The organism is Pseudomonas sp. B3(2017) (assembly GCF_002113595.1).
Classification (GTDB): Bacteria; Pseudomonadota; Gammaproteobacteria; order Pseudomonadales; family Pseudomonadaceae; genus Aquipseudomonas; species Aquipseudomonas ekonensis.
The window spans coordinates 338,495-393,434 of sequence record NZ_NEIU01000002.1 but is presented as its reverse complement, the minus strand read 5'-3'; the positions used below and the strand labels follow the sequence as shown (position 1 = coordinate 393,434).

Annotated in this window: 54 protein-coding genes and 1 other RNA gene (2 of these 55 cut by a window edge); 36 read left to right on the top strand and 19 right to left on the bottom strand. The window is 65.6% G+C overall.

Annotated features, from left to right (window positions below):
* Positions 1-923, bottom strand: the 5' portion of a protein-coding gene (locus tag CAG33_RS04425; protein WP_085581082.1) for an NADPH:quinone oxidoreductase family protein. 55 nt of this gene lie to the left of the window's left edge; 923 of the gene's 978 nt are visible here — the first part of the coding sequence; its start codon is at positions 921-923; the stop codon falls past the left edge of the window.
* A gap of 150 nt (positions 924-1,073) precedes the next feature.
* Here CAG33_RS04425 and CAG33_RS04420 point away from each other — a divergent pair, with 150 nt between their 5' ends.
* A complete protein-coding gene (locus CAG33_RS04420) occupies positions 1,074-1,481 on the top strand; it encodes a flagellar basal body-associated protein FliL (RefSeq protein ID WP_085581080.1) in 408 nt (135 codons plus the stop codon).
* 178 nt (positions 1,482-1,659) lie between these two features.
* On the opposite strand, the gene CAG33_RS04415 is transcribed toward CAG33_RS04420, so the two are convergent.
* Positions 1,660-2,112, bottom strand: coding sequence for an EVE domain-containing protein (locus tag CAG33_RS04415; RefSeq protein WP_085581078.1), 453 nt, complete (start codon positions 2,110-2,112; stop codon positions 1,660-1,662).
* A gap of 196 nt (positions 2,113-2,308) precedes the next feature.
* Here CAG33_RS04415 and CAG33_RS28465 point away from each other — a divergent pair, with 196 nt between their 5' ends.
* Positions 2,309-2,464: a hypothetical protein gene (locus CAG33_RS28465; protein WP_170929950.1), complete on the top strand. Its 156-nt coding sequence runs from the start codon at positions 2,309-2,311 to the stop codon at positions 2,462-2,464.
* Between the two features lie 37 nt (positions 2,465-2,501).
* Here CAG33_RS28465 and CAG33_RS04410 read toward each other — a convergent pair whose 3' ends face one another.
* The 4 genes from CAG33_RS04410 to CAG33_RS04395 all read right to left on the bottom strand — a co-directional run bounded on the left by CAG33_RS04410 (position 2,502) and on the right by CAG33_RS04395 (position 3,920).
* Positions 2,502-3,107: a 5-formyltetrahydrofolate cyclo-ligase gene (locus CAG33_RS04410; RefSeq protein WP_085637108.1), complete on the bottom strand. Its 606-nt coding sequence runs from the start codon at positions 3,105-3,107 to the stop codon at positions 2,502-2,504.
* An 80-nt stretch (positions 3,108-3,187) separates the two neighbouring features.
* Positions 3,188-3,366, bottom strand: a non-coding RNA gene (gene ssrS / locus CAG33_RS04405) — 6S RNA.
* Between the two features lie 30 nt (positions 3,367-3,396).
* Positions 3,397-3,714: a cell division protein ZapA gene (locus tag CAG33_RS04400; RefSeq protein ID WP_085581074.1), complete on the bottom strand. Its 318-nt coding sequence runs from the start codon at positions 3,712-3,714 to the stop codon at positions 3,397-3,399.
* Positions 3,711-3,920, bottom strand: a complete 210-nt coding sequence (locus tag CAG33_RS04395; RefSeq protein ID WP_085581072.1) for a TIGR02449 family protein — start codon at positions 3,918-3,920, stop codon at positions 3,711-3,713. The genes CAG33_RS04400 and CAG33_RS04395 overlap by 4 nt, the downstream gene beginning before the upstream one ends.
* A 135-nt stretch (positions 3,921-4,055) precedes the next feature.
* Between CAG33_RS04395 and CAG33_RS04390 the strand changes: the two genes are divergently transcribed.
* The 9 genes from CAG33_RS04390 (at position 4,056) to gcvH (ending at position 13,452) form a co-directional block, all read left to right on the top strand.
* Positions 4,056-4,616, top strand: coding sequence for a YecA family protein (locus CAG33_RS04390; RefSeq protein WP_085581070.1), 561 nt, complete (start codon positions 4,056-4,058; stop codon positions 4,614-4,616).
* Between the two features lie 27 nt (positions 4,617-4,643).
* Positions 4,644-5,978, top strand: coding sequence for a Xaa-Pro aminopeptidase (pepP, locus tag CAG33_RS04385; RefSeq protein ID WP_085581068.1), 1,335 nt, complete (start codon positions 4,644-4,646; stop codon positions 5,976-5,978).
* Positions 5,975-7,162: a 2-octaprenyl-6-methoxyphenyl hydroxylase gene (ubiH, locus tag CAG33_RS04380; RefSeq protein ID WP_085581066.1), complete on the top strand. Its 1,188-nt coding sequence runs from the start codon at positions 5,975-5,977 to the stop codon at positions 7,160-7,162. Before pepP ends, ubiH begins: the two co-directional genes overlap by 4 nt.
* A complete protein-coding gene (locus tag CAG33_RS04375; RefSeq protein ID WP_085581064.1) occupies positions 7,155-7,640 on the top strand; it encodes a DUF4442 domain-containing protein in 486 nt (161 codons plus the stop codon). Before ubiH ends, CAG33_RS04375 begins: the two co-directional genes overlap by 8 nt.
* Before the next feature lie 9 nt (positions 7,641-7,649).
* Positions 7,650-8,867: a 2-octaprenyl-3-methyl-6-methoxy-1,4-benzoquinol hydroxylase gene (locus CAG33_RS04370; protein ID WP_170929955.1), complete on the top strand. Its 1,218-nt coding sequence runs from the start codon at positions 7,650-7,652 to the stop codon at positions 8,865-8,867.
* Between the two features lie 180 nt (positions 8,868-9,047).
* Complete coding sequence (locus CAG33_RS04365; protein ID WP_085581060.1) at positions 9,048-10,052, top strand: extracellular solute-binding protein; 1,005 nt, start codon at positions 9,048-9,050, stop codon at positions 10,050-10,052.
* 111 nt (positions 10,053-10,163) lie between these two features.
* Positions 10,164-11,780 (top strand): iron ABC transporter permease, encoded by a 1,617-nt coding sequence (locus CAG33_RS04360; protein WP_085630137.1) that lies wholly within the window; start codon positions 10,164-10,166, stop codon positions 11,778-11,780.
* A gap of 156 nt (positions 11,781-11,936) precedes the next feature.
* Positions 11,937-13,019 carry a glycine cleavage system aminomethyltransferase GcvT gene (gcvT, locus tag CAG33_RS04355; RefSeq protein ID WP_085581056.1) on the top strand — a complete coding sequence of 361 codons (1,083 nt, stop codon included), beginning with the start codon at positions 11,937-11,939 and terminating at the stop codon, positions 13,017-13,019.
* Positions 13,020-13,068: 49 nt separating this feature from the next.
* The gene (gene gcvH, locus CAG33_RS04350; RefSeq protein ID WP_085581054.1) at positions 13,069-13,452 is read left to right on the top strand and encodes a glycine cleavage system protein GcvH; all 384 of its coding nucleotides are present in this window, start codon (positions 13,069-13,071) and stop codon (positions 13,450-13,452) included.
* Between the two features lie 55 nt (positions 13,453-13,507).
* On the opposite strand, the gene CAG33_RS04345 is transcribed toward gcvH, so the two are convergent.
* Positions 13,508-14,650: a DegT/DnrJ/EryC1/StrS aminotransferase family protein gene (locus CAG33_RS04345; RefSeq protein ID WP_085630135.1), complete on the bottom strand. Its 1,143-nt coding sequence runs from the start codon at positions 14,648-14,650 to the stop codon at positions 13,508-13,510.
* A gap of 154 nt (positions 14,651-14,804) precedes the next feature.
* Between CAG33_RS04345 and gcvP the strand changes: the two genes are divergently transcribed.
* Positions 14,805-17,678: an aminomethyl-transferring glycine dehydrogenase gene (gene gcvP, locus CAG33_RS04340; RefSeq protein WP_085637105.1), complete on the top strand. Its 2,874-nt coding sequence runs from the start codon at positions 14,805-14,807 to the stop codon at positions 17,676-17,678.
* Positions 17,679-17,931: 253 nt separating this feature from the next.
* On the opposite strand, the gene CAG33_RS04335 is transcribed toward gcvP, so the two are convergent.
* The 3 genes from CAG33_RS04335 to CAG33_RS04325 form a co-directional block, all read right to left on the bottom strand.
* Entirely contained in the window at positions 17,932-18,249 is a 318-nt protein-coding gene (locus CAG33_RS04335) for a DUF2388 domain-containing protein (RefSeq protein WP_085581048.1), read from the bottom strand.
* 71 nt (positions 18,250-18,320) lie between these two features.
* Complete coding sequence (locus CAG33_RS04330) at positions 18,321-20,105, bottom strand: GspE/PulE family protein (protein WP_085581046.1); 1,785 nt, start codon at positions 20,103-20,105, stop codon at positions 18,321-18,323.
* 92 nt (positions 20,106-20,197) lie between these two features.
* Positions 20,198-20,536: a hypothetical protein gene (locus tag CAG33_RS04325; protein WP_085581044.1), complete on the bottom strand. Its 339-nt coding sequence runs from the start codon at positions 20,534-20,536 to the stop codon at positions 20,198-20,200.
* Positions 20,537-20,662: 126 nt separating this feature from the next.
* Here CAG33_RS04325 and CAG33_RS04320 point away from each other — a divergent pair, with 126 nt between their 5' ends.
* Positions 20,663-21,127 (top strand): Lrp/AsnC family transcriptional regulator, encoded by a 465-nt coding sequence (locus CAG33_RS04320; protein ID WP_085581042.1) that lies wholly within the window; start codon positions 20,663-20,665, stop codon positions 21,125-21,127.
* An 88-nt stretch (positions 21,128-21,215) separates the two neighbouring features.
* Here CAG33_RS04320 and CAG33_RS04315 read toward each other — a convergent pair whose 3' ends face one another.
* Positions 21,216-22,583: an inorganic triphosphatase gene (locus CAG33_RS04315; protein WP_085637102.1), complete on the bottom strand. Its 1,368-nt coding sequence runs from the start codon at positions 22,581-22,583 to the stop codon at positions 21,216-21,218.
* A 155-nt stretch (positions 22,584-22,738) separates the two neighbouring features.
* Here CAG33_RS04315 and argE point away from each other — a divergent pair, with 155 nt between their 5' ends.
* Together argE and argA are read left to right on the top strand one after the other, a co-directional pair.
* A complete protein-coding gene (gene argE, locus CAG33_RS04310; protein WP_085637099.1) occupies positions 22,739-23,896 on the top strand; it encodes an acetylornithine deacetylase in 1,158 nt (385 codons plus the stop codon).
* Positions 23,897-24,066: 170 nt separating this feature from the next.
* Positions 24,067-25,365, top strand: coding sequence for an amino-acid N-acetyltransferase (gene argA, locus CAG33_RS04305; RefSeq protein WP_085581035.1), 1,299 nt, complete (start codon positions 24,067-24,069; stop codon positions 25,363-25,365).
* A gap of 81 nt (positions 25,366-25,446) precedes the next feature.
* On the opposite strand, the gene tauA is transcribed toward argA, so the two are convergent.
* Complete coding sequence (gene tauA, locus CAG33_RS04300) at positions 25,447-26,382, bottom strand: taurine ABC transporter substrate-binding protein (protein WP_371857673.1); 936 nt, start codon at positions 26,380-26,382, stop codon at positions 25,447-25,449.
* Between the two features lie 418 nt (positions 26,383-26,800).
* On the opposite strand from tauA, the gene CAG33_RS04295 reads away from it, so the two are divergent.
* From CAG33_RS04295 to CAG33_RS04260, 8 genes are all read left to right on the top strand, one after another.
* Positions 26,801-28,150, top strand: coding sequence for an OprD family porin (locus CAG33_RS04295; protein ID WP_085630129.1), 1,350 nt, complete (start codon positions 26,801-26,803; stop codon positions 28,148-28,150).
* Positions 28,151-28,444: 294 nt separating this feature from the next.
* On the top strand, positions 28,445-29,083 hold the full coding sequence (locus CAG33_RS04290; protein ID WP_085581029.1) for a peroxiredoxin: 639 nt from the start codon (positions 28,445-28,447) through the stop codon (positions 29,081-29,083).
* 255 nt (positions 29,084-29,338) lie between these two features.
* Positions 29,339-29,932 (top strand): NADPH-dependent FMN reductase, encoded by a 594-nt coding sequence (gene ssuE / locus CAG33_RS04285; RefSeq protein WP_085581027.1) that lies wholly within the window; start codon positions 29,339-29,341, stop codon positions 29,930-29,932.
* 89 nt (positions 29,933-30,021) lie between these two features.
* A complete protein-coding gene (locus CAG33_RS04280) occupies positions 30,022-30,987 on the top strand; it encodes a sulfonate ABC transporter substrate-binding protein (protein WP_085630127.1) in 966 nt (321 codons plus the stop codon).
* 25 nt (positions 30,988-31,012) lie between these two features.
* Positions 31,013-32,161, top strand: a complete 1,149-nt coding sequence (ssuD, locus tag CAG33_RS04275) for an FMNH2-dependent alkanesulfonate monooxygenase (RefSeq protein ID WP_085637094.1) — start codon at positions 31,013-31,015, stop codon at positions 32,159-32,161.
* 9 nt (positions 32,162-32,170) lie between these two features.
* The gene (ssuC, locus tag CAG33_RS04270; RefSeq protein WP_085581021.1) at positions 32,171-32,953 is read left to right on the top strand and encodes an aliphatic sulfonate ABC transporter permease SsuC; all 783 of its coding nucleotides are present in this window, start codon (positions 32,171-32,173) and stop codon (positions 32,951-32,953) included.
* Positions 32,950-33,756, top strand: coding sequence for an aliphatic sulfonates ABC transporter ATP-binding protein (gene ssuB, locus CAG33_RS04265; protein ID WP_085581019.1), 807 nt, complete (start codon positions 32,950-32,952; stop codon positions 33,754-33,756). Before ssuC ends, ssuB begins: the two co-directional genes overlap by 4 nt.
* 26 nt (positions 33,757-33,782) lie before the next feature.
* A complete protein-coding gene (locus CAG33_RS04260; protein ID WP_085581017.1) occupies positions 33,783-33,998 on the top strand; it encodes a molybdopterin-binding protein in 216 nt (71 codons plus the stop codon).
* 76 nt (positions 33,999-34,074) lie between these two features.
* On the opposite strand, the gene CAG33_RS04255 is transcribed toward CAG33_RS04260, so the two are convergent.
* On the bottom strand, positions 34,075-34,707 hold the full coding sequence (locus CAG33_RS04255) for a TetR/AcrR family transcriptional regulator (protein WP_085581015.1): 633 nt from the start codon (positions 34,705-34,707) through the stop codon (positions 34,075-34,077).
* A 241-nt stretch (positions 34,708-34,948) separates the two neighbouring features.
* The gene (locus CAG33_RS04250; protein ID WP_085581012.1) at positions 34,949-36,325 is read right to left on the bottom strand and encodes a glutamine synthetase family protein; all 1,377 of its coding nucleotides are present in this window, start codon (positions 36,323-36,325) and stop codon (positions 34,949-34,951) included.
* A 278-nt stretch (positions 36,326-36,603) separates the two neighbouring features.
* On the opposite strand from CAG33_RS04250, the gene CAG33_RS28135 reads away from it, so the two are divergent.
* The 8 genes from CAG33_RS28135 to CAG33_RS04215 all read left to right on the top strand — a co-directional run bounded on the left by CAG33_RS28135 (position 36,604) and on the right by CAG33_RS04215 (position 45,418).
* Entirely contained in the window at positions 36,604-36,960 is a 357-nt protein-coding gene (locus CAG33_RS28135; RefSeq protein ID WP_139831472.1) for a glutamine amidotransferase, read from the top strand.
* Between the two features lie 93 nt (positions 36,961-37,053).
* On the top strand, positions 37,054-38,412 hold the full coding sequence (locus CAG33_RS04245; protein WP_085581010.1) for a glutamine synthetase family protein: 1,359 nt from the start codon (positions 37,054-37,056) through the stop codon (positions 38,410-38,412).
* Positions 38,413-38,468: 56 nt separating this feature from the next.
* Complete coding sequence (locus CAG33_RS04240; RefSeq protein ID WP_085581008.1) at positions 38,469-39,833, top strand: aspartate aminotransferase family protein; 1,365 nt, start codon at positions 38,469-38,471, stop codon at positions 39,831-39,833.
* 172 nt (positions 39,834-40,005) lie between these two features.
* Positions 40,006-41,115: a polyamine ABC transporter substrate-binding protein gene (locus tag CAG33_RS04235; protein ID WP_085581006.1), complete on the top strand. Its 1,110-nt coding sequence runs from the start codon at positions 40,006-40,008 to the stop codon at positions 41,113-41,115.
* A gap of 188 nt (positions 41,116-41,303) precedes the next feature.
* Positions 41,304-42,401 (top strand): polyamine ABC transporter substrate-binding protein, encoded by a 1,098-nt coding sequence (locus tag CAG33_RS04230; protein ID WP_085581004.1) that lies wholly within the window; start codon positions 41,304-41,306, stop codon positions 42,399-42,401.
* A gap of 70 nt (positions 42,402-42,471) precedes the next feature.
* Positions 42,472-43,614, top strand: coding sequence for an ABC transporter ATP-binding protein (locus CAG33_RS04225; RefSeq protein WP_085581002.1), 1,143 nt, complete (start codon positions 42,472-42,474; stop codon positions 43,612-43,614).
* The gene (locus CAG33_RS04220) at positions 43,611-44,531 is read left to right on the top strand and encodes an ABC transporter permease subunit (protein ID WP_085581000.1); all 921 of its coding nucleotides are present in this window, start codon (positions 43,611-43,613) and stop codon (positions 44,529-44,531) included. The genes CAG33_RS04225 and CAG33_RS04220 overlap by 4 nt, the downstream gene beginning before the upstream one ends.
* Positions 44,528-45,418, top strand: a complete 891-nt coding sequence (locus CAG33_RS04215) for an ABC transporter permease subunit (RefSeq protein ID WP_085637090.1) — start codon at positions 44,528-44,530, stop codon at positions 45,416-45,418. Before CAG33_RS04220 ends, CAG33_RS04215 begins: the two co-directional genes overlap by 4 nt.
* Before the next feature lie 143 nt (positions 45,419-45,561).
* Here the strand turns inward: CAG33_RS04215 and CAG33_RS04210 are convergent, their stop codons facing one another.
* Positions 45,562-46,203 (bottom strand): HD domain-containing protein, encoded by a 642-nt coding sequence (locus CAG33_RS04210; RefSeq protein WP_085580996.1) that lies wholly within the window; start codon positions 46,201-46,203, stop codon positions 45,562-45,564.
* Between the two features lie 184 nt (positions 46,204-46,387).
* On the opposite strand from CAG33_RS04210, the gene CAG33_RS04205 reads away from it, so the two are divergent.
* The gene (locus CAG33_RS04205) at positions 46,388-47,353 is read left to right on the top strand and encodes a GlxA family transcriptional regulator (RefSeq protein WP_085580994.1); all 966 of its coding nucleotides are present in this window, start codon (positions 46,388-46,390) and stop codon (positions 47,351-47,353) included.
* A 125-nt stretch (positions 47,354-47,478) separates the two neighbouring features.
* On the opposite strand, the gene CAG33_RS04200 is transcribed toward CAG33_RS04205, so the two are convergent.
* Together CAG33_RS04200 and CAG33_RS04195 are read right to left on the bottom strand one after the other, a co-directional pair.
* Positions 47,479-49,890: a penicillin acylase family protein gene (locus CAG33_RS04200; RefSeq protein WP_085637087.1), complete on the bottom strand. Its 2,412-nt coding sequence runs from the start codon at positions 49,888-49,890 to the stop codon at positions 47,479-47,481.
* A gap of 104 nt (positions 49,891-49,994) precedes the next feature.
* Entirely contained in the window at positions 49,995-50,573 is a 579-nt protein-coding gene (locus tag CAG33_RS04195; protein WP_085580990.1) for a DUF6436 domain-containing protein, read from the bottom strand.
* A 97-nt stretch (positions 50,574-50,670) separates the two neighbouring features.
* Here CAG33_RS04195 and CAG33_RS04190 point away from each other — a divergent pair, with 97 nt between their 5' ends.
* A complete protein-coding gene (locus CAG33_RS04190) occupies positions 50,671-51,618 on the top strand; it encodes an alpha/beta hydrolase (RefSeq protein WP_085580988.1) in 948 nt (315 codons plus the stop codon).
* A 144-nt stretch (positions 51,619-51,762) separates the two neighbouring features.
* Here CAG33_RS04190 and CAG33_RS04185 read toward each other — a convergent pair whose 3' ends face one another.
* Positions 51,763-52,515: a DUF2059 domain-containing protein gene (locus CAG33_RS04185; protein ID WP_085580986.1), complete on the bottom strand. Its 753-nt coding sequence runs from the start codon at positions 52,513-52,515 to the stop codon at positions 51,763-51,765.
* 108 nt (positions 52,516-52,623) lie between these two features.
* Between CAG33_RS04185 and CAG33_RS04180 the strand changes: the two genes are divergently transcribed.
* Together CAG33_RS04180 and CAG33_RS04175 are read left to right on the top strand one after the other, a co-directional pair.
* Positions 52,624-53,256 (top strand): 2OG-Fe(II) oxygenase, encoded by a 633-nt coding sequence (locus tag CAG33_RS04180; protein ID WP_085580983.1) that lies wholly within the window; start codon positions 52,624-52,626, stop codon positions 53,254-53,256.
* A 1-nt stretch (position 53,257) separates the two neighbouring features.
* On the top strand, positions 53,258-53,743 hold the full coding sequence (locus CAG33_RS04175) for a DUF523 domain-containing protein (protein ID WP_085637084.1): 486 nt from the start codon (positions 53,258-53,260) through the stop codon (positions 53,741-53,743).
* Between the two features lie 251 nt (positions 53,744-53,994).
* Here CAG33_RS04175 and CAG33_RS04170 read toward each other — a convergent pair whose 3' ends face one another.
* Positions 53,995-54,573, bottom strand: a complete 579-nt coding sequence (locus CAG33_RS04170; RefSeq protein ID WP_085637081.1) for a transporter substrate-binding domain-containing protein — start codon at positions 54,571-54,573, stop codon at positions 53,995-53,997.
* A 134-nt stretch (positions 54,574-54,707) separates the two neighbouring features.
* Between CAG33_RS04170 and CAG33_RS04165 the strand changes: the two genes are divergently transcribed.
* Positions 54,708-54,940, top strand: partial view of a DUF4399 domain-containing protein gene (locus CAG33_RS04165; protein WP_085580979.1) — the 5' portion only. 193 nt of this gene lie beyond the right edge of the window; the window shows 233 of its 426 coding nt (coding positions 1-233); the start codon lies at positions 54,708-54,710; its stop codon lies off the right edge, out of view.

Here is a 54,940-nt window from a genome sequence, read left to right as displayed (position 1 = left end):
ATCGCCTGCGCCGCCTCGCTCAGCGGATACACCTGCGACACCAGCGGCTTGAGCTTGCCTTCGGCGAACCAGCCGAACAGTCGCTGGAAGTTCGCGGCGTTGTCCTGGGGCTGGCGTTGGGCGAAGGAGCCCCAGAACACGCCGAGCACCGCAGCGCCCTTGAGCAGCGCGAGGTTGACCGGCAGTTCAGGGATGCGTCCGCTGGCGAAACCCACCACCAGCAGGCGGCCGTTCCAGGCGATGGCGCGGATGGCCTGGTCGAACAGGTCGCCGCCGACCGGGTCGTAGATCACGTCGGCGCCCTGGCCGTCGGTGAGGCGCTTGATCTCGTCCTTGAGGCTGGTTTCGCTGTAGTTGATCAGTTCGTCGGCGCCGGCGGCCTTGGCCACCGCGAGCTTCTCGGCGCTGCTGGCGGCGGCGATCACCCGGGCGCCCAGGGCCTTGCCGATTTCCACGGCGGCCAGGCCGACGCCGCCGGACGCGCCGAGCACCAGCAGGGTTTCGCCCGGTTGCAGGTTGCCGCGCTGGGTGAGGGCGTGCATCGAGGTGCCGTAGGTCATGCTGAAGGCGGCGGCCGTCCTGAAGTCCATCGACGGCGGGATCGGCAGCGCGTTGTAGCCCGGCACCGCGACCTGCTCGGCGAAGCTGCCCCAACCGGTCAACGCCATCACCCGGTCGCCGACCTTGAGATGGCTGACCTTCTCCCCGACTTCACGCACCACGCCGGCCGCTTCGCCGCCCGGCGAAAACGGGAAGGGCGGCTTGAACTGGTACTTGCCCTCGATGATCAGCGTGTCCGGGAAATTGACCCCGGCGGCGTGCACCTCCAGCAGGATTTCGTTCTTCTTCGGGGCAGGGCTGGCGACCTCTTCCAGCACCAGCGATTCGGCAGGGCCGAAGGCTTTGCACAGCACGGCTTTCATCAGGGCTATTCCTTTGGGAGTGATGGCCGATAAGTGTAGGTGTGGCCGTCGACGGGTCAACGAGCATGCCCGGCCCTGATAGTCCGCCATAAGCTTGTGCTTGCGCGGCGGGCCGTTATGCTAGGCCGCAAACCGGATAAGGAGCGAATTGTGAAAGCGTGGATCATGTTGTTGCTGGCCCTGTCTCTGCCTGTGGCAGCGCTGGCCGAAGAAGCCAAAGAAGGCGAGGCGCCGAAGGTCAACTACATCACCCTGAGCCCGCCGTTCGTGGGCAACTACGGGCTGGACGGCACGCCGAAGCTGAAGGTCTACAAGGCCGACGTGGCGCTGCGCGTGACCGGCGAGGAATCGACCAAGCTGGTCAAGGCCAACGAGCCGCTGATCCGCAATCAACTGGTGGCGCTGTTCGCCCAGCAGTCGACCGAGACCATGAACAGCCTCGAAGCCAAGGAAAAGCTGCGTCAGGAAGCGTTGAAGCAGACCCAGCAGGTGATGAACGACGAAACCGGCAAGCCGGTGGTCGAGGATCTGCTGTTCAACAACCTGATCATTCAGTAAATGACGGGGTGACTGCGCCGGCCTCATCGCTTGCAGGCAAGCTCCCAAAGGTTTTGGTGGTGACGCAGATCCTGCTCATCCGCTATACCCTGCGGGAGCCAGCCTGCTGGCGATGGCGCCAGTCGAGGCGCCGCCGGGCAGCATCGATCGCAAGGCATTCTTTGCGCCGACGAACGGCTCAAGGCTTGAGCGCAACCACCGCCGCCCACTGCTGCGGCGTCACCGGCATCACCGACAGCCGCGAGCCTTTCTGCACCAGCGGCATTTCCGCCAGCGCGGTCTGCTGCTTCAGGTAATCGAGCTTGAGCACCCGGGCGAACGTCTCGACGTGCTCCACATCGATCGCGCTCCAGGCGTTTTTCTCGGGTGTGGCCTTCGGGTCGTAGTAGTGGCTTTCCGGCTCCAGCGCCGTCGGATCCGGGTAGGCCGCCTGAACGATCCGGCCGATCCCGGCAATGCCCGGCTCCGGGCAGCTGGAGTGATAGAAGAAGAACAGGTCGCCGACCGCCATGGAACGCAGGAAATTGCGCGCCTGATAGTTGCGCACGCCGTCCCAGCGCGCCTTGCCGAGCTGCTGCAGGCCTTTGATCGAGAGCTCGTCGGGTTCGGATTTCATCAGCCAATAGGCCATGGTTCTTGCTCCTCGCAGGGGTCGTCGGGCAGGTCGTCGGCAATTTTATGACAAACCGACGGTCGGTTGACGTCAGCGTTTGCGCGGCGGTTCACGTTGTCGCAAAATGCCGGCCTTTAAAGCTTGACGCTGCTGCACGGCTACGAACGGAAACCGCTGCTGTCATCGTGATGATGTGCCTTGAGGGGGGCAATCGATGAAACGCAAACCGGATTTGCTTTGGACATTGGTGATCTTGTTCGGTCTCGGCGTCGTGACCACCGGTTATGCGCAGAGCCTGTGGGCCAACAAGGCCGACGCACCGGTCGAAGTGGCGCAGCAGGTCCAGCAGTCGACCGCCTTCAAGCGCTGAACCCCTTCTTGCGACGCTGCCTTTTCCCTCGCGGCGTCTATTCTGCGACGTACCACGCCTTGTCCGTCACCGTGCCCTGCAACGGCACATCCCAGCTGGCCTGCGCCAGACGCACCACTTTCTGACATTCATGGGCCAGCCCCAGCAGCACCGGCTTGCGCCAGTTCTTGCGCCGAGCGAGGTAGGCCAGGCTGCGGTCGTAGAAGCCGCCGCCCATCCCCAGGCGTCCGCCGACATCGTCAAACCCCACCAACGGCAACAGCACCAGGTCCAGCGCCCAGATCCTGCGCTGGCGGGCCGGGTTGATCCGCGGTTCGAGGATGCGGAAACGGTTGGGCGCAAGCTTCTCGCCGGGGCGGATGCGCTGGAACACCATCTTGGTCCGCGGCCAGGCGCTGAGCACCGGCAGGTAGGTGGCCTTGCCCCGGCGCTGGGCGGCGCGCAGCAGCAGGCGCGGGTCGATTTCGCCGTCGGTGGGCAGGTACAGGGAAACATGCTTGGCGCGCCGGAACTGCGGGTGCTGCGCCAATTGCCGGTACAGGCCTTCGGCGGCCTCGCGTTGCTGGCTCGGCGTCAGCGAGCGGCGGGCCTTGCGCAGCTGTCGGCGCAATTGGGGGCGGGTCGGCGGCGCGGGTTCGGTCATGGTTCGGCTTCGGCGAAGGGGTGCGAAAACGTACGCATAAAAAATCCGATGCCGGCATGCACCGGCATCGGATTCGAATCAGGCTCCCCGGATGAGCCGCTGTCGACTTAGCCCTTGAACCCGAGAGTTCAAGGTGGAGGATGCAGTAGGCTTTAAGGCTTTCCGTCTGGCGGACATGCACACCAGCCCAACGTGCAACCCCCAGGGTAGTGCAAATCGGCTCAGGGACATCGTCAACTGGCAAGCACCCCAGGGAGTGCCGCGAGTATACCTCAAGCGTCCCGGCGAATCAGCCCTTGCTGACGTCCGGATCGGTGGCCAGCACCAGATCGACGCGTTCGAGCAGGTCGCGCACCTGCTCGCGGGTCGAGCCGCTGGCCTGCAGGGCCGGGCGGTCTTCCTTGTGCAGCAGGTCGTGGGTGATGTTCAGCGCGGCCATCACGGCGATGCGGTCGGCGCCGATGACCTTGCCGCTGCTGCGGATCTCGCGCATCTTGCCGTCCAGGTAGCGGGCGGCGCTGATCAGGTTGCTGCGCTCTTCCTGGGGGCAGATGATCGAATACTCTTTGTCGAGGATCTGCACGGTGACGCTATTGCTTGAACTCATGAGTCTTGCTCCAGGGCCTTGAGACGCGAAATCATCGATTCGACCTTACGCCGGGCGATTTCGTTTTTTTCAATGAGATGCGCGCGTTCCTCGCGCCAGGTCTTTTCCTGAGCTGTTAAGAGTGCGTTTTGCCTCTTAAGTTGCTCGACTCGGTCAATCAGCAGTTCGAGTCTGGCCATCAGCGCTTGCAGGTCGATGTCTTCCATTGTGTCCACTGATTTCGTGTCTGACGGAGGCGGGCGCCTGGCTGGCGGTCAGCCTTTAATGGTCTTGGCGGGTCTGTCGATGTAGGATACAAGGCCTTCATTCTAGACATAGCGCCGTCTGGCGCCTAGCTGCCCATGCCCATTCAGAATTCCCCTTATCAAGCCTTCGCCACCCTGCTGAGCGCCAGTGGCCATCCCGTCTCGCCCGCCGAACTGCACGGCCTGCTGCTCGGCCGCAGCTGCGCCGGCGCCGGCTTCGACGTCGACGGCTGGCTGAGCGACGTGGCCTCCCTGCTCGAGACCGAGCCTGGGGACAACGTGCGCAACGCCCTGATCGGCCTCCAGGAAATGGTCAAGAGCGAACTGACCGGCGAAGACATGGCCGTGGTCCTGCTGCTGCCGACCGACGACGCGCCGCTGGCCGAACGCGCCGCCGCGCTGGGCCAGTGGTGCCAGGGCTTCATTTCCGGTTTCGGCCAGAACTCGCCCGACCGCAGCAGCCTGAGCACCGAAGCCACTGAAGTGCTGCAGGATCTGGTCGCGATCTCCCAGGTTCAGGATGCGCTGGAAGACTCCGAAGACGGCGAGAGCGACTACATGGAAGTCATGGAGTACCTGCGGGTCGCTCCGCTCTTGCTGTTCACCGAAACCAACAAGCAGGTTGGCGCACCGGCCGCCAAGCCTTCTCTGCACTGATCGCCGAACAGGGACGTCCGTCTGCCCATGATCCATATCCCGAAAGCGGAGTACGGCCGTCGCCGCAAGGCGTTGATGGCGCAGATGGAACCCAACAGCATCGCCATCCTGCCCGCCGCCGCGGTGGCCATCCGCAACCGCGACGTCGAGCACGTGTACCGCCAGGACAGCGATTTCCAGTACCTGAGCGGCTTCCCCGAGCCCCAGGCCGTGATCGTCCTGATGCCCGGCCGCGAGCACGGCGAATACGTGCTGTTCTGCCGTGAGCGCAACCCCGAGCGCGAGCTGTGGGACGGCCTGCGCGCCGGCCAGGAAGGCGCGGTCCGCGACTACGGCGCCGACGACGCGTTCCCCATCACCGACATCGACGACATCCTGCCGGGCCTGATCGAAGGCCGCGACCGGGTGTACACGGCCATGGGCAGCAACCCGGAGTTCGACCGGCACCTGATGGACTGGATCAACGTGATCCGCTCCAAGGCCCACCTCGGCGCCCAGCCGCCGAACGAATTCGTTGCCCTGGATCACCTGCTGCACGACATGCGCCTGTATAAATCGGCGGCGGAAGTGAAGGTGATGCGCGAGGCCGCGCGGATCTCGGCCCAGGCCCACATCCGGGCGATGCGGGCAGGCCGGCCCGGCCTGCACGAGTACAGCCTGGAAGCCGAGCTCGATTACGAGTTCCGCAAGGGCGGGGCGAAGATGCCGGCCTACGGCTCGATCGTCGCCGCCGGGCGCAACGGCTGCATCCTGCATTACCAGCAGAACGATGCGCTGCTCAAGGACGGCGACCTGGTGCTGATCGACGCCGGCTGCGAGATCGACTGCTACGCCAGCGACATCACCCGCACCTGGCCGGTCAACGGCAAGTTTTCCGCCGAGCAGAAGGCGATCTACGAGCTGGTGCTGGCCTCCCAGGAAGCCGCGTTCGCGCAAATCGCCCCGAACCGGCACTGGAACCAGGCGCACGAAGCCACGGTGCGGGTGATCACCGCCGGGCTGGTGGAGCTGGGACTGTTGCAGGGCGAGGTCGACGAGCTCATCGCGTCCGAAGCTTACAAGGCCTTCTATATGCACCGCGCCGGGCATTGGCTGGGCATGGATGTGCACGACGTCGGCGAGTACAAGGTCGGCGGCGAATGGCGGGTGCTGGAGGTCGGCATGGCGCTGACCGTGGAACCGGGCATCTACATCGCCCCGGACAATCTGAACGTGGCGAAGAAATGGCGCGGCATCGGCGTGCGCATCGAGGACGACGTGGTGGTGACCAAGAACGGTTGTGAAATCCTGACCGGCGGCGTGCCGAAGACCGTCGCCGAGATCGAGGCCCTGATGGCGCAGGCCCGGGCGGACGCGGCATGAGCCGGGTCAATCTGGCGATCATCGGCGGCGGCCTGGTCGGCGCCAGCCTGGCGTTGGCCCTGCAGGCCGGAGCCAAGGCCCGGGGCTGGAAAATCGTGCTGATCGAACCGTTCGCCCCCGGCGACACCTGGCAGCCGAGCTACGACGCCCGGTCGTCGGCGCTGTCGTTCGGCTCGCGGCAGATCTATCAGCGGCTGGGCGTGTGGCAGGAGATCTCCCGCCGCGCCGAGCCGATCAAGCAGATCCATGTGTCCGACCGCGGACGCTTCTCCACCGCCCGCCTGTCGGCGATGGAGGAGGGTGTGCCGGCCCTCGGTTACGTGGTGGAGAACGCCTGGCTCGGCCAGTGCCTGTGGCAGCACCTGGACAAGGACGTGATCAGCTGGCGCTGCCCGGCGGAGGTCACGCGCCTGGAGCCTTTGCCCGACGGTTACCGCCTGACCCTCAACGACGAGACCACGGTCGAATGCGACCTGGCGGTGCTCGCCGACGGCGGCCGCTCCGGCCTGCGCGAGCAGTTGGGCATCAACGTGCGCAAGCGTCCGTACAACCAGAGCGCGCTGATCGCCAACATCACCCCGAGCGAAGCGCACAACGGCATGGCCTTCGAGCGCTTCACCGATGACGGCCCGATGGCCTTGCTGCCGCTGCCGGACAACCGCTGCGCACTGGTCTGGACACGGCTGGGGATGGACGCGCAGCGCCTGACCGGCCTCAGCGAGCGGGATTTCCTCAGCGAACTGCAAGGTGTGTTCGGCTATCGCCTCGGCACCCTGAAGCAGGTCGGCGCCCGGCACCTGTACCCGCTGGCGCTGGTGGAGGCCGAAGAGCAGGTGCGCCCGCATTTGGCCGTGCTCGGCAATGCCGCCCACAGCCTGCACCCGATCGCCGGGCAAGGCTTCAACCTGTCTTTGCGCGATGCCGATGCGCTGGCGGCCGCGCTGCTGGCCAGCGACAAGCCGTTGGGTGACTTCGCCACGCTGCAGGCTTACCGCGAACGCCAACGGCTGGATCAAACCCTCACCGTGGGCTTCTCCGACCAGGTCACTCGCCTGTTCGGCAGCACCCAGCCTTTGGTGGCGCTGGGGCGCAACATCGGCCTGCTCGGCCTCGATCTGCTGCCGCCGGCCAAGCGCTGGTTCGCCCGCCAGGCCATGGGGCTGGGGACGCGGCCGGATGCGTAAGTGGCTGATGCGCCGCTTCGGCAAGGCGCGGCTGATGCGCTGGTTCCTGACGTTCTACCCGCCGTATCTGGGCGCCGGCGTCCGGGTGCGGCACATCAGCGATGACTTTCGCGACATCCGGGTGTCGATGGGGTTGGGCTGGCACAACCGCAACTACGTCGGCACCCAGTTCGGCGGCAGTCTGTATTCGATGGTCGACCCGTTCTTCATGCTGATGCTGATGGAGAACCTCGGGCCGCGCTACATCGTCTGGGACAAGGCCGCCGACATCGATTTCATCTCACCGGGCAAGGGCCCGGTGTTCGCAAGGTTCAGCATCGACGACGCGCTGCTGGACGACGTCCGCCGGCAGACCGCCAACGGCGACAAGTACCTGCCGCAGTTGCAGGTCGACATTCATGACGGCGCCGGCACCCTGGTGGCGCGGGTCGGAAAAACCCTTTACGTGCGGCTCAAGCCGCAAGCGAGACAGGCCTAAAGCATGGAAATGCGCGCAGATCTGCTGATTGTCGGAGCCGGAATGGTCGGCAGCGCCTTGGCGCTGGCGTTGCAGGGCAGCGGGCTGGAAGTCCTGCTGCTCGACGGCAGCCCGTTGAGCGTCAAACCCTTCGATGCGCAGGCGCCGTTCGAACCGCGGGTCAGCGCCCTGTCGGCGGCCAGCCAGCGCATCCTCGAGCGCCTGGGCGTGTGGGACGGCATCGTCCAGCGCCGCACCAGCCCCTACACCGACATGCACGTCTGGGACGGCAGCGGCACCGGGCAGATCCATTTCTCGGCCAGCAGCGTGCACGCCGGCGTGCTCGGCCACATCGTCGAGAACCGCGTGGTGCAGGACGCCTTGCTCGACCGTCTGCACGACTGCGACCTGGGCCTTCTGGCCAATGCCCGGCTGGAGCAGATGCGCCGCTCCGGCGACGACTGGCTGCTGACCCTGGCCGACGGCCGCACCCTGCGCGCGCCGCTGGTGATCGCGGCGGACGGCGCCCACTCGGCGGTGCGCCGCCTGACCGGCGTCGCCACCCGCGAATGGGATTACATGCACCATGCCATCGTCACCAGCGTGCGCAGCGCCAAGCCGCACCGGATGACCGCCTGGCAGCGCTTCACCGACCACGGCCCGCTGGCGTTCCTGCCGCTTGAGCGTGACGGGCAGCAGGACTGGTGCTCGATCGTCTGGTCGACCACCCCAAGCGAGGCCGAGCGCCTGATGGCGCTGGATGAAACGGCGTTCTGCCGGGAGCTGGAGCGGGCGTTCGAAGGCTGCCTGGGCGAGGTCGTCAGCGCCGACCCACGCCTGTGCGTGCCGTTGCGCCAGCGGCACGCCAAGCGTTACGTGGCCGAAGGCCTGGCGCTGATCGGCGATGCGGCGCACACCATTCACCCGTTGGCCGGGCAGGGCGTGAACCTCGGTTTCCTCGACGCCGCCGTGCTGGCCGAGGTGCTGCTGCAGGCGGCCGAACGCGGCGAACGCCTGGCGGACGTGAAAACGCTGAGCCGCTACGAACGCCGGCGAATGCCGCACAACCTGGCGCTGATGGCGGCGATGGAAGGCTTCGAGCGCCTGTTCCAGGCCGATCCGCTGCCGCTGCGCTGGCTGCGCAACACCGGGCTGAAGATGGTGGAGCAGATGCCGGAGGCCAAGGCACTGTTCGTGCGTCAGGCGCTGGGGCTGACCGGGGACTTGCCGGACCTGGCCAAGGCCTGAGAAAGGGATGGCGGCTGACCCGCCGCCATCGCCAGCAGGCGGGCTCCCACCCGGATGCGGGGTGATGGCGAATCCCGGGCTGTGCAACATCTGGTAACTCCTTCGAACAGCGTTCGATTGAGTCGGTAAATGTGAGTCCTTATCATTTGGCCCACTTTTCCCGACCGAGAGACCGCTCCCATGTTGGCACCCAAGCGTCTTCTGACCGCACTGGCCCTGACCCTGATCGGCAGCACCGCCGCCCAGGCCGCTGACGAGGTGGTGGTCTACTCCTCGCGCATCGACGAACTGATCAAGCCGGTGTTCGACGCCTACACCGCCAAGACCGGAGTGAAGATCAAGTTCATCACCGACAAGGAAGCGCCGCTGATGCAGCGGATCAAGGCCGAAGGCGACAACGCCGTCGCCGACCTGCTGCTGACCGTCGACGCCGGCAACCTCTGGCAGGCCGAGCAGATGGGCATTCTCCAGCCGTTCACCTCGAAGGCCATCGACGCCAACATCCCGCAGCAGTACCGCGCCTCCAGCCATGCCTGGACCGGCCTGAGCCTGCGTGCCCGCACCATCGCCTACTCCACCGAGCGGGTGAAGCCGGGCGAACTGACCACCTACGAAGCCCTGGCCGACAAGAACTGGGAAGGCCGCCTGTGCCTGCGCACGGCGAAGAAGGTCTACAACCAGTCGCTGACCGCCACGATGATCGAGACCCACGGCGCCGAGAAGACCGAGAAGATCCTCAAGGGCTGGGTCAACAACCTGTCCACCGACGTGTTCTCCGACGACGTCGCGGTGCTGGAGGCGATCAACGCCGGCCAGTGCGACGTGGGCATCGTCAACACCTACTACTACGGCCGCCTGCACAAGCAGAAGCCTGACCTGCCGGTGAAGCTGTTCTGGCCGAACCAGGCGGACCGCGGCGTGCACGTCAACCTGTCGGGCATCGGCCTGACCAAGCATGCGCCGCACCCGGAAGCGGCCAAGGCGCTGGTGGAGTGGATGACCACGCCTGAGGCGCAGAAGATCTTCGCCGACGTGAACCAGGAGTTCCCGGCCAACCCGGCGGTGAAACCGTCCGAGGAAGTGGCGGCCTGGGGTCAGTTCGTGGCCGACACCCTGCCGGTGGAAGTGGCGGGCAAGCGCCAGGCCGAGGCGATCCGCATGATGGACCGGGCCGGCTGGAACTGATACCGACCATTCCCGTACCCTGCGTCGCATCGCCGAAAGCGTGACGCAGCGCGTCACAGAATGTGTGCCCACGCCGAGCGTGGGCACAGTCATTTGAACGAGAGTCTTTACTTGGCCCACCCCGCCCAACGCCGCTGGTATCCCATCGTCTTCGCCATCGCCGCGCTGGTGCTGCTGCCCCTGAGCGTCCTGCTGCTGTCGTGGCAGAGCGTCGATGCGCAGATCTGGTCGCACCTGTGGGACACCCAGATGCCGCGCCTGTTGGGCAACACCCTGACCCTGGTGCTCGGCGTCGGCGTCGGCGTGACGCTGTTGGGCGTGAGCCTGGCCTGGCTCACCAGCCTGTGCGAGTTCCCCGGCCGGCGCTGGCTCGACTGGGCGCTGATGCTGCCGTTCGCGGTGCCGGCCTACGTGCTGGCGTTCGTGTTCGTCGGCCTGCTGGACTTCGCCGGCCCCGTGCAGACGTTGATGAGGGAGTGGTTCGGCAGCGGCCTGCGCCTGCCCCGGGTGCGCTCCACCGGCGGGGTGATCGTGGTGCTGGTGCTGGTCTTCTATCCCTACGTCTACCTGCTGGCGCGCACCGCGTTCCTGGCCCAGGGCAAGGGCCTGATGGAAGCGGCGCGGGTGCTCGGCCAGTCGCCGTGGCAGGCGTTCTGGCGGGTGGCGCTGCCGATGGCGCGGCCGGCCATCGGCGCGGGCGTGGCGCTGGCGCTGATGGAGACCCTGGCGGATTTCGGCGCGGTGTCGGTGTTCAACTTCGACACCTTCACCACCGCCATCTACAAGACCTGGTACGGCTTCTTCAGCCTGTCGAGCGCGGCGCAGCTGGCCAGCCTGTTGCTGCTGGCGGTGATGCTGGTGCTGTACGGCGAGCGCCGTGCGCGCGGCGCCAACCGGGCAGGCAACGAGCGGCCGCGGGTCAAGGCGCTGTATCACCTGCGAGGCCCCAAGGCCTGGGCGGCGACCGGGTGGTGCGTCCTGGTGTTCGCTTGCGCGTTCGTCATCCCGGTGCTGCAACTGGCGGTGTGGTTCTGGCGGCGCGGGCGGTTCGACCTGGATGAGCGCTACGCCGGACTGATCCTGCACACGCTTTACCTGGGGGCGCTGGCGGCGCTGATCACCGTCGGTGTGGCGCTGCTGCTGGCCTTCGCCCGGCGCCTGGCGCCGACGCCGGCGATCCGCTCCGGCGTCAGCCTCGCCAACCTCGGCTACGCCTTGCCCGGGTCGGTGCTGGCGGTGTCGATCATGCTGGCCTTCAGTTACCTGGACCGGGTGCTGGTGATTCCGCTGTCGGCCTGGTTGGGCGGGGCGGGCAAGCCGTTGCTGCTGGGCAGCCTGGCGGCGTTGCTGTTGGCGTACCTGGTGCGCTTCATGGCGGTGGCCTACGGGCCGCTGGAAAGCAGCCTGGCGCGTATACGGCCTTCTTTGCCCGAAGCGGCACGTAGCCTCGGGGTGGGTGGGCCGCGGTTGTTTTTCAAAGTGTATCTGCCGCTGTTGCTGCCGGGCACGTTGAGCGCAGCGCTGCTGGTGTTCGTCGATGTGCTCAAGGAAATGCCCGCGACCTTGCTGATGCGCCCGTTCGGCTGGGACACGCTGGCGGTGCGGATCTTCGAGATGACCAGCGAAGGCGAGTGGGCGAGGGCGTCGTTGCCGGCGCTGACCCTGGTGCTGGTCGGGCTGTTGCCGGTCATCGGCCTGATCCGCCGTTCGGCCCACCGAAACGGCTAGGTGCCAGCCCCGTGCCTTGCGGCTACAATGCGCGGCATTCGGTGCGGTCAGTCTGACAGAAACAGTTGCTGAGATCGGCTCAAGGCCTTGTGTTCCAAGGCTTTCATCCTGTGCAGCGGCTGCCCGCGCCTTCGCCACGCCCGGAAGGAGAAACCCATGGGACAGCGTACGCCTCTGTATGACCTTCACCTCGCCCTCGGCGCGAAGATGGTCGATTTTGGCGGTTGGGACATGCCACTGCATTACGGCTCGCAGGTCGAGGAGCACCACGAGGTGCGCCGCGATTGCGGGGTGTTCGATGTTTCCCACATGACCGTGTTCGATGTCACCGGCCCCCAGGCCAAGGCCTGGCTCCAGTACCTGCTGGCCAACGACGTCGAACGCCTGCACAGCCCCGGCCGTGCGTTGTACAGCGCCATGCTCAACGAGCGCGGCGGCATCGTCGACGACATGATCGTCTACCGCCTCGACGACGGTTACCGTCTGGTGGTCAACGCCTCCACCCGCGACCAGGACCTGGAGTGGATGCAGGCGCACCTGCCCGGCCTCGACGTGCGCCTGCGCGAGCGTCCCGAACTGGCGATGCTCGCCATCCAGGGCCCGCAGGCCCGGCACAAGGTGGCTGAACTGGTGAGCCAGTCCCGCGCCAACCTGATCCATCACCTCAAGCCCTTCGAAGGTCGCGCCGACGGCGAGTGGTTCATCGCCCGCACCGGCTACACCGGCGAGGACGGGCTGGAGATCGTCCTGCCGGCCGCCGAGGCGCCGGGTTTCTTCAACGACCTGGTGGGCGCTGGCATTTCCCCCATAGGCCTGGGCGCCCGCGACACCCTGCGGGTCGAGGCCGGCATGAACCTGTACGGCCAGGACATCCACCAGGACGTTTCGCCGCTGGCCTCGAACATGGCTTGGAGCATCGCCTGGGAGCCGGCCACCCGCCGCTTCATCGGCCGCGATGCGCTGGAGGCCGAAAGGGCCGCCGGCGTGCAGCACAAACTGGTGGGCCTGGTGCTGGAGGAGCGCGGCGTTTTGCGCGCCCATCAGGTGGTGCGCATCGCCGATGTTGGCGAAGGGGAGATCACCAGTGGTAGTTTCTCTCCTACGCTGAGCAAGTCGATCGCCCTGGCGCGTCTGCCGATGGCGACCGCCGACCGCGCCGAAGTGGAAATCCGCGGCAAATGGTATCCGGTGCGGGTGGTCAAGCCGACCTTCGTGCGCCACGGCAAAACCTTGATCTAATCTATTGCGGCGGGTACGACCGCTGACCTAATCCTTGAGGACACCGAAGATGAGCAATATCCCCGCCGACCTGCGTTACGCCGAAAGTCATGAATGGGCCCGCCTGGAAGCCGACGGCACCGTCACCGTGGGCATTAGCGACCACGCCCAGGCTGCGCTGGGCGACGTGGTGTTCGTTGAGCTGGCTGAAGTGGGCAAGGTCTTTGCCGCCGGTGATGCGGCCGGCGTCGTCGAGTCGGTGAAAGCCGCCTCCGACATCTATGCGCCGGTGGGCGGCGAGGTGATCGCGGTCAACGAAGAACTGGCCGATTCGCCGGAGCTGCTGAACGAAGAACCTTACGACTCGTGGATCTTCAAGCTCAAGCCAAGCGACAAGTCCGAGCTGGACAAGCTGCTCGACGCCGCCGCCTACAAGAAGGAAATCGGCGAGTAACCCCAGCGCGACACCCCGAAGCCCCGATCCGTCGGGGCTTTTTCATGCCCGCCGTTCAGGCGCCGCGCAGCACGGCCTTCACCGCCGCCACCGAGCGTTCGACGTCCGCCAGGGTCATGGCGGTGAACATCGGCAGTGACACGATCAGCCGGCCGACCCGTTCCGCCACCGGCAGCATGCCTTCCTTGAAGCTGCGCTCGCGGTACAGGCTCAGCAAGTGGATCGGCGGGTAGTGGTAGCCGATGCCGATGCCCAGGGCCTGCATCTGCTCCATGAAAGTCGCCCGCGCCGGCTGCCCGTCCTGGCGTTCCGGCAGCACCAGCTGGAACAGGTGCCAGTTGCTGTTCTCGAAGTCCGCCGGGGGCAGCTGTGCGCCGAAGGTCGCTTCGAAGTCGTCGCCGAAGCAGCGGAAGTAGTGCCGGGCGAGTTCGCGCCGGTGCGCGGTCAGGGCCTCGATGTGGGCGAACTGGCCCAGGCCGATGGTGGCGGCCACGTCGGTCATGTTGAACTTGCCGCCCAGCACATCGACGTCCAGACCGTCGAAGCCGTTGCGGGTGACGCCCTGCAAGCGGTACTTCTCCGCCAGCCGCGCCTCTTCGGGGGTGTTGAGCACCAGGCAACCGCCCTCGGCGCAGGTGACGTTCTTGTTCGCCTGAAAGCTGAACGACACGAAATCCCCGGTGGCGCCGATGCGCCGGCCGTTCCAGCTGGAGCCCAGGGCCTGGGCGGCGTCTTCGACGATGCGCAGGTTGTGCCTGCGGGCGATGGCGTACAGGCGCTCCATGTCCACCGGCAAGCCGGCCAGGTATACCGGGATGACCGCTTTGGTGCGCGGGGTGATCGCCGCTTCCAGCCGGTCAAGGTCGATGTTGCGGGTCACCGGGTCGATGTCGGCGAACACCGGTGTCGCCCCGACCTCCAGGATCACGTTGGCGGTGGCCACCCAGGAGATCGGCGTGGTGATCACCTCGTCCCCGGGGCCGATGCCGGCGATGCGCAGGGCGATCTCCATGGTGCAGGTGCCGGAGTTGAACGTGCGCACCGGGCGCCCGCCGAAGTAGTCTGACAGTTGCGCTTCGAAGGCCTGGACCTTCGGCCCGCTGGTGATCCAGCCCGAGCGCAGCACATCGCCCACAGCGGCGATGGTGGCGTCGTCGATGACAGGTTTGGAGAACGGCAGGAACGGAGGTTGGCTCATGGGGATCGGTCGTCCATTGGTGGGGCCGGATGCAGGCTGCACAGCATGCGCCTGCCCGGCGCGTCGCGCCAAGCCGTCCGTGACGGCATCGGCTGCTATGCTGGTTTGACCGTGTCGCATTGACGCCGAGCGCCAGCCAAGAAGAGAGCCCGTCATGTCCAAGATGCCGTCCTTGAGCCAGTTACGCGACCCCCAGGCCTTCCTCCGTCGCCACCTGGGCCCCGATGCCGCCGAACAGCAGGCGATGCTCGACAGCCTGGGCCTGGGCAGCCGCGTCGAACTGATCGAGCAGACGGTGCCGCCGGGCATCCGCCTCAACCGTGAACTGGATCTGCCGCCGGCGCTGGACGAACAGGCGGCCCTGGCGAAGCTGCGCGGGTACGCCGAGCAGAACCAGGTCTGGACCAGCCTCATCGGCATGGGCTACCACGGCACCGTCACCCCGGCCGTCATCCTGCGCAACGTGCTGGAGAACCCCGGCTGGTACACCGCCTACACGCCGTATCAGCCGGAGATCGCCCAGGGCCGGCTCGAAGCGTTGCTCAACTTCCAGCAACTGATCATCGACCTGACCGGCCTGGAACTGGCCAACGCCTCGCTGCTCGACGAAGCCACCGCCGCCGCCGAGGCCATGGCGCTGGCCAAGCGGGTGGCGAAGTCCAGGAGCAACCTGTTCTTCGTCGACGAGAATTGCCACCCGCAGACGATTTCCGTGGTGCGCACCCGGGCCGAAGGCTTCGGTTTCGAGCTGATTGTCGAGGCTGTGGATAACCTCAAGCAGCATCAGGTGTTCGGCGCCTTGTTCCAGTACCCCGACACCCACGGCGAAGTCCGCGACCTGCGGCCGCTGATCGACCACCTGCACGCGCAGCAGGCGCTGGCCTGCGTGGCCGCCGATCCGCTGAGCCTGCTGTTGCTGACCCCGCCGGGCGAACTGGGCGCGGACGTGGTGTTCGGCTCCAGCCAGCGCTTCGGCGTGCCGATGGGCTACGGCGGCCCGCACGCGGCGTACTTCGCCACCCGCGAGGAGCACAAGCGGGCGATGCCGGGGCGGATCATCGGGGTGTCGAAGGACGCCCGCGGCAACGTCGCACTGCGCATGGCCCTGCAGACCCGCGAGCAGCACATCCGCCGGGAGAAGGCCAACTCGAACATCTGCACCGCCCAGGTGCTGCTGGCCAACATCGCCGGGTTCTATGCGGTGTACCACGGGCCGGAGGGCCTCAAGCGGATCGCCCAGCGGGTGCACCGGCTGACGTGCATCCTCGCCGCCGGTCTGGCCCGGCATGGCGTCGACCGGGTCAACGACCACTTTTTCGACACCCTCACGCTGGAGGTGGGCGGCGCGCAGACCGCGATCATCGAAAGCGCCAAGGCCGCGCAGATCAACCTGCGGATCCTCGGCCGCGGACGGCTGGGCCTGAGCCTCGACGAGACCTGCGACGAACAGACCGTGGCGAAATTGTTCGATGTGCTGCTGGGGGCCGATCACGGCCTGAGCGTCGAGGCGCTCGACGCGGAGAACGTGGTGTCCGGGATCCCTGACGCCCTGCAGCGCAGCACGCCGTACTTGCGCCACCCGGTGTTCAACGCCCACCACAGCGAAACCGAGATGCTGCGCTACCTCAAGCAGCTGGAGAACAAGGACCTGGCGCTCAACCAGTCGATGATCCCGCTGGGCTCCTGCACCATGAAGCTCAACGCCACCAGCGAGATGATCCCGATCACTTGGCCGCAGTTCGCTCATCTGCACCCGTTCGCCCCCCGGGAGCAGGCAGTCGGCTACACGCTGATGATCGAGGAGCTTGAGCGTTGGCTCTGCGCGATCACCGGGTTCGACGCGATCTGCATGCAGCCCAACTCCGGCGCCCAGGGCGAATACGCCGGGCTGCTGGCGATCCGCAAATACCACGAGAGCCGGCAGCAGGGCGGGCGCGACATCTGCCTGATCCCGTCCTCGGCCCATGGCACCAACCCGGCGTCGGCGCAGATGGCGGGGATGCGGGTGGTGATCGTCGAATGCGACGACGCCGGCAACGTCGACCTGGATGAACTCAAGGCCAAAGCGGCCGAGGCGGGGGACAAGCTGTCCTGCCTGATGGCGACCTACCCCTCGACCCACGGCGTGTACGAGGAGGGCATCGGCGAGATCTGCGAAGTGATCCACCGGCACGGCGGCCAGGTGTACATGGACGGCGCCAACCTCAACGCCCAGGTCGGGCTGGCCCGGCCGGCGGACATCGGCGCCGACGTGTCGCACATGAACCTGCACAAGACCTTCTGCATTCCCCACGGCGGCGGCGGGCCGGGCATGGGCCCGATCGGCGTGCGGGCGCACCTGGCGCCGTTCGTCGCCAACCATCCGGTGGTGCCGCTCGACGGCCCGCAACCGCAGAACGACGCGGTGAGCGCCGCGCCGTGGGGCAGCGCGAGCATCCTGCCGATCAGCTGGATGTACATCGCCATGATGGGGCCGCAACTGGCGGACGCCAGCGAAGTGGCGATCCTGGCGGCCAATTACCTGGCCCGGCACCTGTCCGGCGCCTTTCCCGTGCTGTACACCGGCCGCAACGAACGGGTGGCCCACGAGTGCATCCTCGACCTGCGGCCGCTCAAGGCCCTCACCGGCATCAGCGAGGAGGACGTCGCCAAGCGTCTGATGGATTACGGTTTCCATGCGCCGACCATGTCCTTCCCGGTGCCGGGCACGCTGATGGTCGAACCGACCGAGAGCGAGTCGAAGGCCGAACTGGACCGGTTCATCGGCGCCATGCTCAGCATCCGCGCAGAGATCACCGAAGTGCAGAACGGCAACTGGCCGGCCGAGGACAACCCGCTCAAGCACGCGCCGCATACCTTGGCGGACATCACCGGGGTGTGGGAACGGCCCTACAGCATCGAGCAGGGCATCACCCCGGATGCGCACACCAGGGCGCACAAGTACTGGCCGGCGGTGAACCGGGTGGACAATGTCTACGGCGACCGGAACCTGTTCTGCGCGTGCGTGCCGGTGGACGACTACCGCTGAACCCCTGTGGTCGCTGGCGGTGGGTCAGGCACGGGTGATGCTGGATGTGCCGGCCACATCGCTTGCAGGCAGCTCCCACAGGTCTTTGCGGTGGCCGCAGATCCTGCATGCGCTCCGCGCACTTTGTGGGAGCCAGCCTGCTGGCGATGGCGTCAGCCCAGGCTCCACAGGGCGAAACCCACCCAGTCGTTCCCGCAGAAACGCGGGCAAAAAAAATGCCGCTCCCGGGAGCGGCATTTCTGTGGGGCAAGGCTTACTCGGAAGCCACGGCGTTCTTCGCCAGGATCGCGTTCGCCAGTTCCATGTCCGACGCCTGCAGGCCCGGGTTGTCGGCGCGGACCTTCTGCATCGCGGCTTCCAGGTACGGGCCGCGGATGCTGCCTTCGCTGGCGACGAAGCTGCCGGCATCGTCTTGGGCGGCGACGATCAGTTTGTGGTCCTTGAAGGTCAGGTAGGTCGAGCCGGTGGTGGCGCCGGACGAGATGACGTTACGCCAAAAGCTGTCGGCCATCGCTGAACCAACGGGAAGGGACAGCAGGGCAAGGGTGGCGACAGCAAGTTTGAGACGCATGGTGGATGACTCCGCTGGGGGGTGATGACTGTGCCGTTGGATCGCCGCTCCCGGGTCGAGTTCCGTGACGGCTAGCGCTGCTCGCTCTGCGGCGTCACCCGCAGCACTTCCTCGATGGTCGTCAGCCCCGCCGCGACCTTCTGCGCCCCCGACAGCCGCAGGCTGCGCATGCCTTCCTTGAACGCTTGGCGCCGGATGGCCGTGAGGTCGGTGTCGGGGGTGATCAGGGCCTTGAGGCCGTCGCTCAGTTGCATGATCTCGTAGACGCCGGCCCGTCCGTGGTAACCGGTGTCGCGGCATTCCAGGCAGCCGACGGAGCGTTGCGCGTTGCCCGGCAGCGGCGCCTGCCATGGCCGGGTCAGGGACTGCCAGCCGTCGTCGTCGAGGGTGAGCGGCGCCTTGCAGTGCGGGCACAGGGTGCGCACCAGGCGCTGCGCCATGACCCCGAGCACCGTGGCCTTGATCAGGTAATGCGGCACGCCGAGCTCCAGCAGGCGGCTGATGGCGCTGGGCGCGTCGTTGGTGTGCAGGGTCGACAGCACCAGGTGCCCGGTGAGGGCGGCCTGGATCGCCATCTCGGCGGTTTCCAGGTCGCGGATCTCGCCGATCATGATGATGTCAGGATCCTGCCGCATCAGCGCCCGCACGCCGGCGGCGAACCCCAGGTCGATGTTGTGCTGCACCTGCATCTGGTTGAACGCCGGCTCGACCATCTCGATCGGGTCTTCGATGGTGCAGAGGTTGACCTGGGGCGTCGCCAGCTTCTTGAGCGTGGTGTAGAGCGTGGTGGTCTTGCCCGACCCGGTGGGCCCGGTCACCAGGATGATGCCGTTGGGCTGGCGGGTCATGTCCTGCCAGCGGCGCAGGTCGTCGGCGGAAAAGCCCAGCTGGTCGAAGTCCTTGAGCAGCACTTCGGGGTCGAAGATCCGCATGACCATCTTCTCGCCGAACGCCGTGGGCAGGGTCGAGAGGCGCAGCTCGACCTCGCCGCCGTCCGGGGTCTTGGTCTTGACCCGGCCGTCCTGGGGCTTGCGCTTTTCGGCGACGTTCATCCGGCCCAGGCTCTTGAGGCGGCTGACGATGGCCATCGTCACCTGCGGCGGGAACTGGTAGACGTTGTGCAGCACGCCGTCGATGCGAAAGCGCACCGTGCCTTGCTCGCGGCGCGGCTCGATGTGGATGTCGCTGGCCCGCTGCTGGAACGCGTACTGGAACAGCCAGTCGACGATGTTGACGATGTGCGCGTCGTTGGCATCCGGCTCCTGGTCGCTGGCGCCGAGGTTGAGCAACTGTTCGAAGTTGCCCAGGTGGCCGCCCTGCTGGTCGGCGCTGCTGGCGCCGCTGACCGACTTGGCCAGGCGGAAGAACTCGACGCTCAGGCGCTGGATGTCCGCCGGGTTGGCCACCACCCGCTTGACCGGCAGCTTCAGCACGTGGGTCAGGTCGGCCTCCCAGCCCCGGACGTAGGGCTGGGCGCTGGCCACGGTCACCGCGTCGCGGTCGACGGCCACCGCCAGGATCCTGTGGCGCTGGGCGAAGGCGTAGGACATCAGCGGAATGACGGCCGCCACGTTGATCTTCAACGGGTCGATGCGCAGGTACGGCTGGCCGGCCTGCTGGGCCAGCCACAGGGTCAGGCCTTCCAGGTCCAGGTGCCGGCCCGGGCGGCTGAGGTCGTCCAGCTGCTGGCCGGCGATGAACTCCAGCGGGTGCAGGGGGTTGTGGGCGCCTTGGCGGCGGCGCGCGTTCAGCGCCTGTTCGGCGGCGTCCTGGCTGATGAAGCCCTGGGCCACCAGTTCACGCAAGACATCGTTGAGATCCAGCCAGCGATCCTGAGCGGCGAGTTGAACGGACATGCGGACACCTTTTGAACGACAGTGCGCCAAAGGATAGCCGCGGCCCCGCAGACCGTTGGGCCACTACCGGGCGCAAGCCGTTTCGGGATCTTTCAGCCAGCCGCCTGCACCGGTGCCGTCCGCGCCGCATCGGCATTGTGCAGCGTGACCGAACAGACGCTGACCAGGTTGCCCAGCTTCTGCGCGATCACCTGGGCGCGGTGCCAGCTCAGCCCGCCCATGACGATGTCGATCGACAGCAGGTCGTCCAGCCGCTGCAGGTTGAACTGTTCAGGCGTCAGGCATTGCAGGGCGAACAGGTTCAGCACGCGCACCGGCAGATCCGGTTCAGCTTCGGCGAGGATCCGGTATTGCGCCAGGCAATGGGCGTTGCGCGCGCTCCACGCATCGGCGCGGGGCGAGGGGGTGTTCACGGCTTCGAGGTGGGGCATGGCGGCTCTCCGGATTCGGTGGAGAAATTTTTGCACGATGCGCCGGGCATTTCTTATCTAAGATGGGCAAATTGGCGGATTGGCCGACAGGTTCTATTTCGCATCCGATGATTGTGAGGATTATTTATGCACAGCGAGCTGGACAGCTACGACCGGCGCATTCTCGCCCTGCTGCAAGCGGACGCTTCCTTGTCCAGCGCGCAGATCGCCGAACAGGTGGGGCTGTCGCAGTCACCCTGCTGGCGGCGGATCCAGCGGATGAAGGAGGAGGGGATCATTCGCGGCCAGGTGACCTTGCTCGACCGCAAGAAGATCGGCCTGAACACGCAGATCTTCGCCCAGGTGAAGCTCAACGCCCACGGCCGCTCGAACTTCACCGAGTTCACCGAGGCGATCCGCGGCTTCCCGGAGGTGCTGGAGTGTTACGTGCTGATGGGGGCGGTGGACTTCATGCTGCGCATCGTCGCGGCGGACATCGAGGCGTACGAGCGGTTCTTCTTCGAGAAGCTGTCGCTGGTGCCGGGGATTCAGGAGGTGAATTCGATCGTGGCGCTGTCGGAGATCAAGTCGACCACCAGTCTGCCGGTCTGAGGGTCTTCGTCGAGGGGGAGAGCCTCACCGCGAGCAGGCTCGCTCCCACAGGGGATTTGTGGGAGCGGGCCTGCCGGCGATGGCGGGATCACAGGCGCAGCAGGGTCTTCCAGGCGCGGTTCTGATAGACCGCGATCGCCTGATGCTTGCGGGCATCGAGCGCTTCGTCGGTGATCGGCTGGTTGGCCAGTTGCGCCAGTTTGTTCAGTTCGCCGTACAGGCGATCCATTTCGGCGATCTCCAGCACGTCGCGCGCGTGGTGCAGCCACACCTGGATGCGCTCGATGCGCGGCAGCTGTTCGGCCAGGTCTTCCGGCTGCTGCTGGTAGCGCTGCAACTGCAGCGAACCGGCTTCTTCACTCAAGAGGCGAGGCAGCCAGCTCTGCAACTGGGCCGAGCCCTGGCGGTCGCCGCGGGTGGTGCGTTGGGCGGTCCAGCCGCGGGCCAGCAGCCAGCGTGAGGCGTTCAGCGAGAACAGGCCCCAGCGCGGGTCTTCCAGCTCTTCGAGGAACTGTTCCGGCGCGGCCTTGCGCACGTCTTCGTCGTCCAGGCCGGCCTGCACCAGCGGGCGCCAGTCTTCCAGCAGGGCGTCGAGCGCCGCGCGCAGGTCGTGGGTCGACGGTCGCGGCGTGGCCTGGCCGAGGCTGCTGAGCAGGGCGCGCAGTTCCGCCAATTGTTCGACCCAGTCCTGCAGCAGGCGCCAGTGGCCGTTGAAGCGATACTGTTCGGCCAGCCGCTGGCTGCTGCCGAGCAGGTGCCAGCCCAGGGCGGCGAACGCGTCGTCGAGCGGGGTCTCGGCGGTCAGTTGCGGCGCCGGCAGGCTCAGCGAGTAGCTGCCGGCGTCGTACAGGCGGTAGCCGCGCTCGGCCTTGCTGATGTCGCACGGCATCAGGGCCAGGGTCTCGGCCAGTTCGGCGGCCAGTTCCAGCAGCGCGGCGGGTTCGCCTTCGCGCAGTTCCAGTTCCAGCTCGCAGATTTCTTCTTTCTGTTTGCCGACCACCACGTGGCCCAGGTCGAGGGCGGCTTCGATGACCACCTTGGCCTTGCCGCGGCCCCAGGCGATCTCGGCGCGCTCGCGGACGAAATCGGTGGTGAAGATCGGCTTGAGGGTTTTCTTGTCCAGTTCCGCGAGGGACTCGGGCCAGCATTCGCCGTCGAGCTTCTTCACATCGAGCTTGGCCTTGGCCAGGTGCCAGTCGTACTCGTTGCGCTCGGACAGGCCGGCGACGCTCTGGCCGCGGGTCTTGAGGGTCTGGATCACTTCGTCGCCGTCCTTGCGCAGGCGCAGGGCGACCTTGGCCTGGGCCAGGTCGCGCTCGGGGGTGTCGAAGTACTGGTTCATCAACTCACGGCGTTCCCAGCCATTTTTGTTGCGTTTTTTCAGAAGCGGGTGCTCGCGCAGGGCGGCGAGGGTTTCGCGGCTGACGCGGAGTTTGATTTCGGTTTCTTTCTGCATGGCCGGAAAATCCAGGATCGGGAGCGCAGCCGGGGGATGCGCGGCTGCCAAGGCCGTGCAGTGTACAGGACTCACGGGGGCTGCGCCTTGCGGCGGTTTATTCCGGGCGCCGGATGGCTCTATGATGGACTTCAATCCGGGAGTGGGAGCCAGCGATGCCTTTGCCGTCCATGAAAGACCAGTTCGCCGCGCTGATCGCCGTGCCGTCGGTCAGTTGCACCCAGCCCAGCCTGGACCAGTCCAACCGGGCCGTGATCGATCTGCTGGCGGGATGGCTGGGCGATCTGGGGTTCGCCTGCGACATCCAGCCGGTCAGCCCCGGCAAGTTCAACCTGCTCGCCAGCTTCGGCAGCGGCCCCGGCGGCCTGGTGCTGGCCGGGCACAGCGACACCGTGCCCTACGACGACGCGCTGTGGCAGACCGACCCGCTCAAGCTCACCGAGGCCGACGGCCGTTGGATCGGCCTGGGCAGCTGCGACATGAAGGGCTTCTTCGCCCTGGTCATCGAAGCCGTGCAACCGCTGCTGGAGCGGCCGTTCAAGCAACCGCTGCTGATCCTCGCCACCTGCGACGAGGAAAGCTCGATGGCCGGCGCCCGGGCCCTGGCCGAAGCCGGGCGGCCGCTGGGGCGGGCGGCGGTGATCGGCGAACCCACCGGGCTCAAGCCGATCCGCCTGCACAAGGGCGTGATGATGGAACGCATCGACATCCTCGGGCAGAGCGGCCATTCGTCGGATCCGCGTCTGGGCCACAGCGCCCTGGAGGCCATGCACGACGCCATCGGCGAGCTGCGCGGCCTGCGCCTGTTGTGGCAGCGCGAGTTCAACAATCCGCAGTTCAGCGTGCCGCAGCCGACCCTCAACTTCGGCTGCATCCACGGCGGCGACAACCCCAACCGCATCTGCGGCCAGTGCTCGCTGGAGTTCGACCTGCGGCCGCTGCCGGGCATGGATCCCAAGGTGCTGCGGGCCGAGATCCTGCAGAAGCTCAATCCGGTCGCCGAACGGCACCGGGTGAAGATCGACTACCGGCCGCTGTTCCCTGAGGTGCCGCCGTTCGAGCAGGCCGAAGGGAGCGAACTGGTGCGCATCGCCGAGAAGCTTACCGGCCATGCCGCCGAAGCGGTGGCGTTCGGCACCGAAGCGCCTTATCTTCAGCGCCTGGGCTGCGAGACCCTGGTGCTGGGTCCGGGCGACATCGCCTGCGCGCACCAGCCGGGCGAATACCTTGAAATGTCACGTCTGCAGCCTACCGTGCAACTGTTGCGGCAATTGATTGAACATTACTGCCTGACCCCGGACAAAAACCTGTAGGCACCCGCTGTGTTTTATCCGGACAAACGCGGTAAATTGCCGCCAATCCAACCCGTATTCATGAGGAGAGCGCGCGTGTCGCCAAGCCTGTTCCGACGATAACCATCAGCCCGCTGTGCGTTTTCCGTTCCGCCCCTTTTCCGGCTGCTATTTATTACAGGCCCAGGTTCATGCCCGAATACGTCAATTGGCTTCGTCACGCGTCCCCTTATATCAATGCCCACCGCGACTGCACCTTCGTCGTCATGCTGCCCGGCGACGGCGTGGAGCATCCGAACTTCGGCAACATCGTCCATGACATCGTGCTGCTGCACAGCCTCGGCGTGCGCCTGGTGCTGGTGCACGGCTCGCGCCCGCAGATCGAGGCGCGCCTGGCCGCCCGCGGCCTGACCCCGCATTACCACCACGGCATGCGCATCACCGACGCCGCCACCCTGGAATGCGTGATCGACGCCGTCGGCCAGCTGCGCATCGCCATCGAGGCGCGCCTGTCGATGGACATGGCCTCCTCGCCGATGCAGGGCTCGCGTCTGCGGGTGGCCAGCGGCAACCTGGTCACCGCGCGGCCGATCGGCGTGCTCGAAGGCGTCGACTACCACCACACCGGAGAAGTGCGCCGGGTCGACCGCAAGGGCATCAACCGCCTGCTGGACGAGCGCTCCATCGTGCTGCTGTCGCCGCTGGGCTACTCGCCGACCGGCGAAATCTTCAACCTGGCCTGCGAAGACGTCGCCACCCGCGCCGCCATCGACCTGGGGGCCGACAAGCTGCTGCTGTTCGGCGCCGACCTGGGCCTGATCGACGAGCACGGCCACCTGGTGCGTGAACTGCGTCCGCAGCAGGTGCCGGCGCATCTGCAACGCCTGGGCAGCAACTATCAGGCGGAACTGCTCGACGCCGCCGCCGAAGCCTGCCGCGGCGGCGTGGCCCGCAGCCATATCGTCAGCTATGCCGAAGACGGTGCGCTGCTCACCGAGCTGTTCACCCGTGACGGCGGCGGCACGCTGGTGGCCCAGGAGCAGTTCGAGCTGGTGCGCGAGGCGGCCATCGAGGACGTCGGCGGCCTGCTCGACCTGATCAGCCCGCTGGAGGAGCAAGGGATTCTGGTGCGCCGTTCCCGCGAGGTGCTGGAGCGCGAGATCGAGCAGTTCAGCGTGGTCGAGCGCGAAGGCATGATCATCGCCTGTGCGGCGCTGTACCAGATCGCCGATTCGGATGCCGGCGAGCTGGCGTGCCTGGCGGTGAACCCGGAGTACCGCCACGGCGGCCGCGGCGACGAGCTGCTGGAGCGCATCGAGACCCGCGCCCGTGCCCAGGGCCTCAAGACCCTGTTCGTGCTCACCACCCGCACCGCGCACTGGTTCCGCGAGCGCGGGTTCGAGCCGAGCAGCGTCGAACGCCTGCCGGCGGCGCGGGCGTCGCTGTACAACTATCAGCGCAATTCGAAGATCTTCGAAAAAAGCCTGTAACCGCGTCGTTCCTATCGCGGGCAGGCCCGCTCCCTAAGGACGGATGCGATCCTTGTGGGAGCGGGCTTGCCCGCGAAGCTTTTATGGCGCGACAAACTTCGCGCTGACATACGGCGAATAGTCCGCCAGCACCGTCTCGACCTTGCCCTGTTCCTTCAGGAACTTCGCCGTCTCGCCAATCGCCTTCGCCGTGCCGCCGTCCAGCAGCGCGACGGTCTGCTGCGCCCGGGCGTCGGGGAAGGCCGAGCCGGCGAGCAGTTCCGGCACGTCCGCTGCGTTGGCTCCGGTCAATTTGGCGATTTTCTGCACCGGCGCCGACTCGGCGGTCCAGCTGTCTTTATGCGCGGCGTAGTCGGCGAACGCGTCCAGCGTCACCTTGGCGAACCGGGCCACCACGTCCGGGTGTTTCTCGGCGTAGTCCTTGCGCGCGACCCAGACCTCGAAGGTCGGCGCGCCCCACTGGCCGACCTGCGCGGCGTCGGTCAGGGTCTTGCCGGTCTTGCGGATTTCCCCCAGCGCCGGCGACCAGACGAACGCGCCGTCGATGTCGCCGCGCTTCCAGGCCGCCGCGATCTCGGCGGGCTGCAGGTTCACCACCTTGACCTTGGAGGCGTCCAGGCCCCAGTGCTTGAGCGCACCGAGCAGGCTGTAGTGGGAGGTGGAGACGAACGGCGTGGCGATGGTCTTGCCGATCAGGTCCTGGGGTGTGTCGATGCCGCTGCCGTTGCGCACCACCAGGGCTTCGGCGCTGTTGATCTGGGCCGACACGATGAACGCCACGATCGGCAGGTGGCGTGAGGCGGCCGCCGCCAGCGGGCTGGAGCCGAGGTTGCCGATCTGCACGTCGCCGGAGGCGATGGCTGTCACAACTTCCGGGCCGCTGTTGAAGCGGCGCCAGTCGATCTTCTCGCCGAGGGCCTTTTCATAGGTGCCGTCGGCCTGGGGCACCTTGCTCGGGTCGATGCCGGTCTGATACCCGACCGTGAGACCGGATGCCTGGACAGAAAAAGAAATCATCGCCGACACACAAACTGTAACAAATTGACTAGATAGTGCGCGTTTAGCCATCATGGCGTCGCCTTTTCGAAAGGGATTGACGTATTGGGGTTGTGTCAACGCTAATCGATCTAAAAAAAGGCGACAAAATACCGTTTAGGAATGAGCTTAGGCGCCGATACGTTGTAGCCCGGCGTGGTGGCCAGTGGACGGCAATATTCCATAATGGTATTAAAAAGAATCAATAAATTCTTTTTGGCTGTATCAGGAAATCATTACCCTGCAGGGACCGAATCACTGCGATTAGACCTTGGTCGTAGGCGCACAAGGTTGCGATTGACTTGTCAGTCACGGTCTGGCGCTAATCGCGCATCTTAGGATCCAGGGGCATCAGACCCCGGACCAGGAACACAAGAATTAGAAACGAGAGGAGCGTTACATGAACAAGTCCACCTTGGCCCTGGCTGTGGCCGTAGGGGTTTTGGCGCAGCAGGCAAGCGCCGCCGGTTTCATCGAAGACAGCAAGGCCACCTTGGGGCTGCGTAACTTCTACATCAACACCGACAACCGTGACTCCGGCACCAAAGCCGCAGGCGCCCAAAGCAAGAACGAAGAATGGGGCCAGGGCTTCGACCTGCGCTTCACCTCCGGCTACACCCAAGGCACCGTAGGCTTCGGTCTCGACGCCATCGGCCTGCTGGGCGTGAAGCTGGATTCGGGCGGCGGCACCAACGGCGCCACCGCGACCTCCTACGGCGGCACCGTGTTCCCGAGCAAGTCCAACGGCGAAGCCGTGGACAACTTCTCCAGCCTGGGCCTGACCGCCAAGGCCAAGATCTCCCAGACCGAACTGAAGCTGGGCACCCTGCAGCCTAAGAACCCGGTCATCGTGACCAACGACGGCCGCATGCTGCCGCAGACCTGGCAGGGCGGCCAGATCACTTCCGGCGAGATCAAGGACCTGACCCTGGTCGGCGGTCAGATCGAAGCCGTGAAAGGCCGTAACTCCAGCAACAACGAGAACCTGTCCGTCGGCGGTGCGAACGCTCGTGTGGCCAACAGCAACAAGTTCTACTACGCCGGTGGTGACTACAAGCTCACCAAAGACCTGACTGCCCAGTACTACTACGGCAACCTGGAAGACTTCTACAAGCAGCACTTCCTGGGTCTGGTGCACAACTGGGCAATCGGCCCGGGCGTGCTGAAGTCCGACTTCCGCTACTTCCACAGCAGCGATGACGGCAAGAACGGCAACACCGCGGCCTACTTCGGCAACGGTAACTACGTCGGCAACGTCAGCGGCAAAGGCCCGATCGACAACAACCTGTACAGCGGCCTGTTCCTGTACACCGTTGAAGGTCACACCTTCGGTGGCGGCTACCAGGTGTCCAACGGCAGCTCCGACTTCCCTTGGCTGAACCAGGGCGATGGCTCGTCGAACTACACCATCACCGACATGCAGATCCAGAAGTTCGGCCGTGCCGGCGAGAAAACCTGGCAGGCGCGCTACTCGTATGACTTCGCCAAGATCGGTGTGCCTGGCCTGACCGCCGGCATGGTCTACCTGCGCGGCAGCGACATCGACACCGTGGGTTCCAACCGCCGCGAAAACGGCAATGGCGCCTCCGAGTGGGAACGCGACCTGACCATCGGCTACGTCGTGCCGGAAGGCCCGCTGAAGAACCTGGGCCTGATGTGGAAAAACGCCACCTGGCGCAACGACATCCCAGGTCAGCGTGACCAGGATGAAAACCGCCTGATCGTCAGCTACTCGATCCCGCTGCTGTAATAGCACGCCCGAGTCGCCGATGAAAAAAAGCCCCGTCCGGCATTGCGCCGGACGGGGCTTTTGCGTTTCGGGTCGGGCCCACCCCCGTAGACCCTTCCCGAGGTTTCCCTCTTTACTGCAACTCAAGGCCTTCTCGAACCTTGGGGCCGATGGTGGTCGCGATGCTTGGAGGCGTCCAGTGAACAGATGTTTAATATTTCTGTTTGATCTAAATATCTAGTTATTTATTCTTTTTCAGAAGATCAAAAGCCGAGCTACAGTTGTCTTCTCCACCCACTCATCAGGAGCAGCACCATGAGCCTCAGACTCGGCGACATCGCCCCCGATTTCGAACAAGACTCCAGCGCCGGCAAGATCCGCTTCCATGAATGGCTGGGCGACAGTTGGGGCGTGCTGTTTTCCCACCCGGCAGACTTCACCCCGGTGTGCACCACGGAACTGGGCTTCACCGCCAAGCTCAAGGATCAGTTCGCCCAGCGCGGCGTGAAGGCCATCGCGCTGTCGGTGGATCCGGTGGACTCGCACCACAAGTGGATCGAAGACATCAACGAAACCCAGAACACGGTCGTCAATTTCCCGATCCTGGCCGACGCCGACCGCAAGGTGTCCGACCTCTACGACCTGATCCACCCCAACGCCAGCGACACCCTCACCGTGCGCTCGCTGTTCGTGATCGACCCGAACAAGAAGATCCGCCTGACCATCACCTACCCGGCGAGCACCGGGCGCAACTTCCACGAGATCCTGCGGGTGATCGACTCGTTGCAGCTCACCGATAACCACAAGGTGGCCACCCCGGCCAACTGGCAGGACGGCGACGAGGTGGTGATCGTGCCGTCGCTCCAGGATCCGGAAGAAATCAAACGACGCTTTCCCAAGGGCTATCGGGCGATCAAGCCGTACCTGCGCCTGACGCCGCAGCCGAACAAGTGATTCCCCGGAGCGTGCCTGCCCGCGATGAGGCCGGCCCGTTCGACGCAGACTTCAAGTGCAGTACCCGCAAAGCAGGGTTTCAGGCCGTTCCGACGGCCTGTTTTTTTGCCTGGAGGAAATGCATGCGCATATCCCTAAAAGGAATAACCAAATGAATAAATATGATTTATGGATATATAAATGAGCTGGTAAGGTCATTCCATCAAGCGAGACCGCAACCCGCGAATCGCCCGCAACAGGCAAGGAATCATTTGAATGCTGGTGGTATCGCTCGGAGGCAGTCCCAGCCAACGCTCCCGTTCCGGGGTGTTGCTGGAGCGTTCGCAACGCTGGTTGCAGCAGCACGGTGTGGAGGTGGTGAGTTACCAGGTGCGGGACTTTCCCGCCGAGGATCTGCTCCACGCCCGTTTCGACAGTCCGAAGGTGCTCGACCTGCTGCGGCAGATCGAAAACGCCGACGGCCTGCTGATCGCCACGCCGGTGTACAAGGCCTCGTTTTCCGGCGCACTGAAGACCGTGCTCGACCTGCTGCCCGAACGAGCCCTGAGCCACAAGATCGTCTTGCCGATGGCTACCGGCGGCAGCATCGCCCACATGCTGGTGGTCGACTACGCCCTCAAGCCGGTGCTGTCGGCCCTCAAGGCCCAGGAAATGCTGCAGGGCATCTTTGCCGAAGACAGCCAGATCGCCTATGGCGAAGGCAGTGCCCAGCCGCAGCTTGCGCCGGCGCTGGAGCAGCGGCTGCATGAAGCCCTGGAACTGTTCGTCGCGGCCATGGCCCGCCGTCCCCAGCCTCTGGTGCCGGGCCTGCTGAACGAACGTCTGCTGAGTGCCCGCTGGAGCATTTGAGCTTCACCCGAATCTGACATCACTGGCCTTACTCGCCCGCCAACGGGCAAGCAGGTGCAGCCAAAACCAACTGCAAAAAGGAGAGCGCTATGCGCACTGTATTTTTGCGTCGCGGTCTGGTCGCTCTGTTTGCTGCGGCTGTGTCCTTCGGCGCCATCACCCAGGCCCAGGCCGAGACGTTGCGGATCGGCTATCAGAAGTACGGCACGCTGGTGCTGCTCAAGGCCAAGGGCACCCTGGAAAAGCGTCTGGCCGCCCAAGGCGTGGACGTGCAGTGGACCGAGTTCCCCGGCGGTCCGCAATTGCTGGAAGGCCTGAACGTCGGCTCGATCGACTTCGGCGTCACCGGCGAAACCCCGCCGGTCTTCGCCCAGGCCGCCGGCGCCGATCTGCTCTACGTGGCCTATGAGCCACCGGCGCCGGACAGCGAGTCGATCCTGGTGCAGAAGGACTCGCCGATCAAAACCGTCGCGGATCTGAAAGGCAAGAAAGTCGCGTTCAACAAGGGCTCCAACGTCCATTACCTGCTGGTGCGCGCCCTCGAAGACGCCGGCCTCAAGTACAGCGACATCCAGACCGTCTACCTGCCGCCGGCCGATGCCCGTGCGGCGTTCGAACGCAACAGCGTCGACGCCTGGGTGATCTGGGATCCGTACCAGGCCGCCGCCGAACAGCAATTGCAGGCGCGCACCCTGCGCGACGGCAAAGGCCTCGTCGACAACCACCAGTTCTACCTGGCGACCAAACCCTACGCCCAGAAGCATCCCGAGGTGATCACCGCCCTCGTGGAAGAAGTGCGCGCGGTCGGCGAATGGTCCAAGGCCAACCCCGAAGACGTCACCCGCCAAGTCTCGCCGCTGCTCGGCCTGTCGGCGGACATCACCCTGACCTCGGTGAAGCGCCAGGGTTACGGCGCGCTGTTCCTGACCCCGGACGTGGTCGCCGCGCAACAGAAAATCGCCGACACCTTCTTCCAGCTCAAGCTGATCCCCAAGCCGCTGAGCATCAAGGACGTGATCTGGACCCCGCCGGCCGCCGTGGCCAAGGCACCTTAACTCGAATTCCCAAGGAGACCACTCCATGAGCCTCAACATTTTCTGGTTCCTGCCTACCCACGGCGATGGCCATTACCTTGGCACCGCCGAAGGCGCCCGCGCCGTCGACCACGGCTACCTGCAGCAGGTCGCGCAAGCGGCGGACCGCCTGGGCTTCGGCGGCGTGCTGATCCCCACCGGCCGTTCCTGCGAGGACTCCTGGCTGGTGGCCGCATCGCTGATTCCGGTGACCCAGCGCCTGAAGTTCCTGGTGGCCCTGCGCCCCGGGATCATTTCCCCGACGGTAGCGGCGCGTCAGGCGGCGACGCTGGACCGGCTGTCCGGCGGCCGCGCGCTGTTCAACCTGGTGACCGGCGGCGACCCGGAAGAGTTGGCCGGCGACGGCCTGTTCCTCGATCACGAAGCGCGTTATCAGGCCTCGGTGGAGTTCACCCGGATCTGGCGCCGGGTGCTGGAAGGCGAAACCGTGGACTACGACGGCGAGCACATCAGCGTGAAGGGCGCCAAGCTGCTCTATCCGCCGATCCAGCAGCCGCGTCCGCCGCTGTACTTCGGCGGTTCGTCGGAGGCGGCCCAGGACCTGGCCGCCGAGCAGGTGGAAATGGTGCTGACCTGGGGCGAACCGCCGGCGGCGGTGGCCGAGAAGATCGAACAGGTTCGCGCCAAGGCCGCCAAGCTCGGCCGCACCGTGCGCTTCGGCATCCGCCTGCATGTGATCGTGCGCGAAACCAACGCCGAGGCCTGGCGGGCGGCGGACCGGCTGATTTCGCACCTGGACGACGACACCATCAAACGGGCCCAGGCCTCGCTGGCACGGTTCGACTCGGTAGGCCAGCAGCGCATGGCCGCGCTGCACGGCGGCAGCCGCGACAACCTGGAAGTCAGCCCGAACCTGTGGGCCGGCGTCGGCCTGGTGCGCGGCGGGGCCGGCACGGCGCTGGTCGGCGACGGCCCGACCGTGGCGGCCCGGGTGAAGGAGTACGCGGATCTGGGCATCGACACCTTCATCTTCTCCGGTTATCCACACCTCGAAGAGTCGTACCGGGTGGCCGAGCTGCTGTTCCCGCACCTGGACATCGAACGGCCGGAGGTGCCGAAAAGCGCCGGTTACGTCAGCCCGTTCGGCGAGATGGTGGCCAACGACATCCTTCCCAAAGCCGCGTCCCAGAGCTGAGGCGTCGCCATGAAGAAGCTTATCCACAGCCTTGCGCCCTGGGCGTTGCCGGTGCTGTTGCTGGCGGTGTGGCAGTTGTCGGTGTCGGCCGGTTGGCTGTCGACGCGGATCCTGCCGGCGCCGGTGGCGGTGGTCGAGGCCGGCGTCAGCCTGGTGCGCAGCGGCGAGATCTGGACGCACCTGGCGATCAGCGGCTGGCGCGCCGCGCTGGGCTTCACCATCGGCGGCGGCATCGGCCTGGCGCTGGGCTTCATCACCGGCCTGTCGAAGTGGGGCGAGCGCCTGCTCGACAGCTCGGTGCAGATGATCCGCAACGTGCCGCACCTGGCGCTGATCCCGTTGGTGATCCTGTGGTTCGGGATCGACGAGTCGGCGAAGATTTTCCTGGTGGCGCTGGGCACGCTGTTCCCGATCTACCTCAACACCTACCACGGCATCCGCAACGTCGATCCGGCGTTGGTGGAGATGGCCCGCAACTACGGCCTGTCCGGGTTCGGCCTGTTCTGGCAGGTGATCCTGCCGGGGGCGCTGCCTTCGATCCTGGTGGGGGTGCGTTTCGCGCTGGGCTTCATGTGGCTGACGCTGATCGTGGCCGAAACCATCTCCGCCAGCTCCGGCATCGGCTATCTGGCGATGAACGCCCGGGAGTTCCTGCAGACCGACGTGGTGGTGCTGGCGATCCTGATGTACGCGGTGCTCGGCAAGCTGGCCGATCTCGCGGCCCGGGGGCTGGAACGTGTGTGGCTGCGCTGGCATCCGGCCTATCAGTCGGTGAAAGGAGGTGCGGCATGACCGCTCAACAGCCTCCGCGCCTGCTGCGCGGGATCCCGCTGGCGCTGCGCAACCTGCAAAAGACCTTCGGCGCGCGGCAGGTGCTGCGCGACATCGACCTGCACATCCCGGCGGGGCAGTTCGTCGCGGTGGTCGGGCGCAGCGGTTGCGGCAAAAGCACCTTGCTGCGTCTGCTCGCCGGCCTCGACCGGCCCACCGGCGGCGACCTGTTGGCCGGCGCGGCGCCGCTGAGCGACGCGCGGGAAGACACCCGCCTGATGTTCCAGGAAGCCCGGCTGCTGCCGTGGAAGCGCATCATCGACAACGTCGGCCTGGGCCTCAAGGGTGACTGGCGGGCCCAGGCGCTGCAAGCGCTGGACGCGGTGGGCCTGGCGGATCGGGCCGATGAGTGGCCGGCGGCGTTGTCGGGCGGGCAGAAGCAGCGCGTGGCCCTGGCCCGGGCGCTGATCCACCAGCCGCGCCTGCTGTTGCTCGACGAGCCGCTGGGCGCGCTGGATGCCCTGACCCGGATCGAAATGCAGCAACTGATCGAACGCCTCTGGCAGCAGCACGGCTTCACCGTCTTGCTGGTGACCCACGACGTCAGCGAGGCGGTGGCGGTGGCCGACCGGGTGATCCTGATCGAGGACGGCGAAGTCGGCCTCGACCTGGCCGTGGAGCTGCCGCGCCCGCGGGTGCGCGGCTCGCACCGGCTGGCGGCGCTGGAAACCGAAGTGCTCAACCGCGTGTTGTCCCTGCCCGGCGAACCGCCGGCGCCGGAACCTGTTTCACCCTTGCCCACGCAATTGCGCTGGGCCCAATAACGCAAGCAAACGACAGGAACCATGCCATGACCATCAAAGCCATCAACGTACGCAACCAGTTCAAAGGCACCATCAAGGAAATCGTCCTGGGCGACGTGCTGTCGGAAATCGACGTGCAGACCGCCTCCGGGATCGTCACCTCAGTGATCACCACCCGCTCGGTCAAGGAGCTGGAACTGGACGTGGGCAGCGAAGTGATCGCCTTCGTGAAGTCCACCGAGGTGTCCATCGCCAAGTTGTGAGGCTGTGGATACAGACAACCCCGAAGGGTGCGAACCCTTCGGGGTTTTTTGTGCCTGGCTTGAGTGGGGCAGGGCCCTAGAGAACCCGCTTGGGCAGGTACGGCGGCAGGTACAGCCCGATGTAGGCATCGAACACCCGCATCCCTTCCTCGGCCATGCGCGGGGTGATCTGCCCGTGCTGCTGCACCGAGCGGGCGTAGACCCGGTCGCCCAGTTCCATGGCCAGGGCGAACACGTCCACATCGTCCGGCAGTTTCGGCAGTTCGAAATGGCGGTCGAACAGCTTGTGCATCAGGTCGCCCAGTTCCAGGTCGTGCTGGCGGTCGGCCTGGGTGACCTCGGTGAGGCCGTGCTGGGCCAGGATCAGTTGGCGGGCTGCGGCGTCCTGGTCGTAGATCTCCAGCATGCGCTGCTCGACCAGCCGCGACAGGTCGCGCCAGTCGCGCAGGGCCTCGTGGTCGATGGGCAATTGCAGGCAGGCACGAAACGCAGCGTGGACATCCGCCGTGAGCCCTTCCAGCAGCGCCGGGACGCTGGCGAAGAAATGGTAGACGGAGGAGGGCGGGATCTGCGCGCGCTCGGCGACGCTGTAGATCGACAGGCTGCCCACGCCCTCGGCGGCCAGCAACGTGCGCGCGGCATCGAGTATCGAGTCGATCCGCGCTTGGCTGCGGGCACGGGGTTTGCGGACGGGGGCGGGGCGCGTCATGGAAGTCTCCTGCGGGGAGCGGGCATTGTACGAGGCGGGTTTGATGTTGTCTTGTTGGCCGCCATCGCTGCGGTGTGGCGACTCGACAAGCCAGCTCCCACAAGGTCCCGGGATGGCCACATATTGTGTAAGCACCATTAATCCCTGTGGGAGCTGGCTTGCCAGCGGTCCGCCGCAGGCGGCCATAAAAAAACGCCGTCGACTGACTCAGCCGACGGCGTTCTCGATCACCGCAATCCGCTTAGACGGTATGCAGGTACCAGTTGTACTCAAGGTCGGAGATGGAGTGCTCGAACTCCTCCAGCTCGCTTTCCTTGCACGCGACGAAGATGTCGATGTACTTCGGATCGATGTACTTGGCCATCACCTCGCTGTCGTCCAGCTCGCGCAACGCGTCGCGCAGGTTGTTCGGCAGGCTCTGCTCGTTCTGCTCGTAGCTGTTGCCTTCGGTCGGGGCCGGCGGCTCGATCTTGTTGGTCAGGCCGTGGTGCACGCCCGCCAGCACCGAAGCCATCAGCAGGTACGGGTTGGCGTCGGCGCCCGCTACGCGGTGCTCAAGGCGTACCGCATCGGCGGAGCCGGTCGGCACGCGCAGGGCCACGGTGCGGTTGTCCAGGCCCCAGCTCGGCGAGTTCGGCACGTAGAACTGCGCGCCGAAGCGACGGTACGAGTTGACGTTCGGGCAGAGGAAAGCCATCTGCGCGGGCAGGGTCTCGAGCACACCGCCGATCGCGTGACGCAGCGCGGCGTTCTGCTCGGGATCCTCGCTGGCAAAAATGTTTTTGCCATCCTTGTCGAGTACCGAAATGTGCACATGCAGGCCGTTGCCCGCCTGGCCCGGGTAGGGCTTGGCCATGAAGGTGGTGTCCATCTCATGGTCGTAGGCGATGTTCTTGATCAGGCGCTTGAGCAGCACTGCGTAGTCGCATGCCTTGATCGGGTCGGCGACGTGGTGCAGGTTGACCTCGAACTGCGCCGGGGCGCTTTCCTTGACGATGGCGTCGGCCGGGATGCCTTGCTCCTTCGCGCCTTCGAGGATGTCCTGGAGGCAGTCGACGTATTCGTCGAGGTCGTCGATCAGGTAGACCTGGGTCGAGTGCGGGCGTTTGCCGGAGATCGGCGAGCGCGGCGGCTGCGGACGGCCGTTCACGTTCTCCTGGTCGATCAGGTAGAACTCAAGCTCGAACGCGGCGCAGATGGTCAGGCCCAGTTCGTCAAACTTTGCGACAACTTGACGGAGCACTTCGCGCGGGTCGGCGAAGAACGGATCGCCTTCGAGTTCGTGCATGGTCATCAGCAGCTGCGCGGTCGGGCGCTTTTGCCAGGGTTCGTTGCACAGGGTATCGGGGATCGGATAGCAGATGCGGTCCGCGTCGCCGATGTCCAGGCCCAGGCCGGTGCTTTCCACCGTCGAGCCGTTGATGTCCAGGGCAAACAGGGAGGCCGGCAGGTTGATGCCTTTCTCGTAAACCTTGTGGAGGCTGGTGCGTTCGATGCGCTTGCCGCGCACCACACCATTCATATCCGCAATCAGAAGGTCGACGTACAGAACCTCAGGATGTTCCTTAAGGAACGCGTTCGCTTCGTTGAGCTGAACGGCACGCGGGGGTACCGACATGATGCAACACCTTTTTTGTTAAAAATATCAATCATTGATCTTTTCGGGTTTCAGTCAACCCGAACGGCCTGCCGAAGTCAAGCGAGGCCTTTTTTGCCCTAAAAAAGCGCCACGGGGGCATTTATGGGGCGCTTTGGGGCTTTTTTTTGCCCGCGGAATTCACGCCACCCGCGGGCTTGAGCAGGCCGTGTTGTATTTTTTACGGGGGTGTTGTGTAAAAAAATGAACAAGGCTAAGCTCGGGTCAAACCCATAACAGCAATAATACCGGGGTGCTTCATGTCTCGCCTGCCGATCATCGGCGTCACCGACGGCTTCCAGCCGTCTGGCCAGCATGCTCATCACATCAGTGGCGACACGTCCGTGCGCAGCGCGGCCGGCAAGGCCCGTGGCCTGTCGAAGGGACTCCTGTCCCCGGCGGGAAAAGCGTCGGCGTCCGGTATTGAGGACGCACGCGGCGGCATCCCCTTCAGCGGTTCTCCTTTCAATATAGATCGCTTTCATTCCTCCGGCCTGTGCGGTGCCCGGCGCGGTGCACACGATTCTGCACACCCAAGGTTCGCACAGGAAATGCAACGCCAGCGTAAAGGGCAGGTAAGCTCCTCCTTCATTGTCGATGCGCGGTGCCCGGCGTAAGCCGGCACTGCGCGCACGCAAGCCCCCTTTAACGCGACGCCCCGTGCGTCAAACAAGGCCTGACACGCGTCAGGCGACAGCCCAGAGGCACTTATGAGCACCAACCTCGACCAGCTCACCGATTGGTTGAAAGACCACAAGATCACAGAAGTCGAATGCATGATCAGCGACCTGACCGGCATCACCCGGGGCAAGATCTCGCCGACCAACAAATTCATCGCCGAAAAGGGCATGCGCCTGCCGGAGAGCGTGCTGCTGCAGACCGTGACCGGCGACTACGTCGAAGACGACATCTATTACGAACTGCTCGACCCGGCGGACATCGACATGGTCTGCCGTCCCGACCAGAGCGCGGTGTACCTGGTGCCGTGGGCCATCGAGCCGACCGCCCAGGTGATCCACGACACCTACGACAAGCAGGGCAACCCCATCGAGCTGTCGCCGCGCAACGTGCTCAAGAAGGTTCTGAAGCTCTATGCCGACAAGGGCTGGCAGCCGATCGTGGCGCCGGAGATGGAGTTCTACCTGACCAAGCGCAGCGACGACCCCGACTATCCGCTGCAGCCGCCGGTGGGCCGCTCCGGGCGTCCGGAGATCGGCCGCCAGTCGTTCTCCATCGAGGCGGCGAACGAATTCGACCCGCTGTTCGAAGACGTCTACGACTGGTGCGAACTGCAGGAGCTGGACCTGGACACCCTGATCCACGAGGACGGCACCGCGCAGATGGAAATCAACTTCCGTCACGGCGACGCGCTGTCCCTGGCCGACCAGATCCTGGTGTTCAAGCGCACCATGCGCGAAGCCGCGCTCAAGCACGACGTGGCCGCGACCTTCATGGCCAAGCCGATGACCGGCGAACCGGGCAGTGCGATGCACTTGCACCAGAGCATCATCGACATCGAGACCGGCAAGAACATCTTCTCCAACGAAGACGGCACCATGAGCCAGCTGTTCCTGCACCACATCGGCGGCCTGCAGAAGCTGATCCCCGAGCTGTTGCCGCTGTTCGCGCCGAACGTCAACTCGTTCCGCCGCTTCCTGCCGGACACCTCGGCGCCGGTGAACGTGGAGTGGGGCGAAGAGAACCGCACCGTGGGCCTGCGCGTGCCGGATGCCGGCCCGCAGAACCGCCGGGTGGAGAACCGCCTGCCGGGCGCCGACGCCAACCCGTACCTGGCCATCGCCGCGAGCCTGCTGTGCGGCTACATCGGCATGGTCGAGGGCTTCAACCCGAGCGCGCCGGTGGTGGGCCGCGGCTACGAGCGCCGCAACCTGCGCCTGCCGCTGACCATCGAGGACGCCCTGGAGCGCATGGAGAAGAGCGCCACCATCGAGAAATACCTGGGCAAGAACTTCATCACCGGCTACGTCGCGGTCAAGCGGGCCGAGCATGAAAACTTCAAGCGCGTGATCAGTTCGTGGGAGCGCGAATACCTGCTGTTCGCCGTCTGACGCGCCCGGCGCGGCCGTCGCACGCCGCGCCTTCACCGATAACAAGGAGAATTGGCATGACCAGCAACAACCCGCAAACCCGTGAGTGGCAAACCTTGAGCAGCGAGCATCACCTGGCTCCGTTCAGCGACTTCAAGCAGTTGAAGGAGAAGGGCCCGCGGATCATCACCAATGCCAAGGGCGTGTACCTGTGGGACAGCGAGGGCAACAAGATCCTCGACGGCATGGCCGGCCTGTGGTGCGTGGCCATCGGCTACGGCCGCGACGAACTGGCCGACGCCGCCGCGAAACAGATGCGCGAGCTGCCGTACTACAACCTGTTCTTCCAGACCGCCCACCCGCCGGCGCTGGAACTGGCCAAGGCCATCGCCGACGTGGCGCCCGAGGGCATGAACCACGTGTTCTTCACCGGCTCCGGCTCCGAAGGCAACGACACCATGCTGCGCATGGTCCGCCACTACTGGGCGATCAAGGGCCAGCCGAACAAGAAAGTCATCATCAGCCGCAAGAACGGCTACCACGGCTCCACCGTGGCCGGCGCGAGCCTGGGCGGCATGACCTACATGCACGAGCAGGGCGACCTGCCGATCCCGGGCATCGTCCACATCGCCCAACCGTACTGGTTCGCCGAAGGCGGCGACATGACCCCCGAAGAGTTCGGGATCTGGGCGGCCAACCAGCTGGAAGAGAAGATCCTGGAGATCGGCGTGGACAACGTCGGCGCCTTCATCGCCGAGCCGATCCAGGGCGCGGGCGGCGTGATCATTCCGCCGGACACCTACTGGCCGCGCATCAAGGAGATCCTCGCCAAGTACGACATCCTGTTCGTGGCGGACGAAGTGATCTGCGGCTTCGGCCGTACCGGCCAGTGGTTCGGCAGCGATTTCTACGGCCTCAAGCCGCACATGATGACCATCGCCAAAGGCCTGACGTCCGGCTACATCCCGATGGGCGGCCTGATCGTGCGCGACGAAGTGGTGGCGGTGCTCAACGAGGGCGGCGACTTCAACCACGGCTTCACCTACTCCGGCCACCCGGTGGCGGCGGCGGTGGGGCTGGAGAACATCCGCATCCTGCGCGAAGAGAAGATCATCGAGCGCGCCCACGAGGAAACGGCACCGTATTTGCAAAAGCGTCTGCGCGAACTCAACGATCACCCGCTGGTGGGGGAAGTGCGCGGGGTCGGCCTGCTGGGGGCCATCGAGCTGGTGCAGGACAAGGCCACCCGCAAGCGCTACGAAGGCAAGGGCGTGGGCATGATCTGCCGCCAGTTCTGCTTCGACAACGGGCTGATCATGCGCGCCGTGGGCGACACCATGATCATTGCCCCGCCGCTGGTGATCAGCAAGGCGGAAATCGATGAGCTGGTGACCAAGGCGCGCAAGTGCCTGGACCTGACTCTGAGTGCGTTGCAAGGCTAAGTGCTAGGCTCTTTGCGTGGGTGCCGCCGGCATGCGCGCACGGAGCTGTCAGAAAGGCCGGTCTTTCCTTGAAAGACCGGCCCGGATCTTGCCAGACTAGCCGCGGTTCCGGTTGTCGGGGTTCGGCCGCTGAACAAAGTGGTTCAAAAAAGAAAAATTTGGAGCATGACGCATGAAGGCATTAGGTAAAAAGCTTGCTGGCAAGACACTGCTCGCCCTGTCCGTGGCGGGCATGATGGCGGGTGCGGTCCACGCGGACGACAAAGTGCTGCACGTCTACAACTGGTCGGACTACATCGCGCCGGACACCATCGCCAACTTCGAGAAGGAGTCGGGGATCAAGGTCGTCTACGACGTGTTCGACAGCAACGAGACCCTGGAAGCCAAGCTGCTGGCGGGCAAGTCCGGCTACGACGTGGTCGTGCCGTCGAACAACTTCCTGGCCAAGCAGATCAAGGCCGGCGTCTACCAGGAGCTGGACACCTCCAAGCTGCCGAACTGGAAGAACCTGAACCAGGACCTGCTCAAGGCCGTGTCGGTCAGCGACCCGGGCAACAAGCACGCCTTCCCGTACATGTGGGGCTCGATCGGCATCGGCTACAACCCGGAGAAGGTCAAGGCGGCGCTGGGCACCGACAAGATCGATTCCTGGGACGTGCTGCTCAAGCCTGAGAACATCGCCAAGCTCAAGGGCTGCGGCGTGAGCTTCCTCGATTCGCCGACCGAAATGATCCCGGTCGCGCTGCATTACCTGGGCCTGCCGACCGACAGCCAGAAGAAAGACGACATCAAGAAGGCCGAGGAACTGTTCCTCAAGATCCGTCCTTCGATCACCTACTTCCACTCCTCCAAGTACATCTCGGACCTGGCCAACGGCAACATCTGCGTAGCGGTCGGCTACTCGGGTGACGTGCAGCAGGCCAAGTCCCGTGCCGCCGAGGCGGGTGACAAGGTGAAAGTCAGCTACGCCATTCCGAAGGAAGGCGCTGGCAGCTTCTTCGACATGGTCGCCATTCCGAAGGATGCCGAAAACGTTGAAGGCGCCTACAAGTTCATGACCTTCCTGCAGAAGCCTGAAGTCATGGCCGGCATCACCAACGCCGTACGCTTCCCGAACGGCAACGCCGCCGCCACGCCACTGGTGGAGAAGGACATCACCAGCGATCCGGGCATCTACCCGCCGGCGGACGTGCAGGCCAAGCTGTATGCGATCGCCGACCTGCCGGCCGCGACCCAGCGTGAGCTGACCCGCAGCTGGACCAAGATCAAGTCCGGCAAATAAGCCGGTTTGAGGCAGCGACCGCTGGCCGTCGTCCCCGCGAGGGCGGCCAGCGGCGCAATTAAATGACTGAAAGTTTTGCTTGAACGGTTTTTCGAGGGTAAGTTGCGCGCCGGTTTTGTTGCCGGGCAGCCACGGCTGTCATGCAATGCGGGGCAACTTGGGCCCAACTGATTTTAGAGGACCTTCACTTGCCTATTTTTTCTTCGTTGCGCAATGCCCTGCTGGCCGCAGTCGGCCTGACCTTCGCTGTCGGAGCCCAGGCCGCCGGTACGGTGCATATTTATAACTGGTCGGACTACATCGGCGAGACCACCCTGGCGGACTTCCAGAAGGCCACCGGGATCAAGCCGGTCTACGACGTGTTCGACTCCAACGAAACCCTGGAAGGCAAGCTGCTGGCCGGCCGCACCGGCTACGACGTGGTCGTGCCGTCGAACCACTTCCTGGGCAAGCAGATCAAGGCAGGGGCGTTCCAGAAGCTCGACAAGTCCCAGCTGGGCAACTACGGCAATCTCGACCCGGCGCTGCTCAAGCGCCTGGAGCAGAACGACCCGGGCAACCTGTACGCCGTGCCGTACCTGTGGGGCACCAACGGCATCGGCTACAACGTCGACAAGGTCAAGGCCGTGCTGGGCGTCGACAAGATCGATTCCTGGGGCGTGCTGTTCGAGCCTGAGAACATCAAGAAGCTGCAGAGCTGCGGCGTGGCGTTCCTCGACTCGGCCGACGAAATGATGCCGACCGTGCTCAACTACCTGGGCCTGGACGCCAACAGCACCAGCGAGGCCGACTACAAGAAGGCCACCGAGAAGCTTTTGGCGGTGCGTCCGTACGTGACCTACTTCCATTCCTCCAAGTACATCACCGACCTCGCCAACGGCGACATCTGCGTGGCGGTCGGCTTCTCCGGCGACATCTTCCAGGCCAAGCACCGCGCCGAAGAGGCCAAGAAGGGCGTGAACATCGCCTACGCGATCCCGAAAGAGGGCGGTGCGCTGTGGTTCGACATGCTGGCGATCCCCAAGGATTCGACCAACGTCAAAGAGGCCCATGCCTTCATCAACTACCTGCTCAAGCCTGAGGTGATCGCCCAGGTCAGCGACTACGTCGGTTACGCCAACCCCAACCCGGGGTCGGACAAGCTGATGGAACAGTCCATCCGCACCGATGAGGCGGTCTACCCGCCGCAGGCCATCCTCGACAAGCTCTACGTGTCGAAGGAATTGCCGCCCAAGATTCAGCGTTTGATGACCCGCAGCTGGACCACGGTCAAGTCGGGCAAATAACTTCAAGGATCAAACTATCCAGCGTTCGTCTTGCGTGGGCGAACTGCACATTCTGTTGGGAGTTTCGTAAATGGCAGTTGCCTCCGGCGCCTACAAGAAAGCCCTCGAGGGCGACCAGACACCGAAACAGGTGCTGGTCAAAATCGACCGGGTCACGAAAAAGTTCGACGAGACGGTTGCCGTGGACGACGTGTCCCTGGAAATCAAGAAGGGCGAGATCTTCGCCCTGCTCGGCGGCTCGGGATCGGGCAAGTCCACCCTGCTGCGGATGCTGGCAGGCTTCGAACGGCCCACGGAGGGGCGCATTTTCCTCGACGGCGTCGACATCACCGACATGCCGCCGTACGAGCGTCCGATCAACATGATGTTCCAGTCTTACGCCCTGTTCCCGCACATGACCGTGGCGCAGAACATCGCCTTCGGCCTCAAGCAGGACAAGATCCCGTCCGCCGAGATCGACGCCCGCGTGGCCGAGATGCTCAAGCTGGTGCAGATGAGCCAGTACGCCAAGCGCAAGCCGCACCAGCTCTCCGGCGGCCAGCGTCAGCGTGTGGCCCTGGCCCGTTCGCTGGCCAAGCGGCCCAAGCTGCTGCTGCTCGACGAACCGATGGGCGCGCTGGACAAGAAGCTGCGCTCGCAGATGCAGCTGGAACTGGTGGAGATCATCGAGCGCGTGGGCGTGACCTGCGTGATGGTGACCCACGACCAGGAAGAGGCCATGACCATGGCCGAGCGCATCGCGATCATGCACCTGGGCTGGATCGCCCAGATCGGCAGCCCGATCGACATCTACGAAACCCCGACCAGCCGTCTGGTCTGTGAATTCATCGGCAACGTGAACATCTTCGAAGGCGAAGTGATCGACGACGCCGAAGGCCACGCGACCATCACCTGCAAGGACCTGGACCGGCAGATCTACGTCGGCCACGGCATCAGCACCTCGGTGCAGGACAAGTCCGTGACCTACGCGATCCGTCCGGAGAAGCTGCTGGTCACCGCCGACATGCCGACCTGCGAGTACAACTGGTCCAGCGGCAAGGTGCACGACATCGCCTACCTGGGCGGCCATTCGGTGTTCTACGTCGAGCTGCCGAGCGGCAAGCTGGTGCAGTCGTTCGTCGCCAACGCCGAGCGCCGCGGCCAGCGTCCGACCTGGGGCGACCAGGTCTACGTGTGGTGGGAAGACGACAGCGGCGTGGTGCTTCGCTCATGAACATGCGCAAACTCAAGCGTCGCCTCAACCGGATCGTTCCCGGTGGCCGCCAGCTGGTGATCGGGGTTCCGTTCATCTGGCTGTTCCTGTTCTTCATGCTGCCGTTCTTCATCGTCCTGAAGATCAGCTTCGCCGAAGCCGACGTGGCCATCCCGCCGTACACCGAGATCTACAGCTACGCCGAGCAGAAGCTGCAGCTGCTGCTGAACCTGGGCAACTACGCGATGCTGGGCGACGACGAGCTGTACCTGTCGGCCTACCTCGGCTCGCTGAAGATGGCGTTCTTCAGCACGCTGCTGTGCCTGCTGATCGGCTATCCGATGGCCTATGGCATCGCCACCGCGCGCAAGGAAACCCAGACCGTGCTGGTGCTGCTGATCATGATGCCGACCTGGACGGCGATCCTGATCCGCGTCTATGCGTGGATGGGCATCCTCAGCAACAACGGCCTGCTCAACGGCTTCCTGATGAGCATGGGCTTTATCGATGAGCCGCTGCAGATCCTCAACACCAACCTTGCGGTGTACATCGGCGTGGTCTACTCGTACCTGCCGTTCATGATCCTGCCGCTCTACGCCAACCTCGTGAAGCATGACCCGAGCCTGCTGGAGGCTGCGTCCGACCTGGGTTCGAGCACCTTCAACAGCTTCTGGAAGATCACCGTGCCGCTGTCCAAGAACGGCATCATCGCCGGCTGCATGCTGGTGTTCATCCCGGTGGTGGGCGAGTTCGTGATCCCTGAACTGCTCGGCGGCCCCGAGACGCTCATGATCGGCAAGGTGCTGTGGCAAGAGTTCTTCAACAACCGCGACTGGCCGGTGGCCTCCGCCCTGGCGGTGGTGATGCTGGCGATCCTGATCGTGCCGATCATCCTGTTCAACCGCAGCCAGGCCAAGGAAATGGAGGGTAAAGAATGAAGCGCTTCCGTTTCTCCAGCCTGATGCTGGTGCTGGGCCTGCTGTTCATCTACCTGCCGATGCTGATCCTGGTGATCTACTCGTTCAACGCCTCGAAGCTTGTGACGGTGTGGGGCGGCTGGTCGGTGAAGTGGTACGTCGGCCTGCTCGACAACAGCCAACTGATGGGTTCGGTGGTGCGCTCGCTGGAGATCGCCTGCTACACCGCGATCGCCGCCGTGGCGCTGGGTACGCTGGCGGCGTTCGTGCTGACCCGCATCACCCGCTTCAAGGGCCGCACGCTGTTCGGCGGCCTGGTCACCGCGCCGTTGGTGATGCCTGAGGTGATCACCGGCCTGTCGCTGTTGCTGCTGTTCGTGGCCATGGCGCAGATGATCGGCTGGCCCCAGGAGCGCGGCATCGTCACCATCTGGATCGCCCACACCACGTTCTGCGCGGCCTATGTGGCGGTGGTGGTGTCGGCGCGCCTGCGCGAGCTGGACCTGTCGATCGAAGAGGCGGCGATGGATCTCGGCGCGCGGCCGTGGAAGGTGTTCATCCTGATTACCATCCCGATGATCGCGCCGTCGCTGGCGGCGGGCGGCATGATGTCGTTCGCCCTGTCGCTGGACGACCTGGTGCTGGCCAGCTTCGTGTCCGGCCCCGGCTCGACCACGCTGCCGATGGAAGTGTTCTCGGCGGTGCGCCTGGGCGTGAAGCCTGAGATCAACGCCGTGGCCAGCCTGATCCTGCTGGCGGTGTCGCTGGTGACCTTCCTGGTCTGGTTCTTCAGCCGCCGTGCCGAGGAAGCGCGCCGCAAGGCGATCCAGCAAGCCATCGAGGAAAGCGCTGCCGATTCGTGGAAGCAACCGGACGTGCGCCGCTCGGCCACCCCGGAAGTGGCTTGAATCCGGGGGAGATCACAGTTCTGTGGTTGTCCCCAATCCCTGTGGGAGCGGGCTTGCCCGCGATAGCGGTCTGACATTCAACAAATTTGTTGGCTGTTATGACGTCATCGCGGGCAAGCCCGCTCCCACAGGTTTTTATGTGATCAGGAAATCCACGGTGAGTGGCGGATGACCTCGACGAAGTTCATCGGCTTGAACCCCGGTTCCTGATCCTTCAGCACATCGGTCTTCACGTTGCCGAACGTGGTCTGCGGGCGGTGGCGCAAGCCGTCGGCGAACGCGCAGATGATGCACTCCTTGAACCCCTCGCCCCGCGGGTGCGCATGCACTACGGCTTCGCGCTGCACGTGGGTGAACGCGGCGTAGTCCATGCCCAGCACGTCCATCTCCACGCCGGCGGTCACCAGCGCCACGGTCGGGCGCAAGTGCTTGGGCACGCCCGGGGTGGTGTGCAGGGCGATCGACAGCCACACCTGCTCGATGTCGTCGTCGCTCAAACCGTAAGGCTTGAGGAAGGCTGCGGCCGCGTTGGCGCCGTCGACCTCGAAGCGCTCGTCGTCGCTGCGGTGGCCTTCGACCAGGCCCAGGTCGTGGAACATCGCGCCGACGTAGAGCAGCTCCGGGTCGTAGGCCAGTTGCCGGCGTTCGCCGCTCAGCGCGCCGAACAGGAACACCCGGCGCGAGTGGTGATAGAGCAGGTCGGACTCGATGTCGCGGATGTATTCGGTGGTGGCGCGGGCCAGTGCGCTGTCGGGGATGCTGATGCCGGCGATGGTGGTGCTCATGGGAGTCGTCCTCGTGGAAAACGCCGTGGCGGCGCTGATGGACAAAGTCTGTTCCCCGGCCCGGAACGGGACAATCGACCCATGGCTGCGATCCTTGCCAATGCGCCTGCAAATCGTGCCAGCTCGCTTCCGGAGCGCGGATTGGCTAAGGTTTGGGCCCTCGCCACAGGGATTTGCCTGAACCATGAACAGAACCGTCGCCATCGTGGTGTTCCCCGGCGTGCAGTCGCTGGATGTCACGGGCCCCATGGACGTGCTGGCCGAGGCCGGGCGCTTTCTGGCGCCGGAGGATCACTACCGCCTGGAAGTGATCGGCACCGAAACCGGGCCGGTGCGCTGCTCCAACGGCTTGGCGCTGACCCCCGACCGGCATTTTCGCGAAGCGTCGCAAACCTACGACCTGCTGCTGGTGGCCGGCGGACCGCAATTGCCGTTCACAACCTTCGGCGAGGCGTTCGATGGCTGGCTGCGCGAGGCCTGCGGGCGGGCGCGGCGCTTCGGCTCGATCTGCAACGGTGCGTTCATGCTGGCCCGTGCCGGCCTGCTGGAGGGGCGCACGGTGACCACCCACTGGAACGATGCCCAGGCCCTGGCGCAGCTGTGCCCGCAGGCCCGGGTCGAAGCGGACCGCCTGTATGTCGAGGACGGCGCGCTCTACACCTCGGCCGGGGTGACGGCGGGGATCGATCTGACGCTGTATCTGCTGGCGCGCGACCACGGCGCGGATGTGGCGCTGAACGTGGCCAAGCGCCTGGTGGTGTTCACCCAGCGCGCCGGCGGCCAGTCGCAGTTCAGCCCGTTCCTGACGCCCCACGCCGAGCCGACGTCGGCGGTCGCGCAGGTGCAGCAGTATGTGCTGGCCCATCTGGACGGGAACCTGGCCATCGCTGACCTGGCGAAGGCCGCGAACATGAGCGCACGCACGTTTTCCCGAGTGTTTGCCCGTGAGGCGCAGGTCACCCCGGCGGAGTTCGTCGAACGGGCACGGGTGGATGCGGCGCGGGTGATGCTGGAGAGCACGGCCTTGCCGCTCAAGACCGTCGCCTACCGGTGCGGCTTCCGTGATGCGCAGCACATGCGCAATGTGTTCAACCGCAGGCTCGGCGTGACGCCGCTGCAGTTCCGGCAGCACTTTGCGTTGCAGGTCTGAGGGGCAGGGGCGATCCGGCGGGCCTCATCGCGGGCAAGCCCGCTCCCACAGTGGTCTTCGGTGATCCGCGATACCTGTGGGAGCTGCGGTGTGACGACTCGACTTGCCAGGCGCCGCGCTGAAGGTTACTGGGCCGCCCGCGCCGGCAGCAGCTTGAGGGTGCTGCGGGTATTGGCCGTCACTTCCTCGTCGCTGAAGTGCGCCTGCACGTACATCCCGTCCACGTAGGCCTCGGCCTGATCGTCGTAGTGGCTGTCGAACGGCACGCCGCTCTGGCCCACCGGGTTGATGGTGAGGCTGTGGGCCGGGTCGGCGAAGTCGATCAGGCGCCGGGTGGACGGCCCGTAGGTGACCGGCCACGGCGCCGGGCCGATCTTCGCCGAGAGGTTGTTCGGCACCTCGTGGCTGCCCGGCGCGGCGTAGGGGCCGACGTTGAAGATCCGATCCAGGGGCTTCTGCTGGCCCAGCGGGTGGCCGTGGGTCAGGGTGTGCGCCGTGCCCCACTGCCAGCGCGCCGGGTCGTCGCCCAGGGTCTGCTTCAGGTGCGCCATGCTGGCCTGCCAGGCCGCCTTGACGGTGTCGGCGCGGGTTTCCTTTTCCGGGGTGGCGCGGTTGTCCCACCACGGTGAGTCGGCGTTCGCCGCCAGGCGCGGCAACGCGGCGTCGATCACCCGGGTCGACAGCAGCGTCTCGAAGAAGTCGTTGCCCAGCTCATCGCGCATCGCCGCGTCGGCGAGGTCGTACAGGAACTGGTTGAACACCGTCGCGCTGACCGAATCCAGCGGATAGTCGCCTTGCCACTGGGTCAGTTGCCCGATCAGCTTGAGCTGCGCCGGGTCGCTCACCACCTCACGCAGAACCGGCAGCAGCGGCGCCAGCAGGCGCGGCCCGTAGGCGGTGGCGGTGCCCAGCTGCAGCTTCTGGTTGGCCTCGTTGTCCCACTTCACGGACTTGTCGGCGAGCTGGCGGTTGAGCTGCTGGCCACGGTCGGCCAGGTTGTAGTAGCCGGGGATCTCCAGGCCGGTGGGCGACACCGGCTGGAAGTTGGCCGACACGATGTAGCCCCGCGCCGGGTTCTCTTCCTGGGGGTTGGCGCTGAAGGGGTAGTAACCGTCCTTGTCCGCCTGGCTGCTCGCGCCGTCGAGGATGAAGCCCGGCTTCACCCCGGCCGGACGCTTGGGCAGCAGGGCCGCCGCCCACCAGCCGATGTCGCCTTTGGCGTTGGCATAGACGATGTTCAGCCCCGGCGCCTGCACCTTGGCCGCCGCGGCGCGGGCCTTGGCCAGCGTGTCGGCGCGGTTGAGCTGGTAGAAACCGTCGAGGATCGGGTTGGGCGTTTCGAGGAAAGCCCACCACATGGCGATGGGTGTCTTGCCGGCGGCGGTGCCGAGGGCGTCGTTGACGATCGGGCCATGGGGCGACTGGCGCAGGGTGACGGTCACCGGCGCCTGGCCTTTCACCGCGATCTGCTGCTCGCTGCTGACCATGTCCGTCCACTGGCCGCGGTGCCAGACCTGGTTCGGGTTGTCCGGGTTGACCTTTTCGGCCACCAGGTCCAGGTCGTCGTTCTGGAACATGGTCAGGCTCCAGCCGAAGTCCAGGTTGTGCCCCAGGAACGCGAACGGCACCAGCGCCTGGTGATAGCCGTACAGCTCGAAGCCCGGCGCCGACAGCTGCGCCTCGTACCACACCGCCGGCACCGAGAAGCGGATGTGCGGATCCCCGGCCAGCAGCGGCTTGCCGCTCTTGCTGCGGCTGCCGGCGACCGCCCAGGCGTTGCTGCCTTCGAACTGCGGCAGGCCGTGGTCGATCAGCGCCTGTTCGCTGAGGCGGGCGAGGGCGTTCAGGTCTTGCCAGTCGCTGGCGGCCAGGGCCAGCGCCGAAGGGTTGCGCCCCTTGGCCAGCACACCCTTGGGCTGCCAGTCGAGGTCGAAGACATTCAGGTAGTCGGCGCCGAGCCGGTCGCGCACGTAGGTCAGCAACGGCTCGGTGCGAAACGCCGCCGCGAAGCTGTAGGCCATGTAGCCGGCGACGCTGATGCTGTCTTCGGCGGTGAACGGCCGCTTGGGGATGCCCAGCACGTCGAACTCGAGGGGGGCGGCGTGGCTGTCCTGATACTGGTTGATGCCGTCCAGATAGGCTTCCAGGGCCTTCCACGCCGGTGACTGGCGGTCGAGGCCGGCGACGTAGCTGGCGGCCCGTTCGCGGATGCGCAGGCTGCGGAACAGCTTGTCGGTGTCGAGCAACTTGGGCCCCAGCACTTCGGCCAGCTCGCCTCGGGCCAGGCGGCGCATGGCTTCCATCTGGAACAGCCGGTCCTGGGCGTGCACGTAGCCGAGGGCGCGGTAGAGGTCGGTTTCGCTTTCGGCGCGGATGTGGGGGACGCCGCGTTCGTCGTAGCGCACGGTCACCGAGCCTTGCAGGTTGCGCAGCGCCATCTGGCCCTGACGCGTCGGCTGCTTGCTGTACACGTAGCCGCCGGCGGCGACGAGCAGCGCGACGATGAGCAAGGCAAGAACGGTGAAGACGCGTTTCATGGTGACTCCTTGTGCGTTCGGGATCCCCGCCCATGGGGGCCGTCAACAATTAGCACAGACCTTGTGCGCCGTGCATCGCTGTCTTTCGAAAAGTCCGGAATGCCTTAAGGCCCGGTCGCCGGCCACGGACAATAGCAGCCGACCGCCAGCGTGTGGGTGGCGTTGACCGGGCGGTCTTCGCTGAGCGCATTGAGGATCGGTTCGATGAAGCTGTTGGCGGAGTTGCAGGTCAGGCCTTCGCTGTACGGCCCGAAGTATGCCAGCTTGCCGCTGCGGTCCCAGATCGCCACCGCCGGGCTTGCGGGGATCTGTTCGGCGCCGGGCAGCGCGTCGAGGGTCTTGAGGTTGCCGAGGCCGGCGGGCAACTGGCCGTGGCTGCCGGCCTTCTGCACCGCGAAGAACTCCACGCCCTTGGCGCTGAAGCGCTCGACCATCTCCGTCAGGTGCTGCTGGTTGCCGACGTTGCACGGGCAGGCGGGATCCCAGAAATGCACCAGGCGGATGCTGCCGGGACCGGCGAGGTCGTCCGGCAGGCGCAGCGGATCGCCGGAGAACACCGCCGTGTGTGAGCTGAAGGCGCGCAGGTAACGGCCCTGGAACCAGTCGTACGCCGCCCACAGCACCCCGGCGCACACGAGCGCGAGCAGGCTGGCGAACAGGGCGGTGCGGTAGGGCGGACGCATGGTTTTCGATCCTCGAAGGCCGGCTAGCTTGCCATGCCTGCCGCGACAGATGAATATCGCAGGCCGATAAAGTCTGTTCACCGTTCTGGAAGTGCCCATGTCTGCGACCTTCAACCCCGATCATCTGCGTGCCGGCCTGCGGCCCCTGGCCCAGTGGCAGCCGCTGTCGGACGAGGCCAAGGCGTACCAGCGGTTCTACCGCACCGACTTCCCCGAGCGCGACGTGTGGCGCGGCATGGGCCGCTTCGAGGTGGACGGCTACGAACTGGTCAGCCATTGCTGGTGGCCGGAGACCGCCAAGGGCACGCTGTTCCTGCTCCACGGCTTCTACGACCACACCGGGCTCTACCGGCATGTGATCGCTTGGGCGCTGGACCAGGGCTTCGCGGTGATCGCCTGCGACCTGCCGGGGCACGGGCTGTCGAGCGGCGAGCGGGCGAGCATCCGCGACTTCTCCGAGTACCAGGACGCCCTGCACGGGCTGTTCGCCGAGGCGCGCTCGATCGCCTTGCCGCAGCCGTGGCACCTGTGCGGGCAAAGCACGGGGGCGGCGATCGTGGTCGATCATCTGCTCGACCCGAACGTCGAGAGCCCCGCCCAGGGCCAGGTGATCTTGCTGGCGCCGCTGGTGCGGCCGCGGGCCTGGGGCTGGTCGCAGCTGAGCTACTATCTGCTGCGGCCCTTCGTCCGGGGCATCGCCCGGCGCTTCAGCGAGAACACCAACGATCCGGCGTTCCTGCCGTTCCTGCAGGCCGACCCGCTGCAGCCAAAGCGTTTGCCGACGAAGTGGGTCGGGGCGCTGTCGCGCTGGATCGAGCGCATCGAATACGCCAAGAAGAGCCCGCGCCGGCCGCTGATCGTCCAGGGCCAGGCGGACATGACCGTGGACTGGCCGCACAACCTTCAGGTGCTGAAGTGGAAGTTCGACCGGCCGCAGATCCTGATGCTGCCGCAGGCGCGGCACCACCTGGCCAACGAGGTGGTGGAGATGCGCGAGGAGTATTTCGAGTTCCTGAGCAAGCGGATCAAGGGCAACCAGCGGTAGCGGCCTTCCGGGCGCCATCGCGGGCAAGCCCGCTCCCACAGGTTTCGAGGCGTACACAAGGTTTTTGAACGACCGCGATCACTGTGGGAGCGGCGGTGCGACGATTCGACTTGCCCGCGATGGGGCCCTGTCAGGCGATACGGATCACTGGCCGAGGTTCGACGCGCTCTGGCCCACCGCCAGCCCCGCCCGGATCGCCGCCAGCGCCGCTTGGTAATAGGCCTTGCCCTCGGCGGACTCGGCGAAGGTCGCGAACTCTTCCAGCTCTTCGTCCGACAGGTCGCGGTAGACGTACAGCAGCGTGTTGTTCAGGTCGGCGCCGATCTGCTCCATCAGCCGCTGACGCTGGCCGTCGAGCATGCCCTGGGCCTGGCCGGCGCCGAGCAGGCCGGGAATCATCGAGCTGAGGCTGTCGGCCGCCACACCGGCGATCGCCAGGCTGACTTCGGCGCCGGCCTCGCGGGCGGGCAGCGCCTGGGCCAGGTGCCCGATGATCAGCAGGCGGCTGTCGCTGGCCGGCATCTTCGGCAGGCCTTTGGCGTTCTTCGCCAGTTGGTCGCGGCGGGTCGCCAGCAGCTCGGCGGCGACGATCTTCTTGCCCAGCGGCGACTGGAAAAAGGACAGGGCCGGTTTCGGGTCGGCGAGGTTCTGGCGCAGTTGCGCTTCGGCGCGCCGATCCACGGACTGAGGGGCGAAACGCTGGTTGCTGTTGTTGACCAGGGCCTGGAACACCGCCGGCGGCAGGCTGTTCTGATAGCGCTGCTGCGCGGCGCTCAGGGCGTCGTTGAAATGCGCGCGCTGTTCCGGCCAGCCGGCGACCTTGTACAGCTGGTCGTGGCTGTCTGCCCAGGCGGGCAACACGCAGAACATCAACAGTGAGAAAAACAAACGGCGCATAAGGACTCCTGTCAGCAGCCGACTATTCTCCGTGCGGTGCCGGTACTTGTCGAGAATTCGTATCAGGCCGCCGCGTGGCTCTGTCGGATTTCTCGCCGCCGGCATACTATGCGCGCCATGCCCATATCCTCTGATCACCCGCTGCTGCTGCGCATCGTCGACGACCTCGCCGACCATGGCTGGTCGCAGCAGAACATTTTCCTGCCCCAGGACCTGACCCGCGCGTTGGCGGCCGAGTGCCGCAAGCGCGCGGCCGAGGGCGAACTGGCACCGGCGGCGGTCGGGCGCGGCGCCTCCACGGAAGTCCGCGAAGGCATTCGCGGCGACCATATCCAATGGCTCGAACCGGGCCAGGACGCGGCCAGCGACCGCTACCTGAACCTGATGGACAGCCTGCGCGAGGCGCTCAACCGCGGGCTGTTCCTGGGCCTCGAAGACTTCGAGTGCCACTTCGCCCTGTATCCGCCGGGGGCGTTCTACCGCCGGCACGTCGACCGTTTCCGCGACGACGACCGGCGTGCGGTCTCGGCGGTGATCTACCTCAACGACGCTTGGCTGCCGGAGGACGGCGGCCAGCTGCGCATGTACCTGGACGACGAACGCATCCACGACGTGCAGCCCACGGGCGGTTGCCTGGTGGTGTTCCTCTCCGGCGACGTGCCCCACGAAGTGCTGCCGGCCAACCGCGAGCGCCTGTCGCTGACCGGCTGGTTCCGCCGCCGCGGCAACGAGCCGTTCTGAGATGGAGCGGATCCTGGTCAGCCGCTGCCTGCTCGGCCACCCCGTGCGTTACGACGGCGGGGCCGGCGGGCCGTTCGGGCTGCTGGAGCAATGGGTGGCCGAGGGGCGCGTGGTGCCGACGTGCCCCGAGGTGGCCGGCGGTCTGCCCACGCCCCGGGCGGCGGCGGAGATCCCAGGCGGGCAGGGCGGTGAAGTGCTGGACGGCACCGCCGCGGTCATCACCACCGACGGCGAGGACGTCAGCGCGCAGTTCCTGTCCGGGGCGCAGCAGGCCCTGGAGCTGGTGCGCCGCCACGGCATCCGGATCGCCGTGCTCAAGGCCAACAGCCCGTCCTGCGGCAACCGGCTGACCTATGACGGGACGTTCAGCGGGGTGAAGGTCTCGGGCGAAGGGGTCACCGCGGCGCTGCTCAAGCGCCACGGCGTGCAGGTGTTCAGCGAACTGGAGCTGCCGCAGGCCGCCGAGGCCCTGGCAGCGCTCGACTGACCTGCGGCGCTCCCGCTGCCGCCATCGCCAGCAGGCTGGCTCCCACAGATCCGGTGCCCAAGCACAAAACCTGTGGGAGCCGGCTTGCCGGCGATTGGGCCGGCCCCTCCGACATCACCGGCGCCTGACCCCATGCCTTCGCGGGCGAACCCCGCTTCTGCGTTGACCGCGAACGCTGCACTCAGCCTGGATCCTTGTGGGAGCCAGCCTGCTGGCGATGGCGTCCGCCAAGGCGCCGCAGGGCTACAGGCTCATGGGTTTTCGGCAGGCTGCTCCAGCCACTTCTGCGTCAGCGTCGCCAGCCGGCCGTCCGCCTTGATCCGCTGCAACGCGTTCTCCAGGCTCGCGTGGAACGCCGGGTTGCCTTTCTGGTACGGAATCGCCAGCGCCACCGGCGCTTCGTCCTTGGGCTTGCCCTCGGTCAGGGCCTGCACCAGCACCAGCGGGCGCGGCTGCTCGTCCTTCTTGGCCAGCCACCGCGGGTTGACCTGGCCGTAGGGTTCGCTGACGTCGAAACGATCCTTGAGCGCCGGGGTCAATGCCATGTGGTTGAGGGCGATGTCGTACTTGCCGCTTTCGACGCCCTGGAGCAGGTCGCCTTCGTCGGTGACGGTGAAGTCGGCCCGCACATCCAGCTCGTTGGCCAGCAGTTGCCCCAGCTCGACCTCGAACCCCGCGAGCGTGTCGCCGTCCTTGAAATTGAAAGGCGGTGTATTAGCCTCAAGGGCGATGCGCAACTCGCCGCGGTCGTTGATGTCATCCATCAGTTCGGCATGGGCCAGGGGGCTCAGAAGGGGAAGCAGGCAGATCAGGCCAGGCAGGAAACGCATGGTCACTCCTTTGAAATCATTGTCGCGGCCTGATGTTCAGGCTCGCTTTGCTATGGTTGACGAGTGCCTTCGACAACGAATGGTCATGAAGTTGTCATGACCGCGCGGATTTTACGGAAAAACTGGAGAAGAGAATGAAAACATTCATGTCACGTGCTGCTTTGGCTGGTTTGCTGATGGGCGTTTCGGTGCTGGCCAGTGCGGCCACGCCGGCGCCGAAGGGAGCCGAAGTGTTCATCGTTTCTCCCGAGGACGGAGCCACGGTTTCGCAGACCTTCACCGTCAAGTTCGGCACCAAGGATGTCGCGCTGGCACCGGCTGGTGATGCCACGCCGAATACCGGTCACCACCATCTGCTGATCGACGC

What these genes read in the sequence shown, in the direction of transcription:
- CAG33_RS04415 (WP_085581078.1), bottom strand. Translation starts at nt 2,112, where the DNA reads ATGGCCTATTGGCTGATGAAATCCGAACCCGACGAGCTCTCGATCAAA.
- CAG33_RS28465 (WP_170929950.1), top strand. Translation starts at nt 2,309, where the DNA reads ATGAAACGCAAACCGGATTTGCTTTGGACATTGGTGATCTTGTTCGGT.
- CAG33_RS04410 (WP_085637108.1), bottom strand. Translation starts at nt 3,107, where the DNA reads ATGACCGAACCCGCGCCGCCGACCCGCCCCCAATTGCGCCGACAGCTG.
- CAG33_RS04400 (WP_085581074.1), bottom strand. Translation starts at nt 3,714, where the DNA reads ATGAGTTCAAGCAATAGCGTCACCGTGCAGATCCTCGACAAAGAGTAT.
- CAG33_RS04395 (WP_085581072.1), bottom strand. Translation starts at nt 3,920, where the DNA reads ATGGAAGACATCGACCTGCAAGCGCTGATGGCCAGACTCGAACTGCTG.
- CAG33_RS04390 (WP_085581070.1), top strand. Translation starts at nt 4,056, where the DNA reads ATGCCCATTCAGAATTCCCCTTATCAAGCCTTCGCCACCCTGCTGAGC.
- pepP (WP_085581068.1), top strand. Translation starts at nt 4,644, where the DNA reads ATGATCCATATCCCGAAAGCGGAGTACGGCCGTCGCCGCAAGGCGTTG.
- ubiH (WP_085581066.1), top strand. Translation starts at nt 5,975, where the DNA reads ATGAGCCGGGTCAATCTGGCGATCATCGGCGGCGGCCTGGTCGGCGCC.
- CAG33_RS04375 (WP_085581064.1), top strand. Translation starts at nt 7,155, where the DNA reads ATGCGTAAGTGGCTGATGCGCCGCTTCGGCAAGGCGCGGCTGATGCGC.
- CAG33_RS04370 (WP_170929955.1), top strand. Translation starts at nt 7,650, where the DNA reads ATGCGCGCAGATCTGCTGATTGTCGGAGCCGGAATGGTCGGCAGCGCC.
- CAG33_RS04365 (WP_085581060.1), top strand. Translation starts at nt 9,048, where the DNA reads ATGTTGGCACCCAAGCGTCTTCTGACCGCACTGGCCCTGACCCTGATC.
- gcvT (WP_085581056.1), top strand. Translation starts at nt 11,937, where the DNA reads ATGGGACAGCGTACGCCTCTGTATGACCTTCACCTCGCCCTCGGCGCG.
- gcvH (WP_085581054.1), top strand. Translation starts at nt 13,069, where the DNA reads ATGAGCAATATCCCCGCCGACCTGCGTTACGCCGAAAGTCATGAATGG.
- CAG33_RS04345 (WP_085630135.1), bottom strand. Translation starts at nt 14,650, where the DNA reads ATGAGCCAACCTCCGTTCCTGCCGTTCTCCAAACCTGTCATCGACGAC.
- gcvP (WP_085637105.1), top strand. Translation starts at nt 14,805, where the DNA reads ATGTCCAAGATGCCGTCCTTGAGCCAGTTACGCGACCCCCAGGCCTTC.
- CAG33_RS04335 (WP_085581048.1), bottom strand. Translation starts at nt 18,249, where the DNA reads ATGCGTCTCAAACTTGCTGTCGCCACCCTTGCCCTGCTGTCCCTTCCC.
- CAG33_RS04330 (WP_085581046.1), bottom strand. Translation starts at nt 20,105, where the DNA reads ATGTCCGTTCAACTCGCCGCTCAGGATCGCTGGCTGGATCTCAACGAT.
- CAG33_RS04325 (WP_085581044.1), bottom strand. Translation starts at nt 20,536, where the DNA reads ATGCCCCACCTCGAAGCCGTGAACACCCCCTCGCCCCGCGCCGATGCG.
- CAG33_RS04320 (WP_085581042.1), top strand. Translation starts at nt 20,663, where the DNA reads ATGCACAGCGAGCTGGACAGCTACGACCGGCGCATTCTCGCCCTGCTG.
- CAG33_RS04315 (WP_085637102.1), bottom strand. Translation starts at nt 22,583, where the DNA reads ATGCAGAAAGAAACCGAAATCAAACTCCGCGTCAGCCGCGAAACCCTC.
- argE (WP_085637099.1), top strand. Translation starts at nt 22,739, where the DNA reads ATGCCTTTGCCGTCCATGAAAGACCAGTTCGCCGCGCTGATCGCCGTG.
- argA (WP_085581035.1), top strand. Translation starts at nt 24,067, where the DNA reads ATGCCCGAATACGTCAATTGGCTTCGTCACGCGTCCCCTTATATCAAT.
- tauA (WP_371857673.1), bottom strand. Translation starts at nt 26,382, where the DNA reads ATGATTTCTTTTTCTGTCCAGGCATCCGGTCTCACGGTCGGGTATCAG.
- CAG33_RS04295 (WP_085630129.1), top strand. Translation starts at nt 26,801, where the DNA reads ATGAACAAGTCCACCTTGGCCCTGGCTGTGGCCGTAGGGGTTTTGGCG.
- CAG33_RS04290 (WP_085581029.1), top strand. Translation starts at nt 28,445, where the DNA reads ATGAGCCTCAGACTCGGCGACATCGCCCCCGATTTCGAACAAGACTCC.
- ssuE (WP_085581027.1), top strand. Translation starts at nt 29,339, where the DNA reads ATGCTGGTGGTATCGCTCGGAGGCAGTCCCAGCCAACGCTCCCGTTCC.
- CAG33_RS04280 (WP_085630127.1), top strand. Translation starts at nt 30,022, where the DNA reads ATGCGCACTGTATTTTTGCGTCGCGGTCTGGTCGCTCTGTTTGCTGCG.
- ssuD (WP_085637094.1), top strand. Translation starts at nt 31,013, where the DNA reads ATGAGCCTCAACATTTTCTGGTTCCTGCCTACCCACGGCGATGGCCAT.
- ssuC (WP_085581021.1), top strand. Translation starts at nt 32,171, where the DNA reads ATGAAGAAGCTTATCCACAGCCTTGCGCCCTGGGCGTTGCCGGTGCTG.
- ssuB (WP_085581019.1), top strand. Translation starts at nt 32,950, where the DNA reads ATGACCGCTCAACAGCCTCCGCGCCTGCTGCGCGGGATCCCGCTGGCG.
- CAG33_RS04260 (WP_085581017.1), top strand. Translation starts at nt 33,783, where the DNA reads ATGACCATCAAAGCCATCAACGTACGCAACCAGTTCAAAGGCACCATC.
- CAG33_RS04255 (WP_085581015.1), bottom strand. Translation starts at nt 34,707, where the DNA reads ATGACGCGCCCCGCCCCCGTCCGCAAACCCCGTGCCCGCAGCCAAGCG.
- CAG33_RS04250 (WP_085581012.1), bottom strand. Translation starts at nt 36,325, where the DNA reads ATGTCGGTACCCCCGCGTGCCGTTCAGCTCAACGAAGCGAACGCGTTC.
- CAG33_RS28135 (WP_139831472.1), top strand. Translation starts at nt 36,604, where the DNA reads ATGTCTCGCCTGCCGATCATCGGCGTCACCGACGGCTTCCAGCCGTCT.
- CAG33_RS04245 (WP_085581010.1), top strand. Translation starts at nt 37,054, where the DNA reads ATGAGCACCAACCTCGACCAGCTCACCGATTGGTTGAAAGACCACAAG.
- CAG33_RS04240 (WP_085581008.1), top strand. Translation starts at nt 38,469, where the DNA reads ATGACCAGCAACAACCCGCAAACCCGTGAGTGGCAAACCTTGAGCAGC.
- CAG33_RS04235 (WP_085581006.1), top strand. Translation starts at nt 40,006, where the DNA reads ATGAAGGCATTAGGTAAAAAGCTTGCTGGCAAGACACTGCTCGCCCTG.
- CAG33_RS04225 (WP_085581002.1), top strand. Translation starts at nt 42,472, where the DNA reads ATGGCAGTTGCCTCCGGCGCCTACAAGAAAGCCCTCGAGGGCGACCAG.
- CAG33_RS04220 (WP_085581000.1), top strand. Translation starts at nt 43,611, where the DNA reads ATGAACATGCGCAAACTCAAGCGTCGCCTCAACCGGATCGTTCCCGGT.
- CAG33_RS04215 (WP_085637090.1), top strand. Translation starts at nt 44,528, where the DNA reads ATGAAGCGCTTCCGTTTCTCCAGCCTGATGCTGGTGCTGGGCCTGCTG.
- CAG33_RS04210 (WP_085580996.1), bottom strand. Translation starts at nt 46,203, where the DNA reads ATGAGCACCACCATCGCCGGCATCAGCATCCCCGACAGCGCACTGGCC.
- CAG33_RS04205 (WP_085580994.1), top strand. Translation starts at nt 46,388, where the DNA reads ATGAACAGAACCGTCGCCATCGTGGTGTTCCCCGGCGTGCAGTCGCTG.
- CAG33_RS04200 (WP_085637087.1), bottom strand. Translation starts at nt 49,890, where the DNA reads ATGAAACGCGTCTTCACCGTTCTTGCCTTGCTCATCGTCGCGCTGCTC.
- CAG33_RS04195 (WP_085580990.1), bottom strand. Translation starts at nt 50,573, where the DNA reads ATGCGTCCGCCCTACCGCACCGCCCTGTTCGCCAGCCTGCTCGCGCTC.
- CAG33_RS04190 (WP_085580988.1), top strand. Translation starts at nt 50,671, where the DNA reads ATGTCTGCGACCTTCAACCCCGATCATCTGCGTGCCGGCCTGCGGCCC.
- CAG33_RS04185 (WP_085580986.1), bottom strand. Translation starts at nt 52,515, where the DNA reads ATGCGCCGTTTGTTTTTCTCACTGTTGATGTTCTGCGTGTTGCCCGCC.
- CAG33_RS04180 (WP_085580983.1), top strand. Translation starts at nt 52,624, where the DNA reads ATGCGCGCCATGCCCATATCCTCTGATCACCCGCTGCTGCTGCGCATC.
- CAG33_RS04175 (WP_085637084.1), top strand. Translation starts at nt 53,258, where the DNA reads ATGGAGCGGATCCTGGTCAGCCGCTGCCTGCTCGGCCACCCCGTGCGT.
- CAG33_RS04170 (WP_085637081.1), bottom strand. Translation starts at nt 54,573, where the DNA reads ATGCGTTTCCTGCCTGGCCTGATCTGCCTGCTTCCCCTTCTGAGCCCC.